This window comes from Limnohabitans sp. T6-5 (assembly GCF_003063315.1).
Classification (GTDB): Bacteria; Pseudomonadota; Gammaproteobacteria; order Burkholderiales; family Burkholderiaceae_C; genus Limnohabitans_A.
This window is the reverse complement of sequence record NZ_NERV01000002.1, coordinates 1,129,893-1,185,031: the sequence shown is the minus strand read 5'-3', so window position 1 is coordinate 1,185,031 and position 55,139 is coordinate 1,129,893. Positions and strand designations below refer to the sequence as shown.

The 55,139-nt window shown below is 61.2% G+C and carries 58 protein-coding genes (2 of these 58 cut by a window edge); 39 read left to right on the top strand and 19 right to left on the bottom strand.

Annotated features, from left to right (window positions below; genetic code table 11):
• From B9Z51_RS11200 to B9Z51_RS11180, 5 genes are all read left to right on the top strand, one after another.
• Positions 1–110 carry the end of a hypothetical protein gene (locus B9Z51_RS11200; RefSeq protein ID WP_108374548.1) on the top strand. The gene continues 682 nt to the left of window position 1, outside the view, so the window shows 110 of its 792 coding nt (coding positions 683–792); its start codon lies beyond the left edge, outside the window; its stop codon occupies positions 108–110.
• 49 nt (positions 111–159) lie between these two features.
• Positions 160–480 carry a c-type cytochrome gene (locus B9Z51_RS11195; RefSeq protein WP_108374546.1) on the top strand — a complete coding sequence of 107 codons (321 nt, stop codon included), beginning with the start codon at positions 160–162 and terminating at the stop codon, positions 478–480.
• 114 nt (positions 481–594) lie between these two features.
• Complete coding sequence (locus B9Z51_RS11190) at positions 595–1,887, top strand: sensor histidine kinase (RefSeq protein WP_108374544.1); 1,293 nt, start codon at positions 595–597, stop codon at positions 1,885–1,887.
• A complete protein-coding gene (locus B9Z51_RS11185) occupies positions 1,884–2,522 on the top strand; it encodes a response regulator transcription factor (RefSeq protein WP_233254924.1) in 639 nt (212 codons plus the stop codon). The genes B9Z51_RS11190 and B9Z51_RS11185 overlap by 4 nt, the downstream gene beginning before the upstream one ends.
• A 289-nt stretch (positions 2,523–2,811) precedes the next feature.
• Positions 2,812–5,331 (top strand): TonB-dependent receptor, encoded by a 2,520-nt coding sequence (locus tag B9Z51_RS11180; RefSeq protein ID WP_233254923.1) that lies wholly within the window; start codon positions 2,812–2,814, stop codon positions 5,329–5,331.
• 3 nt (positions 5,332–5,334) lie between these two features.
• On the opposite strand, the gene B9Z51_RS11175 is transcribed toward B9Z51_RS11180, so the two are convergent.
• The 6 genes from B9Z51_RS11175 to B9Z51_RS11150 form a co-directional block, all read right to left on the bottom strand.
• Positions 5,335–5,898: a hypothetical protein gene (locus B9Z51_RS11175; protein ID WP_146187747.1), complete on the bottom strand. Its 564-nt coding sequence runs from the start codon at positions 5,896–5,898 to the stop codon at positions 5,335–5,337.
• 113 nt (positions 5,899–6,011) lie between these two features.
• Positions 6,012–7,349 (bottom strand): AAA family ATPase, encoded by a 1,338-nt coding sequence (locus B9Z51_RS11170; RefSeq protein ID WP_146187746.1) that lies wholly within the window; start codon positions 7,347–7,349, stop codon positions 6,012–6,014.
• Between the two features lie 94 nt (positions 7,350–7,443).
• A complete protein-coding gene (locus B9Z51_RS11165; RefSeq protein ID WP_146187745.1) occupies positions 7,444–8,151 on the bottom strand; it encodes a hypothetical protein in 708 nt (235 codons plus the stop codon).
• A gap of 5 nt (positions 8,152–8,156) precedes the next feature.
• The gene (locus B9Z51_RS11160; protein ID WP_233254922.1) at positions 8,157–8,681 is read right to left on the bottom strand and encodes a hypothetical protein; all 525 of its coding nucleotides are present in this window, start codon (positions 8,679–8,681) and stop codon (positions 8,157–8,159) included.
• Positions 8,682–8,704: 23 nt separating this feature from the next.
• Entirely contained in the window at positions 8,705–9,316 is a 612-nt protein-coding gene (locus B9Z51_RS11155; RefSeq protein ID WP_108374534.1) for a hypothetical protein, read from the bottom strand.
• Positions 9,313–10,074, bottom strand: coding sequence for a hypothetical protein (locus tag B9Z51_RS11150; RefSeq protein ID WP_199227506.1), 762 nt, complete (start codon positions 10,072–10,074; stop codon positions 9,313–9,315). Before B9Z51_RS11150 ends, B9Z51_RS11155 begins: the two co-directional genes overlap by 4 nt.
• 162 nt (positions 10,075–10,236) lie before the next feature.
• Here B9Z51_RS11150 and B9Z51_RS11145 point away from each other — a divergent pair, with 162 nt between their 5' ends.
• Positions 10,237–11,457, top strand: a complete 1,221-nt coding sequence (locus tag B9Z51_RS11145; RefSeq protein WP_158272875.1) for an MBL fold metallo-hydrolase — start codon at positions 10,237–10,239, stop codon at positions 11,455–11,457.
• Here B9Z51_RS11145 and B9Z51_RS11140 read toward each other — a convergent pair.
• Positions 11,434–13,659, bottom strand: coding sequence for a sigma-54-dependent Fis family transcriptional regulator (locus tag B9Z51_RS11140; protein WP_369959000.1), 2,226 nt, complete (start codon positions 13,657–13,659; stop codon positions 11,434–11,436). The genes B9Z51_RS11145 and B9Z51_RS11140 overlap by 24 nt on opposite strands.
• A gap of 377 nt (positions 13,660–14,036) precedes the next feature.
• Between B9Z51_RS11140 and pedF the strand changes: the two genes are divergently transcribed.
• From pedF to B9Z51_RS11045, 18 genes are all read left to right on the top strand, one after another.
• On the top strand, positions 14,037–14,525 hold the full coding sequence (pedF, locus tag B9Z51_RS11135) for a cytochrome c-550 PedF (RefSeq protein ID WP_108374530.1): 489 nt from the start codon (positions 14,037–14,039) through the stop codon (positions 14,523–14,525).
• Between the two features lie 48 nt (positions 14,526–14,573).
• The gene (locus tag B9Z51_RS11130; protein WP_108374528.1) at positions 14,574–15,476 is read left to right on the top strand and encodes an ABC transporter substrate-binding protein; all 903 of its coding nucleotides are present in this window, start codon (positions 14,574–14,576) and stop codon (positions 15,474–15,476) included.
• Between the two features lie 39 nt (positions 15,477–15,515).
• The gene (locus tag B9Z51_RS11125; protein WP_108374526.1) at positions 15,516–17,687 is read left to right on the top strand and encodes a TonB-dependent receptor; all 2,172 of its coding nucleotides are present in this window, start codon (positions 15,516–15,518) and stop codon (positions 17,685–17,687) included.
• A 307-nt stretch (positions 17,688–17,994) separates the two neighbouring features.
• A complete protein-coding gene (nudB, locus tag B9Z51_RS11120) occupies positions 17,995–18,468 on the top strand; it encodes a dihydroneopterin triphosphate diphosphatase (RefSeq protein ID WP_199227505.1) in 474 nt (157 codons plus the stop codon).
• The gene (locus tag B9Z51_RS11115) at positions 18,465–19,220 is read left to right on the top strand and encodes an endonuclease/exonuclease/phosphatase family protein (protein ID WP_108374524.1); all 756 of its coding nucleotides are present in this window, start codon (positions 18,465–18,467) and stop codon (positions 19,218–19,220) included. The genes nudB and B9Z51_RS11115 overlap by 4 nt, the downstream gene beginning before the upstream one ends.
• A 3-nt stretch (positions 19,221–19,223) precedes the next feature.
• The gene (clsB, locus tag B9Z51_RS11110; RefSeq protein ID WP_108374522.1) at positions 19,224–20,465 is read left to right on the top strand and encodes a cardiolipin synthase ClsB; all 1,242 of its coding nucleotides are present in this window, start codon (positions 19,224–19,226) and stop codon (positions 20,463–20,465) included.
• Between the two features lie 54 nt (positions 20,466–20,519).
• Positions 20,520–21,248 carry a GTP cyclohydrolase I gene (folE, locus tag B9Z51_RS11105; protein ID WP_108374520.1) on the top strand — a complete coding sequence of 243 codons (729 nt, stop codon included), beginning with the start codon at positions 20,520–20,522 and terminating at the stop codon, positions 21,246–21,248.
• A gap of 3 nt (positions 21,249–21,251) precedes the next feature.
• Positions 21,252–21,674, top strand: a complete 423-nt coding sequence (locus B9Z51_RS11100; RefSeq protein ID WP_108374518.1) for a BLUF domain-containing protein — start codon at positions 21,252–21,254, stop codon at positions 21,672–21,674.
• A gap of 42 nt (positions 21,675–21,716) precedes the next feature.
• Positions 21,717–22,598 carry an EamA family transporter gene (locus B9Z51_RS11095; protein ID WP_108374516.1) on the top strand — a complete coding sequence of 294 codons (882 nt, stop codon included), beginning with the start codon at positions 21,717–21,719 and terminating at the stop codon, positions 22,596–22,598.
• Position 22,599: 1 nt separating this feature from the next.
• Positions 22,600–23,424 carry a DUF429 domain-containing protein gene (locus tag B9Z51_RS11090; protein WP_108374514.1) on the top strand — a complete coding sequence of 275 codons (825 nt, stop codon included), beginning with the start codon at positions 22,600–22,602 and terminating at the stop codon, positions 23,422–23,424.
• A gap of 803 nt (positions 23,425–24,227) precedes the next feature.
• Positions 24,228–24,767, top strand: coding sequence for a cysteine hydrolase family protein (locus tag B9Z51_RS11080; protein WP_108374510.1), 540 nt, complete (start codon positions 24,228–24,230; stop codon positions 24,765–24,767).
• 27 nt (positions 24,768–24,794) lie between these two features.
• Positions 24,795–25,319 carry a GNAT family N-acetyltransferase gene (locus tag B9Z51_RS11075; protein WP_108374508.1) on the top strand — a complete coding sequence of 175 codons (525 nt, stop codon included), beginning with the start codon at positions 24,795–24,797 and terminating at the stop codon, positions 25,317–25,319.
• 13 nt (positions 25,320–25,332) lie between these two features.
• A complete protein-coding gene (locus B9Z51_RS11070; protein ID WP_108374506.1) occupies positions 25,333–25,824 on the top strand; it encodes a RidA family protein in 492 nt (163 codons plus the stop codon).
• Positions 25,825–25,841: 17 nt separating this feature from the next.
• A complete protein-coding gene (locus B9Z51_RS11065) occupies positions 25,842–26,054 on the top strand; it encodes a DUF4287 domain-containing protein (protein WP_108374983.1) in 213 nt (70 codons plus the stop codon).
• Positions 26,055–26,089: 35 nt separating this feature from the next.
• The gene (locus B9Z51_RS11060) at positions 26,090–27,184 is read left to right on the top strand and encodes a DNA glycosylase AlkZ-like family protein (protein WP_108374504.1); all 1,095 of its coding nucleotides are present in this window, start codon (positions 26,090–26,092) and stop codon (positions 27,182–27,184) included.
• A 204-nt stretch (positions 27,185–27,388) separates the two neighbouring features.
• Positions 27,389–27,856 (top strand): pyridoxamine 5'-phosphate oxidase family protein, encoded by a 468-nt coding sequence (locus tag B9Z51_RS11055; RefSeq protein ID WP_108374502.1) that lies wholly within the window; start codon positions 27,389–27,391, stop codon positions 27,854–27,856.
• A gap of 11 nt (positions 27,857–27,867) precedes the next feature.
• Positions 27,868–28,326, top strand: coding sequence for a GNAT family N-acetyltransferase (locus B9Z51_RS11050; RefSeq protein ID WP_108374500.1), 459 nt, complete (start codon positions 27,868–27,870; stop codon positions 28,324–28,326).
• Between the two features lie 39 nt (positions 28,327–28,365).
• Positions 28,366–28,755 (top strand): cupin domain-containing protein, encoded by a 390-nt coding sequence (locus B9Z51_RS11045; RefSeq protein WP_108374498.1) that lies wholly within the window; start codon positions 28,366–28,368, stop codon positions 28,753–28,755.
• A gap of 48 nt (positions 28,756–28,803) precedes the next feature.
• On the opposite strand, the gene B9Z51_RS18835 is transcribed toward B9Z51_RS11045, so the two are convergent.
• Positions 28,804–29,061, bottom strand: coding sequence for a hypothetical protein (locus B9Z51_RS18835; RefSeq protein WP_233254921.1), 258 nt, complete (start codon positions 29,059–29,061; stop codon positions 28,804–28,806).
• A gap of 20 nt (positions 29,062–29,081) precedes the next feature.
• Between B9Z51_RS18835 and B9Z51_RS11040 the strand changes: the two genes are divergently transcribed.
• Positions 29,082–30,038, top strand: a complete 957-nt coding sequence (locus tag B9Z51_RS11040) for a putative transporter (protein ID WP_108374496.1) — start codon at positions 29,082–29,084, stop codon at positions 30,036–30,038.
• 34 nt (positions 30,039–30,072) lie between these two features.
• Positions 30,073–30,516: an SRPBCC family protein gene (locus B9Z51_RS11035; protein WP_108374494.1), complete on the top strand. Its 444-nt coding sequence runs from the start codon at positions 30,073–30,075 to the stop codon at positions 30,514–30,516.
• A 94-nt stretch (positions 30,517–30,610) separates the two neighbouring features.
• Here B9Z51_RS11035 and B9Z51_RS11030 read toward each other — a convergent pair whose 3' ends face one another.
• From B9Z51_RS11030 to B9Z51_RS11015, 4 genes are all read right to left on the bottom strand, one after another.
• The gene (locus B9Z51_RS11030; RefSeq protein WP_233254920.1) at positions 30,611–32,236 is read right to left on the bottom strand and encodes a SulP family inorganic anion transporter; all 1,626 of its coding nucleotides are present in this window, start codon (positions 32,234–32,236) and stop codon (positions 30,611–30,613) included.
• Between the two features lie 86 nt (positions 32,237–32,322).
• Positions 32,323–33,657, bottom strand: a complete 1,335-nt coding sequence (locus B9Z51_RS11025; RefSeq protein WP_108374490.1) for a sulfatase — start codon at positions 33,655–33,657, stop codon at positions 32,323–32,325.
• A gap of 4 nt (positions 33,658–33,661) precedes the next feature.
• Complete coding sequence (locus B9Z51_RS11020) at positions 33,662–34,636, bottom strand: tripartite tricarboxylate transporter substrate binding protein (protein ID WP_108374488.1); 975 nt, start codon at positions 34,634–34,636, stop codon at positions 33,662–33,664.
• Between the two features lie 41 nt (positions 34,637–34,677).
• Positions 34,678–35,661 carry a tripartite tricarboxylate transporter substrate-binding protein gene (locus B9Z51_RS11015; RefSeq protein ID WP_108374486.1) on the bottom strand — a complete coding sequence of 328 codons (984 nt, stop codon included), beginning with the start codon at positions 35,659–35,661 and terminating at the stop codon, positions 34,678–34,680.
• 104 nt (positions 35,662–35,765) lie between these two features.
• Between B9Z51_RS11015 and B9Z51_RS11010 the strand changes: the two genes are divergently transcribed.
• Both B9Z51_RS11010 and B9Z51_RS11005 read left to right on the top strand, forming a co-directional pair.
• Entirely contained in the window at positions 35,766–36,290 is a 525-nt protein-coding gene (locus B9Z51_RS11010; protein WP_108374484.1) for a MarR family winged helix-turn-helix transcriptional regulator, read from the top strand.
• Positions 36,287–36,820 (top strand): thermonuclease family protein, encoded by a 534-nt coding sequence (locus tag B9Z51_RS11005; protein WP_233254919.1) that lies wholly within the window; start codon positions 36,287–36,289, stop codon positions 36,818–36,820. The genes B9Z51_RS11010 and B9Z51_RS11005 overlap by 4 nt, the downstream gene beginning before the upstream one ends.
• A gap of 129 nt (positions 36,821–36,949) precedes the next feature.
• Here B9Z51_RS11005 and B9Z51_RS11000 read toward each other — a convergent pair whose 3' ends face one another.
• The 3 genes from B9Z51_RS11000 to gpmA all read right to left on the bottom strand — a co-directional run bounded on the left by B9Z51_RS11000 (position 36,950) and on the right by gpmA (position 40,017).
• Positions 36,950–37,708: a molybdopterin-synthase adenylyltransferase MoeB gene (locus tag B9Z51_RS11000; RefSeq protein WP_108374981.1), complete on the bottom strand. Its 759-nt coding sequence runs from the start codon at positions 37,706–37,708 to the stop codon at positions 36,950–36,952.
• Between the two features lie 18 nt (positions 37,709–37,726).
• Complete coding sequence (locus tag B9Z51_RS10995) at positions 37,727–39,175, bottom strand: S41 family peptidase (protein ID WP_108374479.1); 1,449 nt, start codon at positions 39,173–39,175, stop codon at positions 37,727–37,729.
• Positions 39,176–39,279: 104 nt separating this feature from the next.
• On the bottom strand, positions 39,280–40,017 hold the full coding sequence (gene gpmA / locus B9Z51_RS10990; RefSeq protein ID WP_108374979.1) for a 2,3-diphosphoglycerate-dependent phosphoglycerate mutase: 738 nt from the start codon (positions 40,015–40,017) through the stop codon (positions 39,280–39,282).
• A gap of 115 nt (positions 40,018–40,132) precedes the next feature.
• Between gpmA and B9Z51_RS10985 the strand changes: the two genes are divergently transcribed.
• From B9Z51_RS10985 to B9Z51_RS10955, 7 genes are all read left to right on the top strand, one after another.
• Positions 40,133–40,534 (top strand): rhodanese-like domain-containing protein, encoded by a 402-nt coding sequence (locus B9Z51_RS10985; protein WP_108374477.1) that lies wholly within the window; start codon positions 40,133–40,135, stop codon positions 40,532–40,534.
• Between the two features lie 12 nt (positions 40,535–40,546).
• Positions 40,547–40,804 (top strand): glutaredoxin 3, encoded by a 258-nt coding sequence (gene grxC, locus B9Z51_RS10980; RefSeq protein ID WP_108374475.1) that lies wholly within the window; start codon positions 40,547–40,549, stop codon positions 40,802–40,804.
• Positions 40,805–40,932: 128 nt separating this feature from the next.
• On the top strand, positions 40,933–41,397 hold the full coding sequence (gene secB, locus B9Z51_RS10975; protein ID WP_108374473.1) for a protein-export chaperone SecB: 465 nt from the start codon (positions 40,933–40,935) through the stop codon (positions 41,395–41,397).
• A gap of 25 nt (positions 41,398–41,422) precedes the next feature.
• A complete protein-coding gene (locus B9Z51_RS10970) occupies positions 41,423–42,421 on the top strand; it encodes an NAD(P)H-dependent glycerol-3-phosphate dehydrogenase (protein WP_108374471.1) in 999 nt (332 codons plus the stop codon).
• A gap of 47 nt (positions 42,422–42,468) precedes the next feature.
• Entirely contained in the window at positions 42,469–43,623 is a 1,155-nt protein-coding gene (gene rodA / locus B9Z51_RS10965) for a rod shape-determining protein RodA (RefSeq protein WP_108374469.1), read from the top strand.
• A 74-nt stretch (positions 43,624–43,697) separates the two neighbouring features.
• Positions 43,698–45,158: a metalloprotease TldD gene (tldD, locus tag B9Z51_RS10960; protein WP_108374467.1), complete on the top strand. Its 1,461-nt coding sequence runs from the start codon at positions 43,698–43,700 to the stop codon at positions 45,156–45,158.
• A 251-nt stretch (positions 45,159–45,409) separates the two neighbouring features.
• Positions 45,410–46,531 carry a 3-deoxy-7-phosphoheptulonate synthase gene (locus B9Z51_RS10955; RefSeq protein ID WP_108374465.1) on the top strand — a complete coding sequence of 374 codons (1,122 nt, stop codon included), beginning with the start codon at positions 45,410–45,412 and terminating at the stop codon, positions 46,529–46,531.
• A 507-nt stretch (positions 46,532–47,038) separates the two neighbouring features.
• Here the strand turns inward: B9Z51_RS10955 and B9Z51_RS10950 are convergent.
• From B9Z51_RS10950 to B9Z51_RS10940, 3 genes are read right to left on the bottom strand one after another with little or no spacing between them, the layout of a single operon-like run.
• Positions 47,039–47,497, bottom strand: a complete 459-nt coding sequence (locus tag B9Z51_RS10950; RefSeq protein ID WP_108374463.1) for a DUF3429 domain-containing protein — start codon at positions 47,495–47,497, stop codon at positions 47,039–47,041.
• Positions 47,494–48,201: a DsbC family protein gene (locus B9Z51_RS10945; protein WP_108374461.1), complete on the bottom strand. Its 708-nt coding sequence runs from the start codon at positions 48,199–48,201 to the stop codon at positions 47,494–47,496. Before B9Z51_RS10945 ends, B9Z51_RS10950 begins: the two co-directional genes overlap by 4 nt.
• Positions 48,202–48,236: 35 nt before the next feature.
• On the bottom strand, positions 48,237–49,406 hold the full coding sequence (locus B9Z51_RS10940; RefSeq protein ID WP_108374977.1) for an FAD-dependent monooxygenase: 1,170 nt from the start codon (positions 49,404–49,406) through the stop codon (positions 48,237–48,239).
• Positions 49,407–49,527: 121 nt separating this feature from the next.
• Here B9Z51_RS10940 and ychF point away from each other — a divergent pair, with 121 nt between their 5' ends.
• Positions 49,528–50,619: a redox-regulated ATPase YchF gene (ychF, locus tag B9Z51_RS10935; protein WP_108374459.1), complete on the top strand. Its 1,092-nt coding sequence runs from the start codon at positions 49,528–49,530 to the stop codon at positions 50,617–50,619.
• Between the two features lie 78 nt (positions 50,620–50,697).
• Here the strand turns inward: ychF and B9Z51_RS10930 are convergent, their stop codons facing one another.
• Positions 50,698–50,931 carry a hypothetical protein gene (locus tag B9Z51_RS10930; RefSeq protein ID WP_108374457.1) on the bottom strand — a complete coding sequence of 78 codons (234 nt, stop codon included), beginning with the start codon at positions 50,929–50,931 and terminating at the stop codon, positions 50,698–50,700.
• A gap of 545 nt (positions 50,932–51,476) precedes the next feature.
• Between B9Z51_RS10930 and B9Z51_RS10925 the strand changes: the two genes are divergently transcribed.
• From B9Z51_RS10925 to B9Z51_RS10915, 3 genes are all read left to right on the top strand, one after another.
• Positions 51,477–52,961, top strand: a complete 1,485-nt coding sequence (locus B9Z51_RS10925; RefSeq protein ID WP_158272874.1) for a TolC family protein — start codon at positions 51,477–51,479, stop codon at positions 52,959–52,961.
• 5 nt (positions 52,962–52,966) lie between these two features.
• Positions 52,967–54,049, top strand: coding sequence for an efflux RND transporter periplasmic adaptor subunit (locus B9Z51_RS10920; protein ID WP_233254918.1), 1,083 nt, complete (start codon positions 52,967–52,969; stop codon positions 54,047–54,049).
• Positions 54,050–54,123: 74 nt separating this feature from the next.
• Positions 54,124–55,139 carry the 5' portion of an Ig-like domain-containing protein gene (locus B9Z51_RS10915; RefSeq protein WP_108374451.1) on the top strand. Its footprint extends 51,706 nt past the window's final position, so 1,016 of the gene's 52,722 nt are visible here — the first part of the coding sequence; the start codon lies at positions 54,124–54,126; its stop codon lies beyond the right edge, outside the window.

Below are 55,139 nucleotides of genomic sequence, written 5' to 3'. Positions count from 1 at the left end.
TGGTGCCGCACAAACTGGCGCTGGATGTGGGCGGCGGTCGCCAAAACGGGGCTGAGCGCACGGGCGGCTTTGTGGCCGTCAACCTGAGTTTCTTTGATCTGAATTTTTAACCTGAATTTTTAACCTTTTAACCTTTTGACCTGATTGAAAGACCCGAACATGAAGACCCAACAACTCCTCATCACGTTTGCCCTGGGCATGTGCGCTGTGGGCCTGGCCCAGGCCAGCGATGGCGAGAGCCTGCTCAAGGACAACGGCTGCCTGTCTTGCCACGCCAAGGCCGAAAAAATCGTCGGCCCCTCCTACCTGAGCGTGGCCGACAAATACCGGGGCGACAAGGACGCCGTGGCCGCACTGGTGCAATCCATCCAGAACGGCTCCAAGGGCAAATGGGGCCGCATCCCCATGCCCGCGCACAGCAGCATGAGCCAGGATGACCTGAAAACCGTGGCGCGCTACGTGCTGGCCACCAAGCCCTGATCGGCCTGTTCTTGCGGCGGGTCTGGCACCCGGCTGGAGAGCGGCACAATCTCCAGCTTCACGACCCGTGGCCTATTTCCTCATTGCTTACCCATTTTTTGCCCCTTTGATGCCATGGATTTACGCCGAACACTCCTCACCAGGCTGACCCTGGCCTTTGCAGCGCTGCTGCTTGTGTTTGGCGGAGTCTGGCTGCAGGACTTGCGCCAGGACGCGCTGGCCGAGCAACAAGCCACCTCGCGGCTGGTTGCGCTGCTGCTGGACAAGTCCAGCCTGGACGCACCGCAGCAGCTGGCTGCAGCACTAGCGCCGGGGCAGTTCCGGCATGTGTCGGTGCAGCTGGCCAACCCGGGTGCCGAGCCCCAGGCGGCGGATGTCACAGCGGCCGAGCCACCAAGGCTCATGCGCTGGCTGGGCCTGTCCAACGAGGTGGGCCAGGCACACCGCATCCGTGTGGGCGGGCAAGAGTTGACCATTCGCCCCGACCCGGGCAGCGAGTTCCGCGAAAAACTCACCGACTCCCTGCAGGTGCTGGTCATGCTGGTGCTGTTTTGCGGCATCTGCCTGGGCCTGACCTGGTTTGCCGTGGACCATGCCTTGTCCCCCGTGAAAGAGCTCAACGCCGGTCTGGTGCGCCTGGCCACCGGTGAAGACCAGGCCCGCTTGCCCGGCTTTGCCCTGCGCGAATTTGCCGCCATTGCCCAGGTGGTGGACCAGCTGGCCGAGAGCTTGAGCCGTGCCCGCGACAGCCAGCGCCGCCTCACGCGCCAGCTGATGGACGTGCAAGACCAGGAGCGGCGCGCCTTGGCCGCCGAGCTGCACGACGAGTTTGGCCAATCGCTCACCGCCATCAGCGCCACTGCGGCCTACATCGAACACCACGCCCACCATGCCGAGGCGGCCACGTTGACCGATTGCGCCCGCGAAATCGGCAGCGAATCGCGCCGCATCTCGGGCCATGTGCGGCAACTGCTGACCAGCTTGCGCCCCTATGGCCTCGAAGACAGCGGCATGCGCGAAGCCCTGCGCGAACTGGTGGCAGGCTGGCAGGCCCGCCTGCCCGACCGGCAAATCGATTGCCACATCGCCCCACTGCCCGCAGTCTCGGCCGACGTGGCGCTGGCCCTTTACCGCTGCTTGCAAGAGGCGCTGACCAATTGCGTGCGGCACAGCGGCGCACAGTGCATCGAGGTGCAGGCCGGTTTGCAAGGTGGGCGGATTCACCTGACCGTGTCTGACAACGGCAGCGGCCAGGCCCAGACCCTGCAACGCCAGGCGGGCGGGGGTCTGCTGGGCCTGCGCGAGAGGCTGGCCATGGTGGGCGGCCACTTGCAGATTTCAGACCGCGCAGGCGGTGGCGTGGTGCTGAGTGCCACGCTGCCTGTGCAAGCCAAGGAGACTTTGTGAGCATTCAGGTGATGATCGTGGACGACCATGCCGTGGTGCGCACGGGCTACCGCAGGCTGATCGACGCCGAGCCCGACTTGCGCGTGGTGGCTGATGTGGCCACGGGCGACGAGGCCTGCGCGGCCTTGCGCGACACGGCCATTGACGTGGTCGTCATGGATTTGTCCTTGCGCGAAGGCAGCGGTCTGGAGGCCATCAAACGCCTGCTGGAGCGCCAGCCCCATTTGCGCGTGCTGGTCTTCAGCATGCACCAGGCCGTGGGCTACGTCACCCAGGCCTTGCGCAACGGGGCGGTGGGCTACATCACCAAAAATTCGGAGCCGCTGGAGATGATCGCCGCCATCCGCAAAGTGGCTCAGGGCCAGCGCGTGTTTTCGGCCGATGTGGCCCATGCTCTGGCCTGCCAGGCGGCCGACGGCAGCGATGCGCTGGAAAGCCTGACGCCCCGCGAGTTTGAAATCCTGCGCCTGTTCACCAGCGGCCAGCCCCCCACCCAGGTGGGCGAGCAATTGCACCTGAGCGGCAAAACCGTGCTCAACCACCTGTCCAACATCCGCCGCAAACTCGACGTCAACTCCGAACTCGAACTCCTCCTGCTCGCCGCCCGCCACGGCCTGGTGAACCTGGATGCGTAAGCCGCACCCGCAGATTCCAACCTTGCGCTCTTCGCAGGTCGGCACCTTCAGGTCCGACATTGCCGGTTTGGCAAAGGTTCATGTCGGGGCTGAAGCCACCGACCTACAAATACACGGATCCCGTAGGTCGGACCTTCAGCTCCCACAAAGTTTGAGACTGCATGCCATCGCCGGGAAATTTTCCCGGCACTCACGGGCGTGATTCCCAGGCGTGTTGCAGGCCTGGGGGCTAAGCTTCAAGCATCTCAGCGGGGTCAGAGCCAAAGAGACGCGTTGGAGGCAGACACCCGTGAACACACATCAAAAAAACGTCAAAAAACACTTTCCCCCTTTGTCTTGTTTGAGCCTGGCTTTGGCCTTGGCGCTGACGCCTTCGCTGGCGGTGCATGCGGCCACTGATAGCGAAATATCCACCGTCACCGTGGTCTCGACCACGCCGCTGCCAGGTTTGGATTTGAACGCCAGCCAGATCGCGGCCCCCGTGCAGCGCGGCCTGGTCAACGATGCGCACAGCCAGGATTTGGCCGAATGGATGAATGCCCACCTGGGCGGCGTGCTGGTGCAGGAGTTGCAGGGCAATCCCTTTCAGGCCGATGTGCAGTACCGGGGGTTCACGGCTTCGCCCCTTTTGGGCACGCCGCAGGGCCTGTCGGTGTATCTGGACGGCGTACGCATGAACCAGCCTTTTGGCGATGTGCTCAGCTGGGACCTGATTCCCCGCGCCGCGCTCAAGTCGGTCACGCTGATGCCCGGCTCCAACCCGCTGTTTGGACTGAACACCTTGGGCGGTGCTCTGGCGCTGCAGACCAAGGACGGGCGCAGCAGCCCCGGAACGCAGATGCAAATCCAGGCCGGCAGCCATGGACGCAGCAACCTCTTGCTGGAACACGGGTTTGTGAATGACAAGGGCCTGGACGGCTACTTCATGCTCAACCAGTTTCACGACGGGGGTTGGCGCATGGCTTCTCCCAGCGATGTGCGCCAGTTGTTTGGCAAACTCGGCTGGCGAGACGGCAATACCCGCAGCCAGCTGAGCCTGAGCCTGGCCGACAACGAATTGCACGGCAATGGCCTGCAAGAAGGCAGCCAGCTGGTGCAGAACTGGCGCAGCGTGTACACCACGCCCGACATCACGCGGCAAAAGTCCTGGATGCTCAACTGGACTGGCAGCCACGAAGTGCGCGAGGGCTGGACCTTGACAGCGCAGGCCTATATGCGAAACCAAACGGGCAGCACGCTCAACGGCGATGTGAATGAAGGCTCGCTTGATCAAAGCGTTTACCAGCCCAACGCGGCAGAACGTGCGGTGTTGGCGCAAACCGGCTACAGCGGTTTCCTGGCCAGTGGCGCGAATGCGGGCAACACACCGTTCCCTTATTGGCGCTGCTTGGCCAACGCCTTGTTGCCCAACGACAGCAGCAGCAAAGAACCCGCTGAAAAATGCACCGGCCTGCTCACCCAAGGCCAGACCACCCAAAGCAATCAGGGCCTGGTCTTGCAATCAAGCTGGGAAGGAAAACTGGGCAGCGCCCGCACCCAAAGCGTGGTGGGCGCAGCCCTGGACACGAGCCGCGTGCGCTTCACCCAGTCGAGCCAGCTCGGCTATGTGCAGGCCGACCGCAGCGTCGTGGGCGTGCCCGCCTGGGGCGATGGTGTCACGGGTGGCAATGTCGATGGCGAATCCTGGGACACCGCCGTCGACCTGCAAGGCCGCACCCGCACTGCCAGTGTGTTTGCCAGCAACACCTGGTCCTGGTCAGGTGGCTGGCACCTGACGGCATCAGGCCGCTACAACGACACCCGCGTGCGCAATCTGGACCTGCGCAACGATGGCCAAGCCAACTCCCTGAGCGGCGAACACCACTATGCCCGCCTGAACCCCGCCATGGGCCTGACTTGGGCGCCCTCAGCACAGTTGCAAGCCTGGCTGGGCTACAACGAAGGCAGCCGCGCCCCCACCACCACCGAGCTGGGCTGCGCCAACCCCGATCAGCCCTGCAAACTGCCCAACGCCATGGCCAGTGATCCGCCGCTGCAACAGGTCGTGACCCGCACCCTGGAACTGGGCCTGCGAGGGCGCCTGGCCGAGCAGCACGCCTGGTCTGCTGGGCTGTTTCGCGCGGTCAACGACCAGGACATCCTGTTCGTGTCGAGTGAGCAGACAGGGTACGGTTACTTTCGTAACTTCGGCCAAACGCTCCGTCAGGGGCTGGAGCTGAGTTTGTCAGGCGCGCTCAGCCCCGAGTGGACCTACGGCGTGCATTACAACTGGCTGCAAGCCACGTACCAAAGCGAAGAAACCGTGGCCGGGAACAGCAACAGCAGCAACAGCGCTGGCCCGGGGCTGGAGGGCAACATCGCCGTCAAGCCCGGTGACCGCATCCCGATGACGCCCAGCCAGATGCTCAAGCTGCAACTGGGCTGGAAGCCCAATGCGCAATGGCGCTTCGGATTGGACATGCAGGCCGTCGGCCGCAGCCTGGCGCGTGGCAATGAAAACAATGCTCACCAGCCCGATGGCACTTACTACACCGGCGCAGGCTACAACCCCGGCTACGCCGTGTTCAACCTGAGTGGCCAATACACACTGCAAGCCGGCTGGACGCTGACCGGCAAAATCAACAACCTGCTGGACACTCGCTACACCACCGCTGCAGTGCTCGCCCCCAACGCCTTCAACGGCAATGCATTTGTTGCCCGCCCCTTTGCCGCCAATGCCGACGGCGATTACCCCCTGCGCCACGGCACCTTCTATGCGCCAGGGGCACCGCGCAATGTGTGGTTGGGGATGCGGTATGTGTTCAAGTGAACATCAGGTGCGCCGAGCGCCTGCGCGCCGCTTTGCCGCACTCTCCGTGCGCTTGGCATGCTCTTCCAGGACTTTAGCCACCGCTTCGCAATAAGGCTCTAGCCAGCCTTGTGCATCCGGTTGTCGTAATGCCTGGGCCCTGCGCTGTGCCTCTGCAGCACTGGGCCGCAGGATTAACGCGCCTTGAATTTTTGCTTTCCGGTCATTCACAAGTTCCTTGGCGTTCAGGTTGAGCACCTTGGGCGCAATGCATGCAAGCGCTGCATCGGTCAGCCCTTCAACTTCGCCGTTTTGACGAAACCGGAAGTGCCCATCGACCATCCTGTCAGGCCGCACAAAAGGCTGGGTCGCTGGATCGTAAGCAGCTTTGGGCTTTGCACCGAAATCGCAGTCCCCAGTCCGGGGGAAGCACGCCAGCAAATTGGTCCAACTCAGACTTTCATCGGGGTGTGCGGTGCGTGGCAGGATGTGTTCGATGTGGGCGTTGAAGCGGCCATCCGCATGGACCACTCGCCGCATGGTGTAGGCGCAAAGACCGTGCTGACCTCGGACCAGTTGCTCCAGCATGGGGTCTTTTTCTTTAGTCCCCGTGTTGTCGTAATGCAGATTTTGCGGACTGGTCTGGTTGTCGTTGATGAACTGACGAAGTGCTTGCGGCTCTGCGCCCCGTGTGATGGCCCTCATTGACCTGACTCCAACCCATCACGGTACCAAGCGAGCGTTTCGTCTAATCGTAAAACATCCGGAATGTCACCCACATCCTGGCGCAAACTGTTCAAAAGCGCCTGCGCGGCGTCATAGTTTTCGTCTTCAATGGCACGTTCAATGGCCGCCAACTGGCCCGAGATGTCGGTATTTCGGGGCTCTCCCTCCATGACCTCTTCAAGTACTTCATTGCTGGTTAAACCCCAAGAGCGCTGTGGGTGCCGTGTGCTGTCGCTGCCAGGATGCAAAAGCAGAATTTGCTCGGCACGTAACTCACTCAAGACCTGGGGTGAATGGGTGCTTGCAACGAACTGAGCGGATGGGAAGGCCTGGGCCAAGCCACGGGTGATTTCACGTTGCCAACGGGGGTGTAAATGGGTTTCGAGTTCATCGATCAAAATCAAACCCGGCGTATCTTGCAAGGTCTTTTCGCGCAAATGGCCGTTCAGAATCAACATGCGGCGGGCAATGTCCAAGACCAGCGACATCACGGTGCGCTGTCCATCGCTCAGGTGTTCAAAAAGAACCGGCGCTGCTGTGTCTGCTTGCGCTGTGTTGGACCACTCTACGACAACCGCTTGTCGTTTCATGTCATAGCGCAAGGACTCGAATTCGGGCAAAACCGTGTGAATCGCTGCACTGGCCCAAGCCAGTTCATCATCCTTGACATCCTTGAATGAAACACCGGTTTCGGTGGCCGTTTGTAGGCGTTCGAGCGAACGTGCCGTGATCCAGTGGATCAGCGCTTGAACTTGAGAGGACGCATTTGTGAATGTCTGGAAGGCATCTTTTCGGGTGATTTTTTGAGAGAGCGCCTGGATCGCGTTGGTGCCAGCATGATTCCATGAGCGATCTGCGGGGTAAAAGATGATCAATGGCAACGTTGTCTTACTTGCTTGTTCCGAATCAATTTGTCCTTTTGGAACCAAACTTTGAAACGGACTGTCAATCACAGTCGGATTGTTCCAACTGCTGCTCACAGAGGCCATGCTTTCCGTCTTTGATATGTTCCAGCCAAAAATTTGTCCCAATCGTCCACAGGCTTCGATCTCAACGGGGTAGTTCTTCACAAACCGCAAACTGCTTCCGTTCACATCCCGCGTTTCATAAGGGATGTCTGCACCTTCAAGAAATCCTTGCCAGGGACTTGTTGTGACAAACGGCGTGTAGGCCACCGCAGCATCTAGAAAAGCTTTGAGCAAAGACGTTTTACCAGCGCCGTTGCGTCCTGCAATCACCGAAAACCGTTCATCTATCTCAACCCGCAAGGATGAGTGGGCCTTGTAGTTCTTGAGCTGGAGTTTTTCAATCAACAAATGTGTCTTCAAGGCAAACCTTTCACGCGGCAGATCAGGGCTGATTTCAGCAATTCGCCCACATCAAGAAAGGTGATCTTACCGCCCTGCTTCAGCGCACCCGCTCAGCCGTCAACGTACCCCCGGTCATGAACCCTGCGGGCACTTTTTCTTCGCGGGTGAATTTGACCAAGCCCTGGCCTTGGCAGTACCACTCGTGGCTGGTCAGTGGCACGTCGGTGAAGCCGTTGACCGGGTCGGTGTAGAGGTTCAAAAAGGCTTCGCCCTTCACATGCAGGCAGGGCGACAGCACCTCGCCGGAGGCGAGTTTGAGCTGTTCCGTGTCCGACACGATGCGCCACGTCATGGTGGTTTTGTGGGTGTGTTTGAGTTCGCGGGGGTGCTCGTTTTTGCGCATCAGCAAATAGGGCACGGTGGGGGTGGTCCATTCGGTGCCCACGGTGTACGGCGCCTTGAGCACCCACATGGGCGATTCGTCGGGCTGGGGTTCGCGGTCCATGTCGGTTTGGTGGGCGACGCGGCGCACGCCTTGTTCGTCGGCTTGCAGAAAGTAGGCCACGCCTTGGGAGTGGTGGCGCTGCATGTAGCTTTTGCCTTGCCAGTTCACCGGCCCGCGTGTGCGCAAGGTCCAGACCTCGTTGTCGCGTGCGGCCTCTTCGTTGTAGCGCACTTCGTAGCGGGTCACGTCACCTGCGCGCAGCGGAAACCAGACCGGCCCCGCGTTGGGTGAACAGGCTGACAGGCCCAGCATGCCCAGCACGCCCAACAGTGATGCGGCACCCAAATACAGAGTTTTCATGGCGTTCATTTTTCGGGCAGCTGCGCACGGGGCAGGTCGCTGAGTTTGATTTGCACCTTGTCGTCGTTGGCCGGGCGCAGCCAGGGCAGGCCGCCCTGGCCCCGGCGTGGCTCGGTGGTGCCGATCTGGGTGTTGCCGTCGCGGGCTTTTTTGATGCCGTCGCCCAAGATGCGGTGCAGGTCTTTTTCGTAAGGCAGGCGGTGCACCCGGGGCAGGTCGAGCGCTTCGTGGTCTTTGAGTTCATTGACCCAGATGTAGATGGCGCCAGGGTGGTGGCGTGCCGGGCTGGGCTCGTCGAACACGGCCGACAGCAGCACAAAGCGCGGCGGCAAGGCGTCATCGGCCGGCCAGCCCGCAATGCCGCGCAGCACCTGGTGGTGGAACAGGAAAAAGCCGCTGACCACGATGACCATGACCGCCTTGAGCAGCCAGTGCCAACGGGTGGCCAGACACAGGCACAGCAGCAAAAAGGCCAGCAGGGCGTAGGCGATGGCCAGCCAGAGCAGTTCGGTGGTGGTGGTAGGGATCATGTGGGTTTTTCAGGGATGGGTGTTCAGATGCCCGAGCGCATCACGATGGGTTTGGGGGTGGTGTTCACGTCCAGCACCTGGCCGTGGTCGTCAATTGAAAAGCGCACCAGGGTGCGTTCTTCGCCTTTGGCGCCAATTTGCTGGGTGCCAGTGAAGATGATTTCCGCCTGGGGGTTGATCTTGACCACGGTCACGGTGGCGTCCACGGGCAGTTGGTTGCGGCTTTCGTAATAGTGGGCGTTGACCACGTATTCGCCGGCCACCAGGCCGCGCAGGGTGACGATTTCTTGCCGTGCGGCGCTGCTCACGGTTTGGCCGTTGACGACCACCGAGTTGTTTTTGTCGCCCCGGTCGTCACGGTCCAGGTGCAACATGCCCACGTCGCGCTGGCGAAACCACAGCAGCTTGCCGCCGGGCTCCATCACCCAGGTGTCCAGGTCGTTGGGGTTTTCGTCGGGCCAGGACACGGTGATCATGAACTCGGCTTTGGCGGGCACGTCACCGGCCTTTTTGGCCTGCGGGTTGAAGGACAGCAGCGCGATCACAAAGCAAAAAACGAAGGCGATCAACATGTTGAACAACATGTCGTAAAACGGGTCCGTCTCGGTGTCGCGGGTGCTGCGGCCAATGCTCATTCGACGGCCCCGGTGACGCTGGACTGTATGGCCTGCGCCTCGCCCAGCGTCAAAATTTTGGCCACCAGGCCGTCGGCAAAGCGGTCAATGCGCATGAGCTGCAAGCCCAGCAGGATGTTGGCCGCCAGCCCGGTGATGGTGGTCAACAGCGCAATGCCCAGTCCGCCCGTCAGGCTTTTGAGCATTTGCGCCGATTGCTGCGGGTCAAAGCCGTCCATGCGTCCCAGCTCCAGGGCCAGCACCGAAAAACCGATCACCTTGCCCAGCAAGCCCAGCTTGAGCTGGATGCCGTTGAGCCACCAGGCCATCTCTTGCGGGCCGTGCGCCCGGTCGCTCAGCACCTGCAGCAAGATGCTTTTGTCGGTGTGCGCATGGCCACGCGCTTGCAGGTAGTCGTGCGCCCAGCTGACTTGTTCGGCAGTGGCCATGGCCCCACCGCTTTGCAGCGCCTGCCATTGCAAGCCCAACGCCCAGCAGCGCATGCCCGCCCAGACCGAGCAGCCCAAGAACAACAGCACGATGACGATGGTCAGGCCCGTGGGGTCGGCCTGCACCAGTCGGTGCCACAGGCCGTGCTGCCACATGAGCGCCGCGCCAAACACCAGCAAACCCATGAAGGCCAGCCACAGCAGGAACAGCCCTTGCGGCGCTTGCTCCAGCGACAAACTGGGGCGGCCGATGACCGGCAAGCGTTTGACCAGCAGGGCGCCCCACATGCGTTGGTGCCATCGACTGGCCGAAGGTGCGAGTGCGTTCATGCGGGGATCAACTCCTGTTTGGTGGGCTGGCATGGCAAGTGCTGCATGTGCGAACATGTCAGCGCTGTGCGCCAAACCATTTCACTGAGCAACAAAAGTGCCACCCATTCTGATCAGTTTCACCCCTTGGGGCCGACGCACGGGCGACGCGATGCGCTTGGCTTGTTCCAATTTGGAGCAGGGCGGCGTGGCGCTGTGACACAAGTGTTCCGTCGCCTGGGGGTGTTCGTGCTGCTGAGCCTGGCTTGGGTTGGGCTGTTGTGGCCCGCCAGCAGCTGGGCGCTGACGTGCCGGGATGCGCCTGCCCTGGCCTGGCAAAGTGTGGTGCCTGGGGTGGCAGCGGTGCATGGGCATTGGCCCTCGGTCACGCCTGCGGGGCGCGCGCATGTGGCCACCACGGTGGTGCTGGGGCAAGGCCAGCACGTCACGGTGGTGGACCCCGGCCCGACCGAGCGCGTGGGCCGTGCGCTGCAACAAGACCTGGCCTGCCGCAAGTTGTCGCACAAGTTGTCGAGCAAGGGGGCGCCCAGCGCAGCCCCCAGGGTGGTGGGCTTGATCAACACCCATGCCCACGCCGAGCAGGTGCTGGCCAATGGGGCTTTCGGGCTGGCCGCAGCGGCCACATCGGGCACCCGCGACGCCATGCGCAAACGCTGCCCCGATTGTCTGGCGGCCTTGCGGCAGGATTTGGGCGCCACGGCCTTGCGCGGCACCCGGATTGTGGTGCCCACCCAAGTCTTGGTGGACGGACAAAGTCTGCAAGCTGGCGGCCGCGCCTGGCGGGTGCGCGAGATGCGCCACGCCCATTCTGAAAGCGATTTGGTGCTGTGGTCCGAGGACGGCGGCATTGTGTTGGCCGGTGGTCTGGTCGATGGCCCGCAGCTGCCCGTGTTGGCCCAAGGCAGCGTGCAAGGGTGGCTGCAGGCGCTGGCCGAGCTGCGCGCCTGGCAGCCGCAGTGGCTGGTGGGGCAGCAGCTGGTGAGCGGGCCGGGGCAGGTGCAGGCGGCTTTGCAGCGTCAGCAGCAGTACCTGTGTGGCTTGGTGCAGTACGCCTGGCAGGGGCTGGATCGGGGTTGGTCAGAGGCCGAAGCGGTGCAGGATTTGCCCCCGCCGCAGGCTTGGGCTGCCGATGTCACGCCCACACAGGCACGAACACCGGGGGCAGATCAGACACCCAAACAGTCCACCGATCTGTGGACAACGCCATCGGCCAAGCGCACCCACCCCGATTTAAATGAGGCTTGGCAGAACCAGCAGCGTCAGCAGCATGTGTTCAACCAGCTGCGGGCCTGGCGCGAGGTGGAGTTGTCGTGGATGGACCAGACCACGCGCCCCAGCCCCTGGCCAGGGCTGTGCGCATCAACCCCAGACGTCGGCCGGTAGCTGGTCTTTTTTGCGGTAGATGGTGTTGCGCGACACGCCCAGCAGCTTGGCCGCCGCAGACACATTGCCCCGGCATTGGCGCAGCGCATCGGTCATGGCCTGCAGGGCGACGTCTTGCAGGCGGGGGGCGCCGACCGACGGTGTGGGTGTTGCTACGGGGGGCGGTGCTTCGTTGGCACTCGGGGGGGCCATCCAGATGGGGGCGGCGCTGGCGCTCGAGTTGCTGTGGGGCGAAACCAAGGCATCCGGGGCCGACAACGGGGTCGTGTATGCCTTGCTGAGTGGGTTGGTGTGTGTGGACAAATGACTGGTCGAGGCGGGCGCCAAAGGCATGCCCAGCGCGGCTTCTTCGCAAGGCAGGGGCTCGGGTGTGCCGGGCTGGGCCAGGACTTGCTGCACTTCGTCCAGAAAATCATCGGGCAGGTGCTCGACCTCGATCTCGCCACTGTGGCCCACCATGACCACGGCGGTGCGCAAGAGGTTGTGCAGCTGGCGGAAGTTGCCAGGCCAGCGGTACTGCTTGAACATCGCCATGACGCCGGGCGACACGCTGATGTGCTGCTCTGGCGTGCACAGGTTGAACAGGATTTTGTTGGCCACCACCTCAAAGTCCGAGCGTTCGCGCAGGGCGGGCAGCCGCACCACCAGGCCGTTCAGGCGGTAGTACAGGTCTTCGCGGAACTGGCCTTGGGCGATCAGGGTCTTGAGGTTTTTGTTGGTGGCGCAAATGAGCATCACGTCCACCTCGTATTCCTTGCCCGAGCCCAAGGGCGTGACCCGGCGCTCTTGCAGCACGCGCAGCAAACGCGCCTGCAGCTGGGTGGGCATGTCGCCGATTTCGTCTAGAAACAGCGTGCCGCCGTGGGCCATCTGGATCTTGCCCGGGGCGCCGCGCCGTTTGGCGCCGGTGAACGCGCCTTCTTCGTAGCCAAAGAGTTCGGACTCGATCAGGGTTTCAGGAATGGAGGCGCAGTTGATGGACACAAAGGGCCGCCGCGCCCTTGCTGAGTCGTTGTGAATGGCCTGCGCCAGGATGTCTTTGCCGGTGCCGGTTTCGCCCAGGATCATGATCGGGATGTCGCTGCCCTGCACGCGCTGTAGCTTGTGCAGCACGGCGGCCACTTGTGGGTCGCCAGTGTTCAGGTAGTGCAAGCTCGACAAGCTGGCCCGACCTGCCGCTGCGGCGGTGGTGGCGCGGGTGGCCGGGCTGGGTGTGGGGGGCTCGACAGGCGTGGCCTGGCTGGGGCCTGCGGCGGTGAAGGCGTCTTGCATGCCGCTGAACCAGATGTTGCTGGGTTTGAGGCGTGCCTGACAGAACACCTGCACGCCGTTGTGCATGCACAGGTTCACCGGCTGGCCTGCGGCGTGGCGCAAGCGGTCATGAAACTGCGAGATCGGCTGGTTGAACAGCGACGAGAAGGTGTGCGCCTGCATGGCATTGACCGACAGACCCAGCTGGAACTGGGCGCTGCGGTTGGCCGACAAAAACCGCCCGTCCAGCGTGAAGACGATGATGCCTTCGACCAAGGTGCTGAGGAATTCGGGCCGGGTATGAAAGTGAATCCGCAAGGCATCGGGAAACACATTGGCAAACATGTGGTTCTCGATCATCTGGGCCGACATGCGCACCAGCGCCATGGTGTGCTGGTGGTAACTGCGCTCGTCACCCGTGACATCGAGTGCGCCCATGACTTTGCCGTAGGGATCAAAGATGGGGGTGCACGAGCAGGTCAGAAACTGGTTGGCCTGCAAAAAGTGGTCGTTGCCGTGCACAACCAAGGGTTTGCCCTCGGTCAAGGCGGTGCCAATGGCGTTGGTGCCTTTGCTTTGCTCGGACCATTCCACGCCGGGCATCAAGGCCACACGGGAGGCTTTTTCGAGGAAATCGGCATCACCCAGCGAGTGCAGGATGAGCCCGTTGCTCGACGTCAGCAGCACCATGCTGTGGGTGTTGGCGATCTGCTCGTAGAGCGTCTCCATGACGGGGCTGGCGTGCTGGTAGAGCAGTCGGTTTTCATCGCGAGCGGAGGTGATCTCTGCACTGCGCAGCGGCGAAAAATCGGGTTTTTCCGAGGCGTGAAGTCCAAACGAATGGCTGCGGCCATGCGATTGTTGAATCACACTGCGGTGGTGGTCGCTGTCGAGCGCATAGATGCCTTGACCCGGGGCCACGGTCGGTGCGCGTGCAGGCATGCTGAGCATGGTGTCTCCTAGGGGATCTGTCACAGCCCACATGGCGCTGTGCATCCCGTCTAATTCTTGTGAGTTCGCCGGATCTGTTGAGCCGGTCAGTGTGCCATGGTCAGGCCTGAAGCTTTCATTTTCTTGACGCAAGTCATCTCCCGGGGGCCAAAGTGTGTCGTTTTTCAACACATGCAAAACCCCGGCCAAGGGCTGGCCCGTCCTGAAGCGGGGTTGGCGAGGACGTCTGAGAGAAAAGTGTCCCCATTTGCAACAAGGGCGTGACAGTAACGCTGGCCCCTGTGCCATTGGGGATCGGTGCAGGCCCGGCGGACGGGTGCAAACATGGCACGCTATTTGCCAAGACAGAACATCTTTTCACTTCACGAGTTCATTTCATGACAACCAGTTCCTTGCTCATTTCTTGTTTGCGAAACGCTTTGCTGGCCACCGGCCTGGTGGTGCTAGGCAACGCTGCATGGGCCCATGGCGATGTGACCCCCCAGGCGGTCGACACCCACACCCTGCCCCAGCTGGGCGACAAATGGCTGCCCAGCAACCCCTACAGCAGCGGCCCGGCGGCCAAAGAGGCGCTGCGCATTGGCACCTCGGCCTACAACCAGAACTGCGCCCGTTGCCACGGGCTGGAAGCCATCTCGGGCGGTATCGCCCCTGACCTGCGCAAACTCGACGCCGATTGCACCGGCATGGCCGATGCGCAAAAGAAAAGCGCCTGCTTTGCCGAAATGGACGAGTACTACGTGGCCACCGTGCGCCGTGGCCGCACCCGCGATGGCCGCGTCTACATGCCCCCCTTTGAATCCACGCTGAGCCAGGAAGCGATTTGGGCCATCCGCAGCTATCTGGAAACCCGCCGCGACAAATAATCGTTGCGTTGATCCCTCATTCCAAAACATCCAATTTCAGGAGACACCATGAACACCCCTTTGCAGCGCAGCCCCAAGGGCAGCGGCATCTCGCGTCGCCAATGGCTCACGGCCACGGCTGCCGCCTGTCTGGGCAGTGGACTGGCCACAGGTCAGGCGCAGGCGCAGGAGCTGTTTGACCTTGACAAAGTGCGGGCCAGTGGCGTCCTCAAGGTGGCCCTCTACAAGGACAACGCCCCCTATTCGGACGGCAAAGGCCAGGACATGAGCGGGGTGGACGTGGCGCTGGCGCAGGCCCTGGCCAGCGAAATGGGACTCAAGCTGAGTTTGCTGCCCTTTGATGCGGGCGAAAAAATGGACGATGACCTGCGCAACATGGTCTGGAAAGGCCACTACCTGGGCTATGGCCCGGCCGATGTGATGCTGCATGTGCCGGTGGACAAGTTCCTCATGGTGGAAAACCGCCAGACCCTGATCTTTGCGCCGTATTCGCGTGAAGTGCTGATGGTCTTTCATGCACTCGATCGTTTGCCCGCGTTGACGTCTGGTGATGACCTGCAGGGCTTGCCGCTGGCGGCAGAACGGGCCAGCGGCGCGGCCGGTACCTTGATCGGCTATCGCGGTGGCCGCTTGCGAGACCAGGTGCGCATGTACCCGTCCGGTGTTGAGGCTGCCGCGGCCGTGCTTCGTGGTGAAGTGGCCGCGGCCTATGTGAGCCGTGCCCAGGCCGAAACTGCCTTGAAGGCGTCCGGCCTGCCTGCGGCCAAATTTGGCTTCACCCAAATGACCTTGCCCGGGTTGGCCGACAACGGCTGGCCGATTGGCATGGCGGTCAAGTCCGGCAACAAGCAACTGGCCACCGCCCTCGAAAATGCCCTGCAAAAGCTGCGCGCCGATGGCCGCTTGTTGGCCATGTACCGCGACCGGGGTTTGACCTTGGTGGCGCCTTGACGGCCCGAATTGTTTTTAAACCTGAAAAAAGAATTTCCGATGAGACAACACATTCCCTGCCGCTTGCTGCCTTTGAGCTGGAGCCTTCTGACCGTTGGCTTGTTGGGCGCTGCAGCCCATGCGCAAAGCACCGATGAAGTCACCGTGCAAAGTGGTCGCCTGGCACAAAAACAGTTCGATGCCCCGGCCTCGGTGCGGGTGATCGATGGCGAGTCGATCCGCAACGCGGGCGCGCAGGTGAATTTGTCCGAGGCGCTGGCACAGGTGCCTGGCGTGGTGGCGCTCAACCGCAACAACTACGCGCAGGACGTGCAGATTTCCATTCGGGGCTTTGGCTCGCGCTCGGCCTTTGGCCTGCGCGGCATCCGCCTCATCACCGACGGCATCCCGGCCACCACGCCCGATGGACAAGGCCAGGCATCGACGGTGAGCCTGACCTCGGCCGAACGCATTGAAGTGCTCACGGGTCCGCTGGCCCAGCTGTACGGCAACTCGGCCGGCGGTGTGATCCAGACCTTCACCCGTGAAGCCGGGGACCAGCCGCAACTGGATGTCTCCACCACCCTGGGCAGCTACGGCCTGCGCCGCCATGACGTGCAGTTCAGCGGGCGCACCGGCAGTGTCGGCATCGTGGCCGACTACAGCACGTTTGACATCGACGGCTACCGCAAAAACAGCGCTGCACAGCGCAAACAATTCAATGGCGTGCTCACCACGCAGCTGCAAGACGACACCAAGCTCAAGCTGGTGGCCAATATGTTTGACATGCCGATGGCGCAAGACCCGTTGGGCTTGACGGCGGCGCAGTTGAAAGCTGATCCGCGTCTGGAAGGCACCAATGCGCTGGCCAACCGCACGCGCAAAGTTGTTTCGCAAAACCAGCTGGGCGCGGTGCTTGAACATCGCTTCAGCGACGCCTTGCGCCTGCAAGCGCGTGCCTACACAGGTACACGAGACAACCTGCAATACCAAGCGAGCAGCCCCACAGCAGGCACTTGGGTGGGCCTGGCCCGTGAGTTCAAAGGCCTGGGCCTGCAGCTGGGCGGCAAAGCGCGCACCGATGCTGGCGACAAGATTGACTGGGTGGTGGGCTTGGATGCCGACCAATCGGGCGAGCAGCGCCAAGGAGGCGCCACCGCTGCTGGAGAAAAAACAGGCGCCATCACCCGCAACGAATACAACGAAGCCAGCAACCGCGACCTGTTCGCGCAACTGAACTGGCACCTGCCCAATTTGAGCGGCTCGCCCTGGACATTGACCGCAGGCGTGCGTCGCAGCAGCGTGGACCTCAAGAGCCGCGACGACATGCCAGTGACTGCCAACGACCCCAACGGCTCTGGCTTGGTGAACTACGCCGCCACCAGCCCCGTGCTGGGCGCCACCTGGCACGCCAGTGAGCAACTCAACGTTTACGCCAACTGGGGCCGTGGTTTTGAAACCCCCACCTTGGCCGAAGCCGCCTACGCCGTGACCGGCGCGGGCAACACCCGCTCGGTGGTGGGCCAGTTCAACCCCAACATGCTCGCTTCGCAAAGCCAGCACAAAGAAGTGGGTGTCAAGTGGACACCCGCGCGCGACATGCGCTTCGATGCGGCGGTGTTCCACATCCAGACCGATCGCGAAATCGTGACGGCCCTGTCTGATGCTGGCAAGACCGCCTACACCAACGCCGCCCAAACGCTGCGTCAAGGTGTGGAACTGGCTTGGCACGCCAAGCTGGCAGACCACTGGCGTGCGCAGCTCTCGGCTACCTGGCTGGAGGCTACTTACGACAGCGCCTTCACCTCCACCGCCAAAACGGGCACGTCACAAGCCCCGATTTACAAAGACAAAACCGTGCCCGCAGGCAACCGCATGCCCGGCATCCCGGACCAGCAAATGTTTGCCTCGCTGCAATGGGCGCAGCAGGGCTTTGGGGTCAAGTCGCTGGGTTTGTCCGCTTCTGCAGACTGGGTGTCGCGTTCGGCCATGTGGGCCAGCGACATGAACGAAGCGGTTTCTCGCGTGGCGGGCTACGACCTGGTGAATCTGCGTGTGCGCCATCGCAGTCAATGGGGCTCGGTGCGCCTGGAGGCCTGGGCCGGTGTGGACAATTTGATGGACCGACAGTATGTGGGCTCGGTCATCGTGAACCAGGCCACAACGCAATACTTCGAGCCCGGCCTGCCCCACAACTGGATGACGGGCATCAAGGTGTCGGTGCCCCTGTGAACATCACAGCGTTGTATCCGGTAATGTCGGACTCTTCGAGTGCCGACCTACGGGGGACGCTGTGTTCGTGTAGGCCGGTGTCTTCAGCTCCGACATGATGGGCTTTGGCGCAGGCTGACTTTGGGGCTGACGCCACTGACCACCAGGGGTAATGTCGGACTCTTCGAGTGCCGACCTACGGGAGACCCTGTGGTCTTGTAGGTCGGTGGTCGCAGACCCCGACAACTGCATGACAGGTATCAAGGTGTCGGTGCCTTTGTGCGCTGACCGCCCTCGCGGGCTAAACGCTGCGTCCTAAAATGAACACATGGACACTGCTTCAGGCATTTACAAAATTCCCCAATCCGTGCTGGTGGTGATCTACACCCCGGGGCGGGATGTGCTCCTGATACGCCGCACCGATGAGGGCACTTGGCAATCGGTCACTGGCAGCAAGGACTTTGATGCTGAGGCTTGGCATGAGACGGCTCGACGTGAGGTGCTGGAAGAAACCGGCATCGACGCCCACCACCCGGACTGCCAGTTGTGCGATTGGCAGTTGGAAAACGTGTACGAGATTTACCCAGCCTGGCGCTGGCGATATGCGCCCGAGGTGAGCCACAACACCGAGCGGGTGTTTGGTCTGTGTGTGCCGCAGGGTACGCCCGTGACGCTGAGCCCGGCAGAGCACACTCAATTGCAATGGCTGCCTTGGCATGAGGCGGCGGATGCGTGTTTTTCTGCCTCCAACGCCGAAGCCATTCTCATGCTGCCGCATTTTGCGCGGGAGCCTTCGCCATGAGTGAGCAGCTTTTGGTGCACCCCGTGTTGCGGGTGGCCACCTACAACATCCACAAAGGCGTGCAGGGCCTGGGGCCTGCGCGGCGGCTGGAGATACACAACCTGGGGCATGCGGTAGAGCAGTTGGATGCGGACCTGGTCTGTCTGCAAGAAGTGCGGCACATGAACCGGCGTGAAGAGCGCTACTTTCAGCATTGGCCCAGCCAACCGCAAGCTGACTACCTGGCCCCCGAGGGTTACGAAGCAATTTACCGCACCAATGCCATCACCCGTCATGGTGAGCATGGCAATGCGCTGTTGTCACGCTGGCCTGTGTTGTCGCATCAGCATCGGGATATTTCTGATCACCGGTTTGAGCAGCGCGGTTTTTTGCACACCGAGGTTCAGGTGACTGGGCGCATCGTGCATGTGGTGGTGGTGCATCTGGGGCTGGTGCCTGCCAGTCGGGTGCGACAGGTGACGTCGTTGCTGGAATACGTCGAGAACCATATCCCGACCTCAGCCCCTGTGCTGGTGGCCGGTGATTTCAACGATTGGGGCACGGGGCTGGGTCGGCGCATGGCCCAATCGGGGTTTCGTGAGTGGCGCGAACAGCCCACGCCCACTTACCCCTCTCGTTTGCCCCTGAACCAACTGGACCATGTGTATGCGCGCGGACTGCAGCCACTGGGGGCCATGGTGCCATCGGGGCGCATCTGGCAGCGCATGTCGGACCATTTGCCTCTGGTGGCCGAGTTCACCTGGGATGACTAGCGCATGCGCCACAGCCCAATCCTGCGCGATGGTCACCAAATCCAGTTGATCGAGGGTGGGCTGGCCTATTTTGAGGCGCTGGTGGCTGCGTTGGATCAGGCCCGCTCGCAGGTGCACATGGAGACTTATATTTTTGATCTTCATGGCGCGGCCGTGATGGTGGCCGAGGCGCTGGAGCGTGCGGCTTTGCGCGGTGTGCGGGTGTGTTTGGTGGTCGATGGTGTGGGCACGCCCAACTTGCCTGCGCTATGGCATCAACGTTTTGATCGGGCCGGGGTGGCCTGGCGCATTTATTCGCCTTTGGGCACGCTGGGCTTGCTCATTCCCAGCCGCTGGCGGCGCTTGCACCGCAAGTTGTGCGTGATGGATGGACACCTGGCATTTTGCGGAGGCATCAATATTTTGGATGACTGGTACGACCCGCAGCACGGTACCTTGGCACAGCCCCGGTTTGATTTTGCGGTGTGCGTCCGTGGCGCGCTGGTTCAGCAAGTGCAGGAAACGATGACGCAGCTGTGGTGGCGCATGCAGGGTGTGCGCCATGTGCGACAGCAGCAGTTTCCCGAGGCGTTCAGCTCATTTCGGGCTGCGGGCTTGCATCTGCCATGGACCCAGGATGATGCCGGTGGCCGGGCCCCCAGTGACCGGGGGCACAGGGTGGCCAAAGCGGGCTTGCTTTTGCGCGACAACGTCTTGCACCGCAGCCAGATTGAGCGGGCTTACCTCAAGGCCATTGGCGCTGCGCGGCATGAAATCATCATTGCCAATGCCTATTTTTTGCCCGGTCGCCGCTTGCGCAAAGCCCTGATCCATGCGGCGCAGCGTGGGGTGCGGGTCAGGCTGCTGTTGCAGGGACGCTATGAATACTTCATGCAATACCACGCCGTGCGGCCGGTGTATGGGGTTTTGCTGGCAGCCGGGGTGGAAATCCACGAATACCATGCCAGCTTTTTGCACGCCAAGGTGGCTGTGATGGATGCTGACAATGACCACCCCTGGGCCACAGTGGGTTCGTCCAATCTGGACCCTTTGAGCTTGCTGCTGGCGCGGGAGGCCAATGTGGTGGTGGCCGACAAAGGCTTTGCCCAGAAGCTCCACCAGCGCTTGAGCTGGGCCATTGACACGCAGAGCACGGCTGTGCTGGCCCCGGTCTACACACAAAGGCCATGGCACCAGAGGGCGCGTGACCGCATTGCCTTTGGCCTCATGCGGCTGGCATTGTTTTTGACCGGCAACCGCTACTGATCCCCCCGCATGGCAGGGGGTCTGTGAATCGCTGTTACGATCCTCCACATGTTAATGAAAGCCCCAGACGCCATGACTGCTTCTGCTGCCACGCCCGAAGACGAAGGCGTTCCTGTTTCGGTCAAGATACGCGAGCGCATCCAAGCCGCCCGCAAACGCTTCCACGCCAACGACAACATTGCCGAATTCATAGAACCCGGAGAGCTCGACAAACTGCTCGATGAAGTCACCGGCAAGATGGCGGGCGTCCTTGACAGCCTGGTGATCGACACCATTAACGACCACAACACCGGCGACACCGCCCGTCGCGTGGCCAAGATGTATTTGAAAGAAGTCTTCAAAGGCCGCTATTTGGAAGGCCCCGAGATCACCGAGTTCCCCAACGCCGAGCACCTGAACGAACTGATGATCGTCGGCCCCATCACTGTGCGCAGTGCCTGCAGCCATCACTTTTGCCCCGTCATCGGCAAAATCTGGATTGGCGTCATGCCCAACGAACACACCAACGTGATTGGCTTGTCCAAATACGCCCGCTTGGCAGAATGGATCATGGGCCGCCCCCAAATCCAGGAAGAAGCCGTGGTGCAACTGGCCGACCTGATCCAGCGCAAAACCCAACCCGATGGCCTGGCCATCGTCATGGAAGCGAGCCACTATTGCATGGGCTGGCGCGGCGTGAAAGACATGGACAGCAAGATGATCAACTCGGTCATGCGCGGAGCCTTCCTCAAGGACGTCAACCTGCGTCGTGAATTTTTGGCCTTGATACCCGGAAGGAACTGACCCATGTTGGTACGCCTGCTTTACGCCAGCCGTGTGGTGGACCCCCGCCCCGAAGTGATCGAATCCATCCTGACCCAGTCGCGTCAGTTCAACCCGACCAGTGGCATCACGGGCATCCTTTGTTATGGCGGAGGCATCTTTTTGCAAGCCATCGAAGGTGGGCGCAACGCCGTGAGCGACCTGTATGGCCACATCCAGAAAGACGTGCGTCATAAAGAGGTGGTGTTGCTGCACTACGAAGAAATCAGCGAACGCCGCTTTGGTGGCTGGACCATGGGGCAGGTGGACGCTTCACGGGTGAATACCAACATCTTGCTCAAATACTCTGAACGCGCCGAGCTGGACCCCTACAGCGTCTCGGGCAAAGTCTCACTGGCCCTGCTCGAAGAGCTGATGGCCACCGCGTCCATCATCGGCCGGGCTTAAACCCAGTTCACGCCAAGCCCCGCAAGGGGCTTTTTCACGTCTATGCCCCTGAGTGCGCTTGCGCTGGTCGTTCTGGCCGGTTTCATCCATGCCTGTTGGAACATCGCTGCCAAAAAAGCCGGTGGCGATGTGCGTTTTGTCGCCTTCACTTCGGTGGTGCTGATGGTGTTCTGGGCCCCGTTGGGACTTTGGGCCGGTTGGCAGCAAGTGCCCGCCTGGGGTGTCATGGAGTGGACCTTGGTGCTGGCCAGTGCCTTGCTGCACATTGTTTATTTCATCGTGTTGCTGCGCGGTTACCGAAAGGCCGACCTCACGGTGGTGTATCCGCTGGCGCGTGGCTCGGGGCCGCTGCTGTCGTCCATGGTGGCAATCTTCTTACTGGGTGAGCAAATTTCGTCACTGGGTTTGCTGGGCATTTTGGGCGTGGTCGGTGGTGTGTTCTTGATCGCGGGTGGCCCCGGCTTGTGGAAGGCTGCGCACGACCCGCAACAGCGCGCACGTGTGCGCACCGGGATTTTTTATGGCGGCATCACCGGCCTGTTCATCGCCAGTTACACCGTGGTCGATGGCTATGCCGTCAAGGTGGCGCTGATGTCGCCCATATTGGTGGACTACTTTGGCAACCTGGTGCGCTTGGTGTTTTTGACGCCCACCTTGTTGCGTGACCGTGCCGAGGTGGCGCGCTTGTGGCGCCTACAGCGACCGTATGCCTTGGTCGTTGGCATCTTCAGCCCCGTGTCGTATGTGCTGGTGCTCTATGCCTTGCAGGTGGCACCGCTGTCGCATGTGGCCCCTGCGCGAGAGGTGTCCATGCTGTTTGCCGCCTTGCTGGGTGGCCACCTGCTGGGTGAAAAAGACCGGGGGCCACGCATCGCCGGTGCGGCGCTGATTGCCGCAGGCGTCATGGCTTTGGGCATGGGCTGACATGGCTGTACAGACATTGATCGGCTGCGATTTTTCCAGCAGCCCCAGCAAGCGCAAACCCATTGTGCTGGCGCTGGGCCAAGCCCGGCAGGGCAGGGTGCAGCTGCAAGCCTTGCAAACCTTTGACACGCTGGCTGAATTTGGCGACTGGCTGGCGCAGCCGGCCGATTGGGTGGGTGGTTTTGACTTGCCTTTTGGACTGCCGCGAGAACTGGTCGAGACCCTGGGCTGGCCCACCGACTGGGCCGCCTGTATGGACCATTACTGCACCTTGGAGCGCGCTCAAATTCGCGAACAGTTTGCAGCGTTTTGCAACGCTCGACCCGTGGGCGGCAAATTTGCCCACCGCACCGCCGACAAACCCGCAGGCTCCAGCCCTTCCATGAAATGGGTCAACCCGCCCGTGGCCTACATGTTGCACGCGGGTGTGCCGCTGCTGCGCCAAGCGGGTGTGCATCTGCCCGGCTTGCATGCAGGCGACGCCCGCCGTGTGGCGCTGGAGGCCTACCCCGGCCTGCTGGCGCGTGAGGTGCTGGGCAACCAAAGCTACAAGAGCGATGACAAAGCCAAACAAACCCCCGAGCGCCTGCTGGCCCGGCGTGAACTGCTGGGTGCACTGGAGCGCGGCCAAACGCGCCTGGGCCTGCGCTTGGTGGCCAGCAACGCGCTGCTGGGGCGCCTGGCCGACGACGCCAGCGGCGATGCGCTCGACGCCACCTTGTGCCTCATGCAAGCGGCTTGGGCGCAACAGCAGCACGAAGTCGGGCACCCGCAATACGGCCTGCCGCCGTGTGACCCCCTCGAAGGCTGGATCGTCACAGCCTGATCATGGCTGTCGGGAATTGTGTTGATCAATTTGACAGGCCTTCAAAACTATTCGATTGCCTCCAAACTGGGACGCTGAGCCAATGGTTGTCATGCTGCCGGATGCAGTTTATGCAGTTAGACTGATTTTTTGAACTGAAAAAATCTGAAGGTTTATGGATGCGTCAAGTTATTCGACAAGGCCTTGTTGGCACGTTTGTGTTGCTGGTTTTGCTGGCGATATTCATGTGGTCTGATCTCAAGCCTGCATTCAGTCGGTCTTTTCTTGACCATGTGGCTAAAAACTCACCCAAGGAAAAAGGACCTTGTTATGTCAATGCGATACAGCGGCATTGGACATCTCAGGGGAGTGTGGCCGAAGCGGCCAATCAAGTTCGACAGTCGCGTGGCGAAACCGATGTCGTCAACTTCGCCATTCGGGCTCTTCGTACGGAGTGTGAGTAGGCGTACGTGAAAGATCAGGATCAAACTCTGGACACACAATATTGCCGACGTGCAGGTTGGATGGGGTTCAGAGCTCAGTGCTCAGTGATGTTGGTACTGCGGGTGTTTGAGGTGCTGCTGCGAATCTGTGAAATACTTGACGGGCTGCACTCAAGGTCGCATCACGACAGACAGGCCAAGGGTTCAAGTTTCCGTGACTGAAAATCCCGCGCCATGATGGCGGGTGTCCAGCCTAGATCGTTTGCCTTGGTAGCCAACCTGCCATGTCTGTGGGGCGTCAGGTTGATCATCATGCCGAGTGGTTTTTCGAGGCGCTTTCTGTGGTCGCCATCCATTAACGAAACTGTAAGAGGTTTGCCAATGCACACAGCGGTACTGGTCATTGATGTGCAACAAGGCCTGTGCGAAGGTCCCGGCGCCGCGCACGATTGTTCCGGCACGATCGCGCGCATCAATGTGGTCACGCAAAGCGCCCGTGAAGCCAGCGTTCCGGTGTTCTTTATTCAACATGAGTCAAACGCAGGCTATCTGAAAAACGGCACTCGTGAATGGCAACTGGCAACGGGCTTGGAGGTGCAGGCCGGTGATCGACGGATTCGCAAGACGACGCCTGACGCTTTCTTGCGCACAGAACTGCATGAGGCATTGCAAGCTCTGGGTGTCCAGGATTTGGTGGTTTGCGGCATGCACACCGAGTTTTGTGTGGACACCACCACGCGCAAGGCCTTGGCGCTGGGTTATCCGGTGGTGCTGGTGTCTGATGCGCACACCTCCGCAGGCAACGCAGCCATCAGCGCGCAGCAGGTCATTGCTCACCACAACGCAACGCTGACCAACATATCCAGTTTCGGCCCCAGGGTCACGGCCATGGCGCACCATGAGGTTCGCTTTGCGGACTGATTGTCTTTCACGCCCATATCTTCAGCCATGCAAATCACCCGACTCACTCCCGCAGATGCCATAGCCTACAAGGCCCTGATGTTGCACGCCTATGAGCATGCGGCTGATTCGTTCACATCCACGCCACAAGAGCGTGCTTTGCAGCCCGACAGTTGGTGGATCAACCGCATTGCTGATCCGGCAGGGCTTTCGGTTGTGTGGGGTGCTTTTAACGAAGCAGGTCTGGTGGGCACGGTGTCTGTTGAGTTTGCTGCAAGAGCCAAGACGCGGCACAAGGCGCTCATCGTGGCCATGTTTGTGCGCGAAGAATGCCGGGGCGAGGGTGTTGCCCGTGCACTGATGCGTGCAGCCATCCAGCATGGCCTGGAGCGAGAGGGTCTACGGCTGCTTCAGCTGGAAGTGACACAAGGCAATGCCCCTGCAGAACGGCTGTACCAAAACCTCGGATTTCAGGCTTATGGGGTCGAGCCTATGGCCGTTTTGACCCCCAGTGGTTTCCGGTCCAAGGTGCACATGTGGCTCGATCTGTCTTTGACAAAAAACCACACTTGAAAGTTTCGATGCCATGACCGCAGATAACCGCTTCCAATCTCTCGCCCAAGAACTCGGCCATGACTTCAGTGGCGAGATCAAGATCGGCGGCAACTACACCCCCGTGATGCGCGATGGCCATCAGCTGTATGTGAGCGGCCAGATCCCTCGCGTGGGTGACGAGGTGTTGTTTGTCGGCCCGGTTGGAGATGTTGGCGATGGATTCGATGTAGCGCAGGGCCAGCAGGCCGCTGCCGTCTGTGCCATGCGGGCACTGGCGTTTTTGCAGCGTGCGGCGGGCAGTCTGGACGCGATTTCTTCCATTCCGCGCATCACGGTGTATGTGCGCTCGGCGCCTACATTCATCCAGCAAAGCGAAGTGGCCGATGGTGCGTCGGACGTGCTGTGCCGCGTGCTGGGGCCACGCGGCGTGCACACGCGCACATCGGTAGGCGTGTTGCAGTTGCCCAAGGGCGCGGCGGTGGAGCTGGATTTGTTGGCGATAACAGTCGCAGCACCAGCATGAATGAGGAGAAACAGGCCATGACGACAACCGAAAAACCCAAAGGACCCGCTTCGTATTTCCCGTCCATCGAAAAGAAGTACGGTCAGCCCATCGCGCATTGGCTGGACTTGCTCAAATCATGCGAGGGCATGAAACACATGGAAATGGTGGCCTGGCTCAAGACCGAGCACGGCATGGGCCACGGTCACGCCAATGCCATCGTGGCGCATTGGATGGCGGCCAAGAAATAACAAAAAATGCGTTTCGTCTGCTGCATGATGCGGCCATGGCATCCCCCGTTTTGAATCTGGATCAGCTGCGCCGCTATGCCGTCGCGCGCAGCCTGTTCGCACCCACGACCTTGCCCAAGGCTTTGCAACGACTGGGCTTTGTGCAGGCTGACCCCTTGCGTGCGCCTGCCCGCGTACAAGACTTGACGCTGCGCCACCGCGTGGCGGGTTATCAGGTGGGGGATCTGGAGTCGCGCTATGACCAGCTGCCCATCGAGGAAGATTTTTTCGTCAACTACGGTTTTGTGCGGCGTGACTTGCATCACCTGATGCACCCGCGCACGGCTCGAATCGTCTGGTCGGCTGCCCGCATGAAGCAAGCGCAAGAGGTGTTTGCATTTGTGCGTGAGGTCGGTGTTGTTCGGCCCGTACAGGTGGACGCCCACTTTGACCATGGGCGCGTGGTCAACTGGTTTGGTGGCAACAGCAAGGCCAGCACCCAGCTGCTCGAAGGCATGCACTACCGTGGTCTGTTGCGTGTGGTGCGACGCGAAGGCGGTCAGCGCCTGTACGCCGTTCGCGAGCATGAACCGAGCGGGCAGGGTGCCGAGGTCAGCATGGACGCGCTGGTGGATGTGATCGTGGCCAAGTACGCCCCTTTGCCTGCAGCCAGTTTGGGGCAGTTGGTCAGTCTGCTGTCGGGCGGCATTCCGCAGTGGCGGCAGCACCGTCAGGCCATGCTGCAGCGAGCGCGCCTGCGCTTGCCCACTGCTGAAGTGGATGGCACAACTTGGTTTTGGCCTGAAGGCGAAAACCCGGCATCGCGTCGCCATGGTGTGGAGGACCAAGTTCGATTGCTGGCACCTTTTGACCCGGTGGTCTGGGACCGCCGCCGCTTTGAGCAACTGTGGGGCTGGGCCTACCGATTTGAGGCCTACACGCCCGCCGCCAAGCGGGTGCGCGGCCACTATGCCATGCCCTTGCTCTGGCGCGATCAGGTCATCGGTTGGGCCAACGTCAGTGCCAAGTCCGGTGTGCTCACGCCCGACGTGGGCTTTGTGGGCGCAGCCCCCAAGGACAAAGCCTTTGCTGTGGCCCTGGACGATGAGCTGCATCGCATGGCTGTTTTTCTGAAGCTGATTGAAGCCTGAACCTTGGGCAGATACCCGCGTCTTCGGTTGTCAAAATTGAAGCGTCAATCAAGGTCAATGGGGAATTTCTGGGAATAGAATTTTTTCCTCATAAATGTTTCCTTAATAATTAAAATCGGACATCACGGGATACAATGATGGGCTGACCCTTTGGGGCACCGTCAAAACGGTCACTCAGAGCGTTTTCCATTCCAGCGATTGCCCATGTCTCTATTGAATGAATCCGTCCGAGAAGCTGCTCGTCGCAGTGTGCTGTGTTGGCTGGCCACGGTGGACGCCGATGGCCAGCCCAATGTGTCGCCCAAAGAAGTCTGGACCATAGCCGACGACGAGCATGTGGTGGTCGCAAACATCGCTTCGCCCGGGAGTGCGCGCAACATCGCGCAGCAAGCTCAGGTGTGCCTGAGCTTTGTCGATGTGTTTGTGCAAAAGGGGTTCAAGCTCTTGGGCATGGCGCGTGAAGTGCGTGCAGGCGACGCCGAATTTGCGACTTGGGCCAAACCGCTGCTGGCCATGGTGGGGCAGCGCTTCACCATTCACAGCGTGCTGGTCATTCAGGTGCAATCCGTCGCCGCCATCGTGGCACCCAGTTATCGCTTTTACCCGGACCAGACCACCGAGGCTTCACAAGTGGCCTCGGGCTTGAGAACCTACAACGTAAAACCTGCATAAGAGGAAAAACAATGATTTCCATCACCATCCGTCAAGCCGTGTTGGCTGACCTCGATGTTTTGGCTGGCCTGTTCGATGGCTATCGCCAGTTTTATGGTCAGGCCAGTGATGGGGTGGCCGCCCGGAATTTTTTGCAATCTCGCTTTGAGCATGGGCAATCGGTGGTGCTTTTGGCCGAGTCACAAGGGCAGGCTGTGGGTTTCACACAGCTGTACCCAAGTTTTTCTTCGGTGTCGATGGCGCGGGTGTTTGTGCTCAATGATCTGTTCGTGGCACCAACGACCAGGCGATTGGGCGTGGGCGAGGCCTTGTTGAAAGCAGCTTCGGACCATGCGCGGCAGTTGGGTGCTGTGCGATTGTCTTTGACGACGGATGTTCAGAATTTGCCAGCCCAAGCCTTGTACGAGTCCATGGGCTGGGCGCGTGATCAAAAGTACCATGCTTACCACTTGGCCTTAGGATGCACATGACTGTTCCAATGAATCCAGCCAAGCTACCAGGAGATGCCGATGACAACGCAAGGTTTTGTGGTGACGCATGCCAAGGATGCGCAGTTCGAGCGAGGTTTGCGCTCGTTCTTTGAATACCGCGACTTGGGAATGAAGGACGCGACGGGAGGGCGGGTGACGGCCAGTGTCATTCGCGCGGTCGATGGGCAGGCGTTTTCAAGTCAGCCGCACATGCACCACACCGAGTTTCAGCTGGTTTATGTGCTCAAGGGCTGGATCGAGTTTGAATACGAGGGGCAGGGGGTGGTTCGCCTGGAAGCAGGCTCGTGTGTGCATCAGCCGCCAGGCATCCGCCATCGGGAGCTGGGACACAGTGACGATGTTGAGTTGCTCGAGGTGGTGTTTCCCGCAGATTTCAAGACCGAGACCGTGGACAGCGTCAACCCGTAGGTCGGCACCTTCAGGTCCGACGAATCTTGGTTTTGACAAGGCGCCTTGTCAGCGCGCAAGCTGCCAATCCACATCACCATCGCTCTCCGTTGAGCCAGCCAGTGGATGTGTGACACCCTGCTGCTGGTATGCTGTTTTCAGTGCGTGAGTTCCGGATGGAGTGAGCCATCCCCATTCGTGGTTCCATGCGTCGACAGCGCTCGGGGTGGTGCTGGAGGGGGTGACCGCAGCGATGGTGACTCGGGGATTGATTCCGATGCCGATTTGCTGGGTTGCCCGCAGACTGGGCAATGTTTGTTCTTTCACAAAAACGGCGAGGCTTTCTGATGTTCCGCAGTTTCTTTCTTTCACGCCGCTGGGCCGGGTGGGCCTGGGGTGGTTTGCTGGTCTTGGTTGCCATGGTGTTCATCACGGTGCAGCAGACGGTCAAACTCAATACCTGGTACGGCGAGTTTTATGACTTGCTTCAAAAGCCCGAGCAGGCGGGTGGTTTGGACAAGTTTTGGGGCTTCATGCAGCAGTTTGCATGGATCGCTTTTCCTTACATGTTGCTGCGCAGTCTGGAGACGTATCTGGCCTCGCATTACGCCTTTCGCTGGCGCCAGGCCATGACTGAGGTGTATTTGCCGCGCTGGGCGCGTACTTTCTATACCGTGGAAGGTGCTTCCCAGCGCATTCAGGAAGACTGCATGCGCTTTGCGCGTCAGACCGAGAACTTGGGGCTGGGTCTGGTGCGGGCGGTGCTGACGTTGGCGTCGTTCATTCCCATTTTGTGGACTTTGTCCAAAGGCATGGCGATCACCTGGTTGCAGTTTGAGGGCTCGCTGTTTTGGGTGGCGCTGGCCACAGCACTGGGCGGAACGGTGCTGTCGTGGTTTGTGGGCATTCGCTTGCCGGGGCTGGAATACAACAACCAGAAAACCGAGGCGGCCTTGCGCAAGGCGCTGGTGTATGCCGAAGACGACCGCAGCCGCATGGATTTGTCGCAGGCCCTGAACTTGTTCACAGGGGTGCGGCTGAACAATTTCCGCTTGTTCAACCACTATGCCTACTTCAACCTCTGGAGCAATTTGTACAGTCAGACCATGATCATTTTTCCGTACCTGCTCATGGGACCATCGCTGTTTACGGGCTTGATCACGCTGGGGGTGATCCAGCAGGTGAGCAATGCGTTTGGCAAAGTCAATGAGGCCTTCTCGTACCTGATCGAGCGCTGGACCGACATCACCGAGCTGCGCTCCATCTACAAGCGTCTGACAGAGTTTGAAAAGGGCTTGGCCTGATCGTGGTGAACATGGCTTGTTTGAAGGAGAACTCATGACGAATATCGTGAAATTTCAGCGCGTTTTTCGCGCACCCGCCGAGCGCGTGTTCCGCGCCTTCATTGACCCCGATGCCATGGTCAAGTGGTTGCCGCCGCATGGTTTTACGGGCCGTGTGCACGAGATGGATGCCCGTGTGGGAGGCAGTTACCGCATGTCGTTCACCAACTTGGGCAATGGCCAGTCGCACAGCTTTGGTGGCACGTTTTTGGAGCTGGTGCCGGGCGAGCGCTTGAGTCACACCGACACGTTTGATGACCCGAACTTGCCGGGGGAGATGGTGACCACCGTCACCTTCAAACCCGTGCTGGTGGGCACCGAGGTGAACATTGAGCAGTCGGGCATTCCCGAGATGATTCCGCCAGAGATGTGTTGCCTGGGTTGGCAAGAGTCGTTGAACTTGCTGGCGCTGCTGGTGGAGCCCAATATTCCGGGGTGAACCATCGCCCAAGGCGCAGATCAGCTGGTATTCAAGTCACTCCAGGGGGGCGTTTGGCCAAGAGGGGACTGACCGCCGCTGGTCTTGGTTTGACTCAGATGGCCGCGGCGGCCATGTCTGCTGGCAACGGATCGAGTTCCTTGATGGCTTGCAGGGTTTCGGCGTCGGTGCGGTACATGGCCAGGAATGGCCCCGCTCTGAGTTCACCCGCCCGATGCAAAGCGGTTTCCACCGGCAGCTTGATGCCGCTGATGTGCAGCTTGATACCCCGGTTGGCCAGTTGACGGTGCAGTTGGGCAAAAGTTTCAACGCCCGTGACATCGATGCCGTTAATGGGGTGCGCCAACAGGCAGACATGGTTCGTGTCGGGGTGGCGCGCCAAGTGATCGGCAATGGCGCGTTCAAAGTCGCTGGAGGCCGCAAAGTCGAGTTCTGCGTCCATGCGCAAGGCATACAGACGGGGTGCTAACGGGGGCAGATTCCACAGGTGGCGGTCACGCAAGCTGCCATCGGGGTGCAAGCCCACTTCAATGATGCGGGGGTGCAGCCGGGTGTGCAGGAAGTGGCTCAGGCCCAGCAGCACGCCGGTCATCACGCCCCAATAAATGCGGGGTGCAGAGGCCAGGGTGATGCCAAAGGTGAGCAAGGAAATGCCGCCTTCTACGCGGTTGATTTTGAGCAGGCGCACAAAGGCCTTGGGTTTGAGCAAACCCAGGACGGCTGCCATGACGATGGCCGACAGCACCGATTGCGGCACATGGTGCAGCACTGGGGTGAAGAACAACAGAGACAGCAGGATGACAAGCACCGAAAACACCGTGGCCCAGCCGGTTTGAGCACCGGCATACAGGTTCAGCGCGGAGCGCGAGAATGACGAACTGGTTGGAAAAGCCCCCGATAAGGCCGAAGCGATTTTCCCCAGTCCCTGGCCAATGAGGTCTTGGTCCTGGTCCCAGTGCTGGCCTTTGCGTTCGTTGTCGACTTTGGCACTGGAGGCGGTTTCCAGAAAGCTCACCAGCGTGATCACCAATGCAGGCAGTACCAATTGTTTGAGTGTTTCCCAGGCTAGTCCTTGCGGCAAATAAAGCTGGGGTAAACCTTGGGGCAGATCGCCCACAATGGCCACGCCCTGGGCTTCGAGGCCCAGCATCCAGCTCAGGGCAGCGGAGCCGATCACCACCACCAGCACGGTCGGAAATGCGGGCTTGAGGCGTTTGGCAAGCAGCACTACCAGGAGCGAGGTCAAACCAAACGCCATGCTGAACAGGTTCCAGTTGCCCGGATGAAGCCAGTCGGCCCAACCCTGGGACAGCCCCAGCAGGGCAGGCAATTGGGAGGTCATGATGATGACCGCCGCCCCTTGGGTGAATGCCATCAGCACCGGAGCGCTGACCAAGTTGAGCAGCCAACCAAAGCGGGCATAGCCCAGGACGATTTGCAACAGACCGCTGAGCAACGAGAGCCAGACGGCCAGGTTCACCCATTGCGCACTGCCTGGCGTTGCCATGCCATTCAGAGAGGCCGACACCAGCATGGCTGTGAGCGCTGTAGGGCCTACCGACAGGCGCGTGGATGCACTGAACAGCACCGCCAGAAGTGCAGGCAGCAATGAGGCGTAAATCCCCGTGATCAGCGGCATGCCCGCCAGCGTGGCATAGGCCACACCTTGCGGAATGACCATCAGGCCCACACTCAAACCTGCAAGCAGCTCACTGTGCATCAGTCGTCGGGACGGACGGGGCCATTTGAGAAAGGGCAACCGGTGCTTGAGCCGTGCGGAGATGTGCATGGGGCGATCTTAAAGGGTCAGCGCTGCGGCATGTCTTTGACCGAGTAGCCTAGGCTGATGGTGGCGTCTTCGGGGATGGCGGGCACGGTGGCGTCCCAGGCTTCCCAGGCTTCGCGCAGGCTTTGCAGCTTATCAGGCTGGTGCTTGGCCAGGTTGGCGCGCTCGCGCTCATCGGCCGGGATGTTGAAGAGGTAGTCGTTGCCATCCACCCGCAGGTACTTGTAGTCACCCATGCGCAGGGCGCGCTGGCCTCGGTGGTTCATTCGCCAGTACAGCGGCCGATCAAACTGGTGTTTGGCGTCGCGCAGCACGGGCGTCATCGATACGCCGTCAAACGGATGCGCGGCATCGGCTTGGGTGCCCGCCAGCTCGACCATGGTGGCGGACCAGTCCATGGTCATGCAGTGCTGGGTGGATGTGCCGCCGGGCGCGATCACGGCCGGCCAGTGTGCGATCCATGGCACGCGGATGCCGCCTTCGGTCAGGTCCATCTTGCCGCCGACCAGGGGCCAGTTGTCGCTGAAACGCTCGCCGCCGTTGTCGCTGGTGAAGACGATCAGGGTGTTGTCGAGCTGGCCGGTTTTTTTGAGCGCCTCGACCAGCCAGCCAATGCCTTCGTCCATGTGGTGGATCATGCGGTGGTAGGTGTGGATGTTGCCGCCGTGCAGGTGAAAGATGTTGTCTTTCACTTCAGCGGCCAAGGCATGGTCTTCGCGCGTTTCCCAGGGCCAGTGGGGTGCGGTGTAGTGCAGGCTCAAAAAGAAGGGCGTGCCTTGCGCCGCGCCTGGTGCCATGCGCTCGACATAGTCCACAGCCCGCTTGGAGATCATGTCGGTCAGGTAGCCCTCTTCGGGCGTTTCGTTTTCGCCGCTGTACAGGTCGTGCGCGCCGCTGGAGGCGCAATGCGTGAAGTAGTCCACCCCGCCCGACATGGGGCCGAAAAACTCTTCGTAGCCCGACTTGAGGGGGCTGAAATGCGGCGGGTAGCCCAAGTGCCATTTGCCGATCAGCGCCGTGCGGTAGCCACTGGCCTTGAGCAGAGACGGCAGCGTGGGGTGCTCCGGAGGCAGGCCCAGCACCTTGCTGCCCTTGCTCTTGCTGTTGATCGGCTCGTCGGCACCGCCGCGCAGGCGGTACTGGTAGCGCGCCGTCATGAGCGCAAAGCGGGTGGGCGAGCACACGGGGGAGTTGGAATAACCTTGCGTGAACTTGAGGCCGCCCGCAGCCAACTGGTCGAGCACGGGGGACACTTTGCCGAATTGCGCGTCGCGGCCGCCGTAGCAGCCCAGATCGGCAAAGCCGAGGTCGTCGGCCACGATGAAGATGATGTTCGGGCGTTGGGTGTTGGACATGGGCTTATTCCACTTTCATGCCGGTGGACTTGACCACGCGGCCGTAGCGCTGGGATTGGTCGCTCAGGCGTTTGACCGCATCGGGGCCGGTCAGGCCTTCATAAAACAGGTCCATGCTGGTCAGCTGGGCTTGCGTTTCGGGGCGTTTGAGTGCCTCGGTGAAGGCTTTTTGCAACAACTGCACCACAGGCTCGGGCGTGGCGGCAGGCACCATGGCGATGTACAGCACCTCCAGCTCCAGGTCTTTGAGGCCCGCTTCGGCCACGGTAGGAATCTCGGGCGCCGAGCGTGAACGCTGGCGGCTGGTCACAGCCAGTGCGGTGATCTTGCCCGTCTTCACATGGGGCAGCATGCCGGGGGTGGCCAGCACGCCCGCGTCCACTTCGCCTGCCAGTACAGCGGTCACGGCCGGAGTGTTGCCCTTGTAGGGCACATGCTGGATCTTGATGCCCGCCGCGTCCATGAAGATTTCGGCCGCCAAGTGGCCCGGGCTGCCGCTGCCCGCGCTGCTGAAGTTCAGGCCCTTGCCTTTGCCTTGGGCGATCAGGTCTTTGAGGGTTTTGAAACCGGTGCTGGGGTGCGCGCCGACCAGCAAGCCCGAAGACACCATGACCATGATGGGCCGCAGGTCTGCGGGCTTGAAGGCCATGTTTTTGTAAATGTAGGGGTTGACCGTGAAGGTGGTGTCGATGCCAAACAGCACGGTGTAGCCATCGGCCGGGCTTTTGGCGACAAAGTCGGCCCCGATGTTGCCACCCGCGCCGGGCTTGTTTTCGGCCACCACAGGCTGTTTGAACTGGGTGGTGATGGCTTCACCGACTGTGCGGGCTAAAAAGTCCGATGGCCCACCTGCTGGAAAGTTGGTGATGAATTTGATGGGTTTGCTGGGGTAGCTTTGGGCCCAGACAGGGGCCGAAGCGGTGCCCAAGGCGAAGGCCAGACACAGTGCAACGCGCCAAGTTTTGCAGGAAATTTTCATGAGGGATTCGCGTAGGGGTGAAGGGGCATGAAGGAGTGGGTTCAGTCCAGCTGAACGCCGGTGGCCTTGATCGGCTTTTCCCAACGGGCCAGATCGGCTTTCTGCGCTGCCGCCAAGTCGGCCGAGTTGGAGCCAATGGGCTCGTATCCGAGTTTGAGCATCTTGTCTTTCATGGCCGGGTCGCGTGCGAATTTCATCATGGCCTTTTCCAGGCGGCTCAGGGCCTCGCCTTTGAGGCCCGCCGGGCCGTACATGGCAAACCAGGCGGTGGCCTCCATGTTGACGCCCGACTCCTTGAGGGTCGGCACCTCAGGCACTTGCGGGTCGCGCTGGCTGCCGGTGACCGCGATGATGCGGGCCTTGCCGGTGCGGTGCAGCTCAGCGGTTTCCGACACCACATCAAATTTGTAGCCAATGTGGCCACCCAGCAAGGCGTTGTTGGCCGGGGCACCGCCCTGGAAGGGCACATGGTTCAGGCTGATGCCGGTCGATTGCTCGAGCAGCACGCCCATGAAATGCGGCAAAGTGCCCGCGCCCGGTGTGCCGTAGCTGGCATTGCCCGGATCGCTCTTGGCCTTGGCGATCATGTCGGCCATGTTCTTGGCATTGCTCGCGGGGCCAGACACCACCCCGAATTGAAAGCGCGCGATTTGCGAGATCGGCGTGAAGTCCTTGACCGCGTCGTAGTCGAGCTTTTTGTAGACGTGAGGGAACAAGACCATGGGGCCACTGGGCAGCACGATCACCGTCTGACCATCGGGCTTGGCTGCTTTGACGGCTTGCAGCGCAATGCGCCCGCCTGCACCCGGTTTGTTGTCCACCATGGTGCTGAAGTCATCGCGCAGCGCATCGGCCACCAGACGGGCCAGCACATCGGCCGAGCCGCCAGGCGGAAAGCCCACCACGATTTTGAGGGGTGTTTTGTCCTGGGCGTGGAGGGTCGGCGACAAGGCGCTCAGGGCCAGTGCGGCGGCCAGCCCCAGGGTGCGGCGAGTCAATGAGGACGATGGGGTCAAGCGTGTCATGAAATTTTCCTGATGGTTGGCTTGCTAAAGCGTGAAATGCCATCTGCAAATGTAGTGCCATGACCGACAATTGATCTAATCAACCATCCTGCTCGAAAACCCTGATGCCCCTGTCGCCTTCTCAACGCTTGGCTTCCATAGAAGATTTGCTGCTTTACAGGCTCGGGCGTTTGTCTGCGGTGGCTGGTGCCATGGTGGTGCGCTTGTGCGAAGGCGGTTATGGCATCACCCGTCGCGAATGGGCGGTGATCGCGCAGATCTACGAAAACGGCAGTTTGCCGCCCTCGGCGCTGGCTGAGCGCATGCACCGTGACCGCGCACGCACCTCGCGCACCTTGACCGCCTTGATCCACAAGCAGCTCGTGCTGCGCACCATACCTGCCCATGACCGGCGCAGTGCCCTGGTCAGCCTGACTCCGGCCGGTCGGCAGTTGTATGACGCCCTGATGCCCCAGATCCAGGCCATCAACAGCCAGATCCTCTCGGCGCTGCAGCCTGAGGAGGTGGTGCGTTTTGATGAGGCGCTGGAGCGTTTGCAAGCGCGCGCGCGGGCCTTGCTCACCGAATTGAGCCCCGCCTTGCCCAAAGCCAATCGGCGCCAGGGGCAGCGCGGCAAGGAGGCGCAGTGATCGCCTGGGGTAAGGGCTTGGGCGTGGGGTGGGGGTGGGCCTGCTGTCTGGCGCTGCTGGGGGTGTTGCCCGGTGGGGCGCAGGCGTCCGAGGCCTGGAGCGGATGGGTCAGCTGGGTCATGGATGGTGACACCGTCTTGCTGCTGCGCGAAGGCCACCATGAACCGGTCAAACTGCGCATCGAAGGCATCGATGCACCGGAGACCTGCCAGCCGGGCGGGGCCGAAGCACGCGATGCCATGATCGGTCTGGCGCTGCGCAAACAGGTTCAGGTGATGGATCATGGGCAGGACACTTACGGCAGGCAGATCGGCCGACTGTCGGTCGATGGCAAGGACCTGGGCGCCGAAATGGTGCGCCAGGGCATGGCCTGGGCCTACAACTTCCGCACGGGAAAAGGCCCTTATGCAGGCCTGCAGCGGCAGGCCCAAAAGCAAAAACGCGGACTGTTTGCAGCAGGCGACGCACCCATGTCGCCGCCTGTGTTCAGAAAATTCCACGGAACATGCCATGGCCTGGAACTTACTTGAGGAAGTCTCGCGAAGAGCGTCGAGCTGAAGCTACCGACCTACGGGGGGGGAGAGTTTTTTGTAGGTCGGTGGCTTCAGCCCCGACATGGGGTCTGCGCTGAACCCACACAGCGAAGTCAACAACAGGACTCAGGCGGTGCGGTGCGCCGCGCACACCGGGCATTGCGGGTTGCGTTGCATGCGGATGTCGGTCCACGACAGCTCGCGCCCATCGAGCATGAGCAAGCGCCCGGCCATGTGGCTGCCCATGCCGCTCAAGATTTTGAGGGCTTCGGCCGCTTGCACCGTGCCGATGATGCCCACCAGCGGCGCAAACACGCCCATGGTGGCGCAGCGGGTTTCTTCAGGCAGTTGCTCTGGCGGGAAGATGCAGGCGTAGCAGGGTGCATTGGTCTGCGTGCTGTCAAACACCGAGACTTGCCCGTCCATGCGGATGGCCGCCCCTGAAACCAGGGGTTTGCGGTGCACCACGCAGGCCAGGTTCACGGCCTGGCGGGTGGCAAAGTTGTCACTGCAATCGAGCACCACATCAGCTTGAGCCACCAATGTGTCGAGCAAGGCGGCATCGGCCCGTTGGGTGATGGGGGTGACGTTCACGTCCGGGTTGATCTGGGCAATGGCCGTGCGCACCGATTCCGCCTTGTATTGGCCGACCCGCTCGAGCGTGTGGGCAATTTGGCGCTGCAAGTTGGTGGCGTCCACCTGGTCGTGATCGACCACGGTGATGTGGCCGACCCCGGCGCTGCCCAGGTAGAGGCTGACCGGTGAGCCCAGCCCGCCTGCGCCGATGATCAGGGCGTGCGAGGCCAGGAGGTTTTCCTGGCCGTCAATGCCCAGTTCATTGAGCAAAATGTGCCGCGAATAGCGCAGCAACTGTGCGTCATCCATGCGCGTCATCCATGGCGATCAGTCTTCTTTTTTCTCGACTTTGCGCTCGGACAGCGTGGTGCTGGCTTTCACGGCTTGACCTTTGAGCTTGTTGAGGGCCTGGGCCAGTTGGAAGTCCTTGTCTGAACCAAATTCGGGCAAGCGACGCTCGGCCACGGGTTTCTTGGATTCTTCTTCGAGCTTCTTGATGGCTTCTTCGCGGGCTTTTTCACGCTCGGGGTCTTTTTTCTCGACTTCCTTGCCGTTGGACAAGTGCTTTTGCAAGTCGGCTTCACGGGTGCGCAAGGCAGCAAATACATTGCCCTCGGCGGTCTCATCCAGCATGATTTCAGGCACGATGCCTTTGGCCTGGATGGCTCGACCGTTGGGGGTGTAGTAACGGGCCGTGGTGATTTTCAAGGCAGTGTCCGGGCCGAGCTGGCGCACGGTCTGCACCGAGCCTTTGCCAAAGGTCTGACTGCCCATCAGGGTGGCGCGTTTGTAGTCTTGCAGGGCACCGGCGACGATCTCGCTGGCCGAGGCCGAGCCTTCGTTGACCAGCACGATCAGGGGCACTTTTTTGAGGGCACCGCCTGTGGCCTGCGTCAGCTTGCCAATCGGGTCGTTGGACGCACTGCGGCGCCAGAACTGGGGTGTGGCCTTGTAGGTGAATTTGCTTTCTTCAAGCTGGCCGTTGGTGGTGACCACCGTCACGTTTTCGGGCAAGAAGGCGGCCGACAAGGCCACGGCCGCATCCAGCAGGCCACCCGGGTCGTTGCGCAGGTCCAGCACCAGGCCTTTGATCTTGGGGTCTTGTACATACAGTTCTTCGACCTTGCGGGCAAAGTCGTCCACGGTGCGTTCCTGGAACTGCGACACCCGCACCCAGGCGTAGCCGGGCTCTATCATTTTGGCTTTGACCGATTGGGTCTTGATTTCCTCGCGCACGATGGTGACCGGGAAGGTGCGGCTTTCATCTTTGCGGAAGATGGTCAGCACCACTTTGGTCTTGGGTTCACCGCGCATGCGCTTGACGGCTTCGTTGAGCGACAGGCCCTTGACCGGCGTGTCGTCCACTTTGGTGATCAGGTCATTGGTTTTGAGGCCAGCGCGATCGGCTGGAGAGCCTTCGATGGGGGTGACGATCTTGATCAGGCCGTCTTCCTGGCTGATCTCGATGCCCACGCCGACAAACTTGCCCGAGGTGCCCTCAGCGAATTCCTTGAAGCTTTTCTTGTCGAAATACTGCGAGTGGGGGTCCAGGCTGGCGACCATGCCGGTGATGGCTTCAGTGATCAGCTTTTTCTCGTCCACGGGCTCGACATAGTCGCTTTTGACCATGCCAAAGACGGCGGCCAATTGTTGCAATTCTTCCAGCGGCAGCGGGGCCATGTTGCCGCGTGCCACGGTTTGCAGCGATACGGTGGTCAATGCGCCGGCCAGAGCGCCCACGCTGATCCAGCCTGCGATCTTGAGTTTTTGTCCCATGTGCTTGTGTGTTCCCAGTCAGATGCGGGTCAATATACACCCGCTCAGCGGGGCATTGACGTGACAGGATGTAATTGCCTTGTCACGTCCGGGTACATGGTCGATCAGGCTTTGCCCTGGCTGGCCACAGCGGCAGCCGCTGCGGCAGCCGCTGCGGCGTCGCCCAGGTAGTAGTGGCGGATCGGCTTGAGGTTCTCGTCCAGCTCGTAAACCAGCGGGATGCCGTTGGGGATGTTCAGGCCCACGATGTCGCTGTCGGAGATGCCGTCCAGGTACTTGATCAGGGCGCGGATCGAGTTGCCGTGCGCCGCGATCAGCACGCGCTTGCCACTCTTGATGGTGGGGGCGATGGTGTCGTTCCAGGCGGGCAGCACGCGGGCCACGGTGTCTTTGAGGCACTCGGTCAAGGGCACCACCTCGGGGTTGGGGTAGCGGCGGTCGCTCTTTTCGCTGCGCGGGTCGGTCGCTTCCAGGGCGGGTGGTGGCGTGTCGTAGCTGCGGCGCCAGATCAGCACTTGTTCGTCGCCGTATTGCTTGGCCATGTCGGCCTTGTTCAGGCCCTGCAGGCCGCCGTAGTGGCGCTCGTTCAGGCGGTAGTCCTTGACCACGGGCAGCCAGGTGCGGTCCATCTCGTCCAGCGTCAGCCACAGGGTGCGGATGGCGCGCTTGAGCACCGAGGTGAAGCAGATGTCAAAGTCCCAGCCTTCGGCCTTGAGCAGTTGACCGGCCGACATGGCTTGCTGCACACCCACAGGGGTCAGGTCCACATCGGTCCAGCCGGTGAAGCGGTTTTCGAGGTTCCAGGTGGATTCGCCGTGGCGGATGAGGACGAGTTTGTACATGTTGAAATGGGCAGCAGAGGCTGTGAAAAACAAAAGGGAAAGGCCGCCATTTTAGAATTCAGACTTGGCGGCCCGCTGACGGGCCGATTTTTTTTGACTGACAAAGGTCTGATTCGTGAAATTTCTCCTCGATAACTGGATGTTGGTGGCCGTGGCTTTGGCCTCTGGCGCCGCTTTGCTCTTTCCCGTCCTGAGCGCAGGCCGTGGTCTGGGCCCGCAAGACATGGTGCAGCTGATGAACCGCGACAAAGCCATCGTCATTGACGTGTGTGAGCCCGATGAATTCGCCCGGGGCCATGTGATCGGCGCCAAAAACCTGCCTTTGGGCCAACTGGAGTCGAAATTGACTCAGTTGGTGAAGAACAAGTCGACCCCGGTGGTCATGGTGTGTCAGGTGGGTGCCCGTTCGGCACGCGCCGCTGCCACGGCCCAAAAGCTCGGTTACGAAAACGTGCAATCCCTGGCCGGCGGCCTCAAGGCCTGGCAAGCTGCCAACATGCCGGTTGAAAAAGCCTGATAAGGAAATACCATGCAAGCCGTCAAGATGTACACCACCGCCGTTTGCCCTTATTGCATCCGTGCCAAGCAATTGCTCAAGGCCAAAGGTGTGGCGCAAATCGAAGAGATTCGCATTGACCTGGACCCTGTCCAGCGCGACCACATGATGCAAATCACCGGTCGGCGCACTGTGCCGCAAATATATGTGGGCGACACCCATGTGGGCGGCTGTGACGACCTGATGGCGCTGGACGCCAAGGGTGGTCTGGTGCCTTTGCTGCAAGCCTGAAGCCCACTAGGGGTTTTCACAGGCTCGTCACGGGCTTGTGCGATGGTCTTCATCGCCGATAATTCCGCTGTTTCGTCCCTGGGCAGGCGTTTGCGCCCTGTCCGTATTTTTTTCAAAGAGAACCCGCCATGACCGATACCGCTGTCACCAACGAATCCGAAGTTCAACCCGTTTTCCAGATCCAACGTGTTTATCTGAAGGAAGCTTCGCTGGAGCAACCCAATTCCCCCGCCATCCTGATTGAGCAACAGCAACCCAGCGTGGACATCCAGCTGGGCGTGGAAGCCACTCCTGCTGCGGATGGCGTGTTTGAAGTGTGCGTGACGGCCACTGTGCACACCAAAATCGGCGACAAAACCGTGTTCCTGGTCGAGTGCAAGCAAGGCGGCATTTTTGAAATCCGCAACCTGCCTGAAGACCAGATGGGTCCCATCATGGGCATCGCTTGCCCACAGATCGTGTACCCCTATCTGCGTGCCAGCGTGGCTGACCTGATCACCCGTGCAGGCTTCCCGCCCGTGCATTTGGCCGAGATCAATTTCCAGGCCATGTACGAACAGCAGCAAGCCCAAGCCGCTGCCACCCAGCAGTGATGGCGCCCTGGCAGGTCGGTCGTTGATGCACATCACGGTCATTGGCGCAGGCGCCTGGGGCACCGCCATGGCCATGGCGGCTTGCCGCCAAACTGCCGGGCACATGGTGCGCCTGCATGCCCGTGATGCGGCGCAGGCCGCTGCGCTGCAAGCGCAGCGCCAAAACGCCCGTTATTTGCCGGGCATTGATTTGCCCAACAATTTGTCGGTTTTGACGGGGCCTGTGCAGGCCCTGTTGGACCAAGACCCGCAGGATTTGTGGGTGATCGCCACCCCCATGTCGGGGCTGCGCAGCAGTTTGCAGCAGTTGCAAAACGTGCAGGCTCCAGTCGCTTGGCTGTGCAAGGGCTTTGAAGCGGGCTCGGGCCTCATGCCCCATGAAGTCCAGGCGCAAGCCGCACCCGGCCTGCAAGCTGGGGCCTTGAGTGGGCCGAGCTTTGCTCTGGAAGTGGCCCGCCAGCAACCCACGGCCCTGGTTGCGGCCAGTGCCCATGCCGCAGTGCGCGACGCGCTGGTGCAGGCCTTTCACGGCCCGGCTTTGCGGGTGTACGCCAACGAGGACATCGTTGGGGTGGAAGTGGGTGGAGCGGTCAAGAACGTGTTGGCCATTGCCACTGGCTTGTGCGATGGCCTGGATCTGGGCCTGAATGCCCGGGCTGCCCTCATTACCCGGGGTTTGGCCGAAATGACCCGATTGGGGCTGGCGCTGGGCGCCAAGGCCGACACCTTCATGGGCCTGTCGGGCCTGGGTGATCTGGTGTTGACCGCCACGGGTGATTTGAGCCGCAACCGAAAAGTGGGCCTGCTGCTGGCCCAGGGCATGAGTCTGGCGCAGGCGGTGGACTCTTTGGGCCATGTGGCCGAAGGCGTCTACAGCGCCCGAACCGTCTGGCAACGCGCCCAAAGCCTGGGTGTGGAGATGCCCATCACCGAGGCCGTGGTGGCTTTGCTCGATGGCCGTTTGCAGGCCCGTGAGGCCGTTCAGGTGCTGATGGGGCGTGGACCCCGAGGCGAATCGGTTTGAAATTGGTCCTGTTGGCCTGAGCGCACAGGGTGATAATCGCCCCCCATATGGCTTCAGTGATTCAAAAAAACACCCTGAGACAGCGCCTTTGGCGCCATGTTGATGGCTTTGACGGCCCTCTGGCGTTTGCCGTGTTCATGCTGGCTTGTGCCGGGTTGCTCATCATGTACTCGTCCGGCTTCGACCATGGCACACGCTTTGTTGACCACGGCCGCAACATGGTGCTGGCAGCGGTCATCATGTTTGTTGTGGCGCAGATTCCGCCGCAAAAACTCATGGCCTGGGCGGTGCCCGTCTACACCATGGGCGTGATTTTGCTGGTGGCGGTGGCGGTGTTTGGTATTGCCAAAAAAGGCGCCAGGCGTTGGGTCAATGTGGGGGTGGTGATCCAGCCCAGCGAAATCCTGAAAATCGCCTTGCCTTTGATGCTGGCCTCGTGGTTCCAAAAACGCGAAGGCCACTTGCGCCCCCTTGACTTTGGCATCGCCTTGCTGATTTTGGGCGTGCCCGTGGGCTTGATCATGAAGCAGCCCGACTTGGGCACCGCCTTGCTGGTGCTGGCCGCCAGTCTGGCCGTGATCTTTTTTGCCGGGCTCAAATGGCGCTGGATTGTGCCCCCTGTTGTGCTGGGCCTGGTGGGTGTGGCGGTGCTGGTGATCATGGAGCCCACCTTGTGTGCGGCCGATGTGGACTGGCGCGTGCTGCACGAATACCAGCGGCAGCGCATTTGCACCTTGCTGGACCCGGCGCGAGACCCTCTGGGCAAAGGCTTTCACATCATCCAGGGCATGATCGCGATTGGCTCGGGCGGCTTCTGGGGCAAGGGCTTCATGCAAGGCACGCAAACCCACCTGGAGTTCATCCCCGAGCGCACCACCGACTTCATTTTTGCGGCCTATGGCGAAGAGTTTGGCTTTGCCGGTGGCCTCTACCTGATCTTCTGGTACTTCTTTCTGGTGTATCGCGGCCTGGTGATTGCCATGGATGCGCCCACCTTGTTCAGCCGCTTGCTGGCAGGCAGCATGGCCATGATATTTTTCACCTATGCCTTCGTCAACATGGGCATGGTCAGCGGCATCTTGCCGGTGGTGGGTGTGCCCTTGCCCTTCATCAGTTACGGCGGCACCGCCATGGTCACACTGGGGCTGGCGCTGGGCATTTTGATGTCGATTGCCCGATCCAAACAGCTGGTGCAAAGCTGACGCAGACGCTTGCCGGGTGAGTCTGAGCATGCCGCAAGCGGCAAGGGCAATGCTCAGTCTCTACAATCGTCACCATGATTTCACGCGAACCCACCATCGAACGCCTGGCCACGGCCAAGTCCCTGCTGCTTGACCCGTTTGGTTTGAACGAAACCCACCTGAGCCAAGCGTTGAACGCCATCAAGGCGCACCAGGTCGACGACGCCGATTTGTACTTCCAGTACACCCGCTCTGAAGGCTGGAGCCTGGAAGAAGGCATCGTCAAGACCGGCAGCTTCAGCATCGACCAGGGCGTGGGTGTGCGGGCCGTGTCCGGCGAAAAAACCGCCTTCGCCTATTCCGACGACATTTCTGAAGCTTCCTTGATGGATGCGGCCATGACGGTGCGCTCCATCGGGGCAGCAGCGCAAAACAAGCGCATCAAAGTCCCTGCGCGCAAGATTTCGGCCAGCCGCTCGCTCTATCCCTCGCTGGACCCGATGTCCACCATGGACAGCACCGCCAAAGTGAATTTGCTGGGCCGTGTGGAGAAGATGGCCCGCTCCAAGGACCCGCGCGTGGTGCAGGTCATGGCCGGTCTGGCCACCGAATACGACGTGGTGATGGTGGCGCGTGCCGACGGCACGCTGGCCGCCGATGTGCGCCCGCTGATTCGCCTGTCGGTCACGGTGATCGCCGAGCAAAACGGCCGCCGCGAAGTCGGCAGCAGTGGCGGTGGCGGCCGTTTTGGCCTGGCCTACTTTGACGACGCCATGGTCGAGAGTTATGTGCAAGAAGCCGTGTCGGCCGCGCTCATCAACCTCGACGCCCGTCCTGCGCCTGCGGGCGAGATGACTGTGGTGCTGGGCAACGGCTGGCCTGGGGTGCTGCTGCACGAGGCCGTGGGCCACGGGCTGGAAGGCGACTTCAACCGCAAGGGCTCCAGCGCTTTCAGTGGCCGCATCGGCCAGCGTGTGGCCGCCAAAGGGGTCACGGTGCTGGATGACGGCACGATGGCCGATCGCCGTGGGTCTTTGAATGTGGACGACGAAGGCCACGCCAGCCAAAAGAACGTGCTGATCGAAGACGGCATCTTGCGCGGCTACATCCAAGACTCGATGAACGCCCGCTTGATGGGCGTCAAACCCACGGGCAATGGCCGCCGCGAAAGCTATGCCCATGTGCCCATGCCGCGCATGACCAACACCTACATGCTGAGCGGCGACAAGAGCCCTGAAGAAATCGTGGCCAGCATCAAGAAGGGCTTGTACGCCACCAACTTTGCGGGCGGCCAGGTCGACATCACCAGCGGCAAATTCGTGTTTTCGGCCAGCCAGGCCTACTGGGTCGAGAACGGCAAGATCCAATACCCCGTCAAGGGCGCGACCCTGATTGGCAGCGGCCCCGAGTCGCTCAAGAAGATCAGCATGATCGGCAACGACATGAAGCTCGACTCGGGCGTGGGCACCTGCGGGAAAGAAGGCCAAAGCGTGCCAGTGGGGGTGGGGCAGCCCACGCTGCGCATCGACGGCCTGACCGTCGGGGGCACGGCCTGAAGTTGACGCATGACGCTCAAGACGGGCTTGCGGGTTTGTCCCCGGATCGGCTTGTCAGGAACTGTCAATCAGCTGTGATACATTGAACCCCATGTCTTCGCGCATCGCCTTTTACTTTTTTTATTTTTGGTTCTCAGTCCCCGGCGGACGAGAGGCGAGCGCATAAGCACCCGAACATCTCGACACACACCGCCGGAGCCCCAAAGCCCGGCGGTTTTTTTTCACCTGTTTTTTCAATTGAGGAGCCCACGATGAACACCAAAACCACAGCCCCAGACGCTTGGTATCCCAATGCTGTCGACCGCACCGGCCAGACCGACGACGAACGCATCAAGGACATCACCGTGCTCCCGCCTCCAGAACATCTGATCCGCTTCTTCCCGATCGCCGGCACGGCGACGGAAACCCTGATCGCCCAAACCCGCAAATCCATCCAGAACATCGTGCACGGCAAAGATGACCGCCTGCTGGTCATCATCGGCCCCTGCTCGATCCATGACCCTGCCGCGGCTTTGGATTACGCCCGCCGCCTGAAGCCCCTGCGTGAGAAATACGCCGACACGCTGGAGATCGTGATGCGCGTCTACTTCGAAAAGCCCCGCACCACCGTGGGCTGGAAGGGCTTGATCAACGACCCCTACCTGGACGAGAGCTACCGCATCGACGAAGGCCTGCGCATCGCCCGCCAGCTGCTGATCGAGATCAACCGCCAGGGCCTGCCCGCAGGCAGTGAGTTCCTCGACGTGATTTCGCCCCAGTACATTGGCGACTTGATCAGCTGGGGCGCCATTGGCGCGCGCACCACCGAAAGCCAGGTGCACCGCGAGTTGGCCTCGGGCCTGTCGGCGCCCATCGGCTTCAAGAACGGCACCGATGGCAACATCAAGATCGCGACCGACGCGATCCAGGCGGCCGCCCGTGGCCACCACTTTTTGTCGGTGCATAAAAACGGCCAGGTCGCCATCGTGCAGACCCAGGGCAACAAGGACTGTCACGTCATCTTGCGCGGTGGCAAAGCACCCAATTACGACGCCGAGAGCGTGGCAGCCGCTTGCAAAGAGCTGGAGGCCGCCAAGCTGCCCGCCACCTTGATGGTCGATTGCAGCCACGCCAACAGCAGCAAAAAGCACGAACGCCAGATCGACGTGGCCAAAGACATCGCCACGCAAATCAGCGGCGGTTCACGCCAGGTGTTCGGCGTGATGGTCGAGAGTCACTTGGTGGACGGTGCCCAGAAGTTCACGCCCGGTCAACACGATGTGGCAAACCTGACCTACGGCCAAAGCATCACCGATGCCTGCATCGGTTGGGACGACAGCGAAGGGGTGTTGCAAGTGTTGTCGGATGCGGTGAAGGCGCGCCGCGCAGGCTGAACAAACACGTCGGACTCTGCGAGTGCCGACCTACAAGAAAAGCTTCTTGTAGGTCGGCGGTCGAAGACTCCGACATTTGCCCGCGGACCGATATGGCTCGCTCTGGGCGTGTGGGTGAAGGACAAACGTCGGACTCTGCGAGTGCGGACCTACGGGGAGCGGCTTGTTGTAGGTCGGCGGTCGAAGACCCCGACAAATGCCCGCAGACCGATATGGCTCGCTCCGGGCGCGTGGGTGAATGAGAGACGTCGGACTCTGCGAGTGCCGACCTACGGGAGAGGCTTGCTGTAGGTCGGCGGTCGAAGACCCCGACAAATGCCCGCAAACCGATATGGCTCGCTCCGGGCGCGTGGGGGAAGGACAAACGTCGGACTCTGCGAGTGCCGACCTACGGGAATGGCTTGTTGTAGGTCGGTGGTCGAAGACCCCGACAATTGCCCTCAGTTGTAGGTCGGTGGTCGAAGACCTGGGCAATTTCCCGCAAACCGACAAAGTCAGCGTTGGAAATCAAGTCGCACCCGCTGCCAGAAAGCAGCTGAGTGATGCCACGATGGTCAGTTGCAAGCGCATGGGCAACCACGGGGCCAGGCCTGCTGCGGGCCAGGTGCGGCGGTCCATCACGTAGCAGCCGATCAGCACAAAGCCCAGCAAGGGCAGGCCTGCATAGGCGGGCATCATCACGCCGACCCAGGCCAGCAGTGAGGGCCCTACGCCCCAGGTGAAATGGATGCGCGGCGCGTCGGGGGTGATCAGGGCATTGCGAAAACCCACACCCCAATGGATGCCGCCCAAAAACGACACGATGACCGCGCCATAGCCTTGCATGGACAGGGCCACATAAGGGTGCAGTTCAGGCCCGACCAGCCACAGGCACAGGGTCAGAAAAACAAAGGGAATCAGCCCTGCATAGCCCAGTCGGCTGATCAGGCGCCAGGTGCTGTCTTCGGTGTGCTGGATGGGGCTCATTTGATGTCGTTCAGCAATTTCTCAACTTGGGCCAGGGGCACGGCGCCGGGCACGCGGGTGCCATCGGCAAACAGCAAAGTGGGCGTGCCTGTGATGCGTTGCTTTTTGCCAAATTCGACGTTGGCATCAATGGCAGCGGTGTCGCAGCTGGCCGCAGCGGGTGCCGTGCCATTGAGCATCCAGTCGTTCCAGGTTTTGGCTTTGTCTTTGGCGCACCAGATGTTTTTGGACTTGGTTTTGGAGTCCTCACCCAGGATGGGATACAGCAGGTGGTAAATCGTCACGTTTTCCAGCTTTTGCAGGTCTTTTTCAAAGCGCTTGCAATAACCGCAGTTGGGGTCGGCAAACACCACCAGCTTGCGTTTGCCATTGCCACGCACCTGGGTGAAGGCGTTTTTCAGGGGCAGTTGGTCAAAGGGGATGGCCGAGAGTTTTTCCATGCGCTCTTCGGTCAGGTTGCGTTTTTGCTTGACGTCGATCAGCGCGCCCTGGATCAGAAAGTTGCCTTCAGCGTCGCTGTACATCACATCGTTGCCCATGCGCACTTCATACAGTCCGTTCATAGGCGTTTTGCTGATTTCGTCGATCTTGGGCAGGTTGCTCAAGCGCTCGGAGAGGTTTTTGCGGATGGTGGCTTCTTGGGCAAAAACCGGGCTGATGGCCAGGGCCAACAGCGAAACCAGCAGCGGACGTACACATTTCATAAAGTCTCTTTCGGTGTGTTCTGGGGGCCTGAGGTTCAGGCCGAGGGGGGGTTGTGGTTTGCGCCCATGGCCTGGCGCGTCATCCAGTGTTTGAGCGGGCCGCTGCAGTCAAAGCCGCGCATGCCCCAGTTGCGCAGGTTTTGCCAGACCGGGCCGGGCTGGGCAAACAGGCGCTGCAGATTGTCGGTGACCCAGCCCATGGCTTGCACGTCGGCCTGGCGTGCACGCTCGTAGCGGCGCAGCAGTTTCAGGTCGTGCAGGGGGCGCCAGAATTCCTTGGACTGAATCACGCGCACCAACTCGGCCACATCGGCCAGACCCACGTTCAGCCCCTGGCCTGCCAGGGGGTGCAGGGCGTGTGCGGCATCGCCCGCCAGGGCGAAGGCTTGTTTCGACTGGCCTGGCATCGGGCCAATCCAGCGTTCGGCACGGGCCAGCTGCAAAGGCCAGACGGCACGCTCGGCGGTCAGCGTCATGCGGCCCAGGGCGAAATGGCTGGCTTGGCTCAGCGTGTCTGCGAATTCATCACCCGGCATGGCCAAGAGTTGAGAAGCACGCCCTGGATGCACCGACCAGACCAGCGCCACGTCATGGCCACCTTCGCCACCCAGGGGCAGCAAGGCCAGAATGTCGGCCTGGGGCTCAGACAAGCCGGGCACCTGGCCCCAGCCAAACCACTGGCGGGCAACGCCGCCATGGGGCTGTTCGCAACTCAGGCGTGTGGCCACGGCGTGTTGTGGGTAGGCGGTGATGTCAAACGCGACGACCAGCTCGGCGCGGGTTTGGCTGGCGCGGCCTTCGCAGACCACCGTGAGGGGCGCGGCCACCGGGGCGTCGACCACCTCGATCAGCGGCTGAAATTGCACCGCAGCCGCCAGACGCGCTCCGAGCACGGGCACATCCACCATCCAGTTGAGTTCGCCCACGCCCAAATCCTGAGCACCAAATGTCAGGGCGCCCCCTTGGTCGCCAAACACCTGCATCTGGTGCACGGGGGTCACGGCCGTGCCCTCGGGCCAGCAGCGCAGGTCTTGCAGCAAGCTCTGAGCGGCGATGTTGAGTGAGTAGGCGCGCACATCCGGCGTCTGTGCTGTGGACGGCACATCGACCAGCGCGACCCGCAGTCGCTCACGGGCCAGCAGCAAGGCCAAAGTGCGGCCCACAATGCCTGCGCCACGGATGCAAATATCGGGTTGAGTTGCCATGCCCGCATTGTAAGGAGGCCGCCCAACGCGGCTGAGCACCGGGGACATTGGGGCCCGCCCACTGTCGGGCAGGGCACCCGCTAAAATCGCCCGCTGTCCTCCGAATCACCGAAAGCCCTCCATGAGCCTCAAATGCGGCATCGTGGGTTTGCCCAACGTTGGCAAATCCACCCTTTTCAACGCCCTGACCAAAGCCGGTATCGCGGCCGAGAACTACCCCTTTTGCACGATTGAGCCCAACACCGGCGTGGTCGAGGTGCCCGATCCGCGTTTGCAGCAGCTGGCCGAAATCATCACGCCCGAGCGCATCGTGCCCGCCATTGTGGAATTCGTTGACATTGCCGGTCTGGTGGCCGGTGCCAGCACGGGCGAAGGCCTAGGCAACAAGTTTTTGGCGCACATCCGCGAAACCGACGCCATCGTCAACGTGGTGCGCTGCTTTGAAGACGACAACGTGATCCACGTCGCCAACAAGGTGGACCCGATTGCCGACATCGAGGTCATCCAGACCGAGTTGTGCCTGGCCGACCTGGCGGCTGTCGAAAAAGCCCTGCACCGCGTGAGCAAGACTGCCCGCTCGGGTGACAAGGAATCGGTCAAGCAAGTGGCGATTCTGGAAAAGTGCCAGGCCGCTTTGAACGACACCCAGCCGGTGCGCACCATCGACTTCAGCAAGGAAGAGCGCGCCCAGTTGCAGCAGTTTTTCCTGATCACGGCCAAGCCCGCCATGTTTGTGGCCAACGTGTCGGAAGACGGCTTCGAGAACAACCCTTTCCTCGACCGCCTCAAGGCCTTTGCCGCCAAGCAAAACGCGCCCGTGGTGGCCATCTGCGCCAAGATCGAAGCCGAGTTGTCCGAAATGGACGATGCAGACCGTCTGGAGTTTTTGAAGGAACTGGGCCAGGACGAGCCCGGCCTGAACCGCCTGATCCGCTCGGCTTACACCTTGCTGGGCCTGCAAACCTACTTCACCGCTGGCGTGAAGGAAGTGCGCGCCTGGACCATCCATGTGGGCGACACCGGCCCGCAGGCTGCGGGTGTGATCCACACCGACTTTGAAAAGGGTTACATCCGTGCCCAGACCATCGCGTTTGACGACTTCATCGCCTTCAAGGGCGAGCAAGGCGCCAAAGATGCGGGCAAGATGCGCGCCGAAGGCAAGGACTATGTTGTCAAAGATGGCGACGTGATGAACTTCCTGTTCAGCTCTTAAAGGCTGAACAGCAACTCTTGCGCCAGCGGCCTCAGGGGCTCTGGCCAAGGTGATGAGCCCTGTTTCGACAGGGCTTTTTTACATCTGTTGCTGCTGCGAGGGCGGTACGGCTTGGCTGGGTTTGAGCAAAGCCCAGGCTGACCACAAACCTGCGCCCGCCATGATGGCGCCTTTGGCCCAGGTGTGCATGGCGTCCGAATCAGCCGAATCGGCCAAAAAACCCAGCACCGCGCCTGCGATCAGCAAGGCCCAGCCTGCTGAGCGCAGGGCATCCAAAGCGGCGTCCCAACGGATGATGAATGGCTGTTTCATGCGGTCTTCCTGAGTGTTTCTGAGGTCGATCAGTGTACTGTATAAAAATACAACTGTATGCATTATCAGTTAACGACCGATGCGTCGGTCATGCATGGGGCTTGTGCCAAAGCTGACAAACGTCGGACTCTGCGAGTGCCGACCTACGGGGGGCTTTGTAGGTCGGCGGTCAAAGACCCCGACAAAAGCCCGCAGTTGTAGGTCGGCGGTCGAAGACCCCGACGGATGTGGGCAAAGCGACAAGACATGAATGAGGCGCGTGGTCGGCTCGGTCAACGTCGGACTCTTCGAGTGCCGACCTACGGGAAAAGGCTTCTGTAGGTCGGCGGCAACAGAGCCGACATGGGAGATGAATCTGATTCCCAATTACCCAATTGGGTATTACTGATATTGATTGAATTGCTGAAAATGTCATCTATAACATTCTTGGCATTTTTACATCAATGACCCATCCTATTTGTCAAAAAATACAACCAACAAGGGGTGAAGGCCATTTCTTGTCAATGGGACGGGAAGAGCGGGCTGATGCGGGCAGGGGCCGCAAGATGGGGCGTTCTGCCCTGGGCCTGGCGCTGTCGGTGTTGCTGGGGGCTTGCGCGGTGATTCCTGACAGTCAGGCCCCGGGGCCCTTGGCTGACTTTGCGCAACAAAACCAAATGGACCGCGAGGCCTCGCAAAAACATGTGGATGCGCTGCAAGGCCCGCTGAGCATGGAAGAGGCCATGGCCCGCGCCCTCAAATACAACCTGGACTTGCGGGCGCGCCAGATGGAGGCCTTGCTGGCTTCGGGCACTTACCGCGCCTCTTTGCTGGAGATGCTGCCCAGCGTGAATGCCCGCGTCAACCGTACCGAGCGGGACAAGGTGCGCCAAAGCCTGGGTGTGGACACGCCGACGCAAGACTTGAGCAGCATGCAGCGGGACTTGGGCGTTTCATGGAACGTGCTGGACACGGCGGTGGCGTATTTCAACGCCCGCCAAAGCGATGGCCGGGCGCAGATTGCCGAGCAAAAGCGCCGCAAGGCCATGCACGCCCTGATGCAGGATGTGCGCAACGCCTTTTGGCGGGCCGCCGCTGCACAGGCCATGCGCAGCAAATTGCGCCAAACCATTGATGAAGCCGATGAGGCCTTGAAAGCCTCTCGCCAGATCGAATCCGAGCGCGTGCGCCCCCCTCAGGAGGCGCTGGCCTACCAGCGGCAACTGGTGGAAAACATCCGTTTGCTCGAGGGCATCGAGCAGGACTTGGCTCCGGCAGAGGTGGAATTGGCCAGCTTGGTCAATTTGCCCCTGAACCAGCCCATTACCTTGCAGGTGGATTGGCCCAAAGGCGTGATGCTGGACGGCCTGGACAACACCGAGTTGCTGGAAAACATTGCCTTGGCGCACAACGGCGATGTGCGCGACAGCTACATCCAGAGTCAGATGGCCCGCGAAGAAACGCGCAAAGTGATGCTGCGCATGTTTCCGTCGCTCAATTTCAACAGCAGCGCCCGCTATGACAGCGACCGCTATTTGGTGCATCACAACTGGATGGAGACCAGTGCCAGCCTGAGCTTCAACTTGCTGAACTTGCTGACCGTGCCGGTGCAAGCGCGTTTGGCCGAAGCGGGCGTGCAGCTGGCGGACCAGCGCCGCATGGTCACCCAGATGGCGGTGCTCACCCAGGTGCACATGGCGCGCATGGCCCTGAAAAACGCGGCCAACGCTTATGCCCGTGCGCAGCAGATGTGGGAAATTGACCAGCGTTTGTTGCAACAAAGTCAAGCCTTGCAGACCGCTTTGCTGCGTGGCAGACTCGAAACTGTGTCCACCCAAAGCAATGCCTTGCTCAGCGAGTTCAGGCGTTACCAGGGCTTGGCACAGGTGCAGATGGCCGAAAGCCGTTTGCAGGCAGCTTTGGGGCAGGAGATGGAACACCAGCCCTTGAGTCAGCCCTTGGAAGCATTGACCGAGCAAGTGCGCCAGAAAAACATGCGCACCAGCTGGAGCCCAGAGCAGCCGGTCACAGGGACGGAAGATAAAAAATGATCCGAATGATTCGAGTCGCCGGGCTGGGTTGTGCCCTGTGCGTGTGCGCGCAGCTGGGCTTGGCACAAGAGCGTGAGGCACTGCCAGCAGCGCCTGTTGCCAAACCCGCACTTTCACCAGCACCAACGCCAGCACCAGCACCAGCACCAGCGCTTGCCGCCAATACCGCACCCGCACCTGTAGCCATGCCCAAAGCACCAGCTGCATCCACGGCACCAGCAGTCAAGGCCGTGCCCCTGGCCTCGGCGCCAGGCCCTTGGGTCATGTCGGCCGGTTATCGGATTGCCGGGTATGTGGCGACTGATGCCCCCAACGCTGTAAAACCAGCCGGAGGCAGTTCGCTCAATGGTGCGACCGCCGCAACGGGCTCGGGTATGGCCTCGGGTGCAAACTTGGGTGCACCCAGCGCGTCGGGTCTGGCCAATGTGGACATCCGGGCCCAGGTGCGTGCACGCAGCCAGGCCACGGTGGCCGCCGAGGTGGGCGGGGTGCTCAACCTGATGCTGCCCGAGGGCCGACGCTTTGACAAAGGCCAGGTGCTGGCCCGGCTCGATTGCAGCCTGTTCACGGCGCAAAGGGACAAGTCCCGCGTGGAAGTGAGCGCCGCGCAGTTGCAGCTCAAGGCGCAAGAGCGTCTGGCCCAGCTTGAAGCGGGCAGTCAGACCGATCTGGCGCTGGCGCGCAACGCCGTCGAGCGCCTGCAGTCAGAACTCAAGATTGTGGAAACCCAAGTCTCCAAGTGCACCATCACGGCCCCCTTCAACGGTGTGGTGGGCGAACACTTGCAGCAAAACCACCAGTTCGTGCAACCGGGCCAGGCCCTGATGGTGGTGCTGGACGACGGCGGCTACGAAATTGAATTTTTGGCGCCGTCCACCTGGTTGCGCCGCATCACGCCGGGCGACGAGGTGTTCATCCTGGTCGATGAGTTGAACCTGAACATCAAAGCGCAAGTGCTGCGCACAGGCACCCGGGTCGACCCGGTGAGCCAATCGATCAAGGTGGTGGCGCAACTGCTCAACCCCCCCGCGAAATTGAAGGCGGGCATGAGTGGCCGTGTGGCGATGGCCACACCCACTGCGCCCTGAGCCCCCAAGGCCCCTTGCCGGGGCCTGCCAAGATCCCCCGACAAGGGGTGTTCTTTCATTGCTGATGGTCCGTCATGAAGAAAAAAAACTCGCCCGTGGCCCCTGCCACCTCTTCTCCAAAACATGATGCGGCCACCCCGGCCCCCACGTCAGCGTCCACCCCAGGACAGCGCCGGGTGCGTGAACCTGCCCGCATGTTGGCGCTGGAGCAACGCCTCATGTTTGATGGCGCGGCACTGGACACTGCATTGGGCCAAACAGCAGACAAGCTTTTGCTCCCGAACGAGCAGACCGCTGGCCTGCACCGCCTGCCCGAAGCCACGCAGTCTCTCTTGGCCCCTGCTGCAAGGCCCGATGCACGCAGCTTGCCCACTGAAAAAAGCAAGGCCCTGAACCCGGCGGACGAGTCCGAGGCCCTGTTGGCTGCCGCAACGCTGGCCCCCGCCGATGCGCTGGCGCCGCAGGGTGAGCAGGCGCTGATCGTGCTGTCGGCCGATCTGTCGGCCCTGCAAGCCGATTTGCAGGCGCAATACCCGCAGGCACAGGTGCGCGTGCTGGCCGCCGATGCCGAGCCCCTGCAAGCCCTGGCCGATGTGCTGGCGCAAACGCCGGGCGTTACTGCCTTGCACCTGATCAGCCACGGCGAACCCGAGGCCTTGTTGTTCGGGGACACCCGTGTGGACCAGGCCTACCTGAGCGCGCATGCGCAGGCCCTGGCCGCCTGGCGCAGCGCCCTGGCGCCCGGTGCCGATGTGCTGCTGTATGGCTGTGATGTCGCCGCTCAGGGCACGCAAAGCGTGTTCTTGCAGCAGCTGCACACTGTGCTGGGGGCCGACATGGCCGCCTCGTCCGATGCCACGGGCGGCACGGCGCATGGCGCAGACACACAGCTCGAAGTGGTGCTGGGCCAGGTGGACAGCGCTTCGGTGCTCAGCAGCGATTTGCTCGACAAACTGGGCCTGATGCTCGACAGCACGGCCCCCACGGTCCAATCGGTCAGCGTGGCCGTCAGCGGCAAAAGCCTGCAGCTGAGCCTGACACTGAGCGAAGGCGTGGGCACCAGCACCGGCCTCGGCAGCACCCGCCTGTC

Bases quoted from the DNA above. Each gene is read 5' to 3' on its own strand.
- B9Z51_RS11155 (WP_108374534.1), bottom strand. From the start codon at position 9,316: ATGAGCATTGGCCGCAGCACCCGCGACACCGAGACGGACCCGTTTTAC.
- grxC (WP_108374475.1), top strand. From the start codon at position 40,547: ATGCAAGCCGTCAAGATGTACACCACCGCCGTTTGCCCTTATTGCATC.
- folE (WP_108374520.1), top strand. From the start codon at position 20,520: ATGAAAGCCCCAGACGCCATGACTGCTTCTGCTGCCACGCCCGAAGAC.
- B9Z51_RS11035 (WP_108374494.1), top strand. From the start codon at position 30,073: ATGACGAATATCGTGAAATTTCAGCGCGTTTTTCGCGCACCCGCCGAG.
- B9Z51_RS11070 (WP_108374506.1), top strand. From the start codon at position 25,333: ATGACCGCAGATAACCGCTTCCAATCTCTCGCCCAAGAACTCGGCCAT.
- B9Z51_RS11195 (WP_108374546.1), top strand. From the start codon at position 160: ATGAAGACCCAACAACTCCTCATCACGTTTGCCCTGGGCATGTGCGCT.
- B9Z51_RS11025 (WP_108374490.1), bottom strand. From the start codon at position 33,657: ATGTCCAACACCCAACGCCCGAACATCATCTTCATCGTGGCCGACGAC.
- B9Z51_RS11030 (WP_233254920.1), bottom strand. From the start codon at position 32,236: ATGCACAGTGAGCTGCTTGCAGGTTTGAGTGTGGGCCTGATGGTCATT.
- secB (WP_108374473.1), top strand. From the start codon at position 40,933: ATGACCGATACCGCTGTCACCAACGAATCCGAAGTTCAACCCGTTTTC.
- B9Z51_RS11190 (WP_108374544.1), top strand. From the start codon at position 595: ATGGATTTACGCCGAACACTCCTCACCAGGCTGACCCTGGCCTTTGCA.
- B9Z51_RS11060 (WP_108374504.1), top strand. From the start codon at position 26,090: ATGGCATCCCCCGTTTTGAATCTGGATCAGCTGCGCCGCTATGCCGTC.
- B9Z51_RS11020 (WP_108374488.1), bottom strand. From the start codon at position 34,636: ATGAAAATTTCCTGCAAAACTTGGCGCGTTGCACTGTGTCTGGCCTTC.
- B9Z51_RS11125 (WP_108374526.1), top strand. From the start codon at position 15,516: ATGAGACAACACATTCCCTGCCGCTTGCTGCCTTTGAGCTGGAGCCTT.
- B9Z51_RS10930 (WP_108374457.1), bottom strand. From the start codon at position 50,931: ATGAAACAGCCATTCATCATCCGTTGGGACGCCGCTTTGGATGCCCTG.
- B9Z51_RS11095 (WP_108374516.1), top strand. From the start codon at position 21,717: ATGCCCCTGAGTGCGCTTGCGCTGGTCGTTCTGGCCGGTTTCATCCAT.
- B9Z51_RS11000 (WP_108374981.1), bottom strand. From the start codon at position 37,708: ATGGATGACGCACAGTTGCTGCGCTATTCGCGGCACATTTTGCTCAAT.
- B9Z51_RS11100 (WP_108374518.1), top strand. From the start codon at position 21,252: ATGTTGGTACGCCTGCTTTACGCCAGCCGTGTGGTGGACCCCCGCCCC.
- B9Z51_RS10920 (WP_233254918.1), top strand. From the start codon at position 52,967: ATGATTCGAGTCGCCGGGCTGGGTTGTGCCCTGTGCGTGTGCGCGCAG.
- B9Z51_RS11165 (WP_146187745.1), bottom strand. From the start codon at position 8,151: ATGAAAACTCTGTATTTGGGTGCCGCATCACTGTTGGGCGTGCTGGGC.
- B9Z51_RS11010 (WP_108374484.1), top strand. From the start codon at position 35,766: ATGCCCCTGTCGCCTTCTCAACGCTTGGCTTCCATAGAAGATTTGCTG.
- B9Z51_RS10995 (WP_108374479.1), bottom strand. From the start codon at position 39,175: ATGGGACAAAAACTCAAGATCGCAGGCTGGATCAGCGTGGGCGCTCTG.
- B9Z51_RS10940 (WP_108374977.1), bottom strand. From the start codon at position 49,406: ATGGCAACTCAACCCGATATTTGCATCCGTGGCGCAGGCATTGTGGGC.
- B9Z51_RS10950 (WP_108374463.1), bottom strand. From the start codon at position 47,497: ATGAGCCCCATCCAGCACACCGAAGACAGCACCTGGCGCCTGATCAGC.
- B9Z51_RS10970 (WP_108374471.1), top strand. From the start codon at position 41,423: ATGCACATCACGGTCATTGGCGCAGGCGCCTGGGGCACCGCCATGGCC.
- B9Z51_RS11130 (WP_108374528.1), top strand. From the start codon at position 14,574: ATGAACACCCCTTTGCAGCGCAGCCCCAAGGGCAGCGGCATCTCGCGT.
- ychF (WP_108374459.1), top strand. From the start codon at position 49,528: ATGAGCCTCAAATGCGGCATCGTGGGTTTGCCCAACGTTGGCAAATCC.
- B9Z51_RS11160 (WP_233254922.1), bottom strand. From the start codon at position 8,681: ATGATCCCTACCACCACCACCGAACTGCTCTGGCTGGCCATCGCCTAC.
- B9Z51_RS11075 (WP_108374508.1), top strand. From the start codon at position 24,795: ATGCAAATCACCCGACTCACTCCCGCAGATGCCATAGCCTACAAGGCC.
- B9Z51_RS10945 (WP_108374461.1), bottom strand. From the start codon at position 48,201: ATGAAATGTGTACGTCCGCTGCTGGTTTCGCTGTTGGCCCTGGCCATC.
- clsB (WP_108374522.1), top strand. From the start codon at position 19,224: ATGCGCCACAGCCCAATCCTGCGCGATGGTCACCAAATCCAGTTGATC.
- B9Z51_RS11015 (WP_108374486.1), bottom strand. From the start codon at position 35,661: ATGACACGCTTGACCCCATCGTCCTCATTGACTCGCCGCACCCTGGGG.
- B9Z51_RS11045 (WP_108374498.1), top strand. From the start codon at position 28,366: ATGACAACGCAAGGTTTTGTGGTGACGCATGCCAAGGATGCGCAGTTC.
- gpmA (WP_108374979.1), bottom strand. From the start codon at position 40,017: ATGTACAAACTCGTCCTCATCCGCCACGGCGAATCCACCTGGAACCTC.
- B9Z51_RS11050 (WP_108374500.1), top strand. From the start codon at position 27,868: ATGATTTCCATCACCATCCGTCAAGCCGTGTTGGCTGACCTCGATGTT.
- tldD (WP_108374467.1), top strand. From the start codon at position 43,698: ATGATTTCACGCGAACCCACCATCGAACGCCTGGCCACGGCCAAGTCC.
- B9Z51_RS10955 (WP_108374465.1), top strand. From the start codon at position 45,410: ATGAACACCAAAACCACAGCCCCAGACGCTTGGTATCCCAATGCTGTC.
- B9Z51_RS10925 (WP_158272874.1), top strand. From the start codon at position 51,477: ATGGGGCGTTCTGCCCTGGGCCTGGCGCTGTCGGTGTTGCTGGGGGCT.
- B9Z51_RS11040 (WP_108374496.1), top strand. From the start codon at position 29,082: ATGTTCCGCAGTTTCTTTCTTTCACGCCGCTGGGCCGGGTGGGCCTGG.
- B9Z51_RS11115 (WP_108374524.1), top strand. From the start codon at position 18,465: ATGAGTGAGCAGCTTTTGGTGCACCCCGTGTTGCGGGTGGCCACCTAC.
- rodA (WP_108374469.1), top strand. From the start codon at position 42,469: ATGGCTTCAGTGATTCAAAAAAACACCCTGAGACAGCGCCTTTGGCGC.
- B9Z51_RS11065 (WP_108374983.1), top strand. From the start codon at position 25,842: ATGACGACAACCGAAAAACCCAAAGGACCCGCTTCGTATTTCCCGTCC.
- nudB (WP_199227505.1), top strand. From the start codon at position 17,995: ATGGACACTGCTTCAGGCATTTACAAAATTCCCCAATCCGTGCTGGTG.
- B9Z51_RS11175 (WP_146187747.1), bottom strand. From the start codon at position 5,898: ATGCTGGAGCAACTGGTCCGAGGTCAGCACGGTCTTTGCGCCTACACC.
- B9Z51_RS11090 (WP_108374514.1), top strand. From the start codon at position 22,600: ATGGCTGTACAGACATTGATCGGCTGCGATTTTTCCAGCAGCCCCAGC.
- B9Z51_RS11150 (WP_199227506.1), bottom strand. From the start codon at position 10,074: ATGAACGCACTCGCACCTTCGGCCAGTCGATGGCACCAACGCATGTGG.
- B9Z51_RS11055 (WP_108374502.1), top strand. From the start codon at position 27,389: ATGTCTCTATTGAATGAATCCGTCCGAGAAGCTGCTCGTCGCAGTGTG.
- B9Z51_RS11080 (WP_108374510.1), top strand. From the start codon at position 24,228: ATGCACACAGCGGTACTGGTCATTGATGTGCAACAAGGCCTGTGCGAA.
- B9Z51_RS11140 (WP_369959000.1), bottom strand. From the start codon at position 13,659: ATGCTCAGCATGCCTGCACGCGCACCGACCGTGGCCCCGGGTCAAGGC.
- pedF (WP_108374530.1), top strand. From the start codon at position 14,037: ATGACAACCAGTTCCTTGCTCATTTCTTGTTTGCGAAACGCTTTGCTG.